This is a genomic window from Idiomarina baltica OS145 (assembly GCF_000152885.1).
In the GTDB taxonomy this organism is placed as follows: domain Bacteria; phylum Pseudomonadota; class Gammaproteobacteria; order Enterobacterales; family Alteromonadaceae; genus Idiomarina; species Idiomarina baltica.
Genome location: NZ_CH672404.1, coordinates 374,291 through 431,321 on the forward strand (window position 1 = coordinate 374,291; position 57,031 = coordinate 431,321).

At 47.6% G+C, this 57,031-nt stretch carries 60 protein-coding genes (1 of these 60 only partly in view); 40 read left to right on the forward strand and 20 right to left on the reverse strand.

Features of this window, described 5'->3' with window-relative positions; all coding sequences use genetic code 11:
- The coding region (gene lolB / locus OS145_RS05395) for a lipoprotein insertase outer membrane protein LolB (RefSeq protein ID WP_006955212.1) at positions 1–582 on the reverse strand (582 nt) is incomplete at its 3' end.
- A 149-nt stretch (positions 583–731) separates the two neighbouring features.
- On the opposite strand from lolB, the gene hemA reads away from it, so the two are divergent.
- The 13 genes from hemA to OS145_RS05460 all read left to right on the forward strand — a co-directional run bounded on the left by hemA (position 732) and on the right by OS145_RS05460 (position 15,307).
- On the forward strand, positions 732–2,003 hold the full coding sequence (hemA, locus tag OS145_RS05400) for a glutamyl-tRNA reductase (protein WP_006955213.1): 1,272 nt from the start codon (positions 732–734) through the stop codon (positions 2,001–2,003).
- A gap of 2 nt (positions 2,004–2,005) precedes the next feature.
- Positions 2,006–3,094 carry a peptide chain release factor 1 gene (gene prfA, locus OS145_RS05405; RefSeq protein WP_006955214.1) on the forward strand — a complete coding sequence of 363 codons (1,089 nt, stop codon included), beginning with the start codon at positions 2,006–2,008 and terminating at the stop codon, positions 3,092–3,094.
- Positions 3,094–3,942, forward strand: coding sequence for a peptide chain release factor N(5)-glutamine methyltransferase (gene prmC / locus OS145_RS05410; RefSeq protein ID WP_006955215.1), 849 nt, complete (start codon positions 3,094–3,096; stop codon positions 3,940–3,942). The genes prfA and prmC overlap by 1 nt, the downstream gene beginning before the upstream one ends.
- 13 nt (positions 3,943–3,955) lie before the next feature.
- Entirely contained in the window at positions 3,956–5,425 is a 1,470-nt protein-coding gene (locus OS145_RS05415; protein WP_006955216.1) for a DUF3369 domain-containing protein, read from the forward strand.
- Between the two features lie 52 nt (positions 5,426–5,477).
- Positions 5,478–5,852: a SirB2 family protein gene (locus tag OS145_RS05420; protein WP_006955217.1), complete on the forward strand. Its 375-nt coding sequence runs from the start codon at positions 5,478–5,480 to the stop codon at positions 5,850–5,852.
- Between the two features lie 44 nt (positions 5,853–5,896).
- Positions 5,897–6,700: a SirB1 family protein gene (locus tag OS145_RS05425; RefSeq protein ID WP_006955218.1), complete on the forward strand. Its 804-nt coding sequence runs from the start codon at positions 5,897–5,899 to the stop codon at positions 6,698–6,700.
- A 44-nt stretch (positions 6,701–6,744) separates the two neighbouring features.
- Positions 6,745–8,016, forward strand: coding sequence for a DUF819 family protein (locus tag OS145_RS05430; protein ID WP_006955219.1), 1,272 nt, complete (start codon positions 6,745–6,747; stop codon positions 8,014–8,016).
- A gap of 11 nt (positions 8,017–8,027) precedes the next feature.
- Positions 8,028–8,867 carry a 3-deoxy-8-phosphooctulonate synthase gene (gene kdsA / locus OS145_RS05435; protein WP_006955220.1) on the forward strand — a complete coding sequence of 280 codons (840 nt, stop codon included), beginning with the start codon at positions 8,028–8,030 and terminating at the stop codon, positions 8,865–8,867.
- A 9-nt stretch (positions 8,868–8,876) separates the two neighbouring features.
- Positions 8,877–10,367 (forward strand): TrkH family potassium uptake protein, encoded by a 1,491-nt coding sequence (locus tag OS145_RS05440; RefSeq protein WP_242603652.1) that lies wholly within the window; start codon positions 8,877–8,879, stop codon positions 10,365–10,367.
- 30 nt (positions 10,368–10,397) lie between these two features.
- On the forward strand, positions 10,398–11,171 hold the full coding sequence (locus OS145_RS05445; RefSeq protein ID WP_006955222.1) for a ZIP family metal transporter: 774 nt from the start codon (positions 10,398–10,400) through the stop codon (positions 11,169–11,171).
- Between the two features lie 26 nt (positions 11,172–11,197).
- Complete coding sequence (locus tag OS145_RS05450; RefSeq protein ID WP_006955223.1) at positions 11,198–12,142, forward strand: MBL fold metallo-hydrolase; 945 nt, start codon at positions 11,198–11,200, stop codon at positions 12,140–12,142.
- 85 nt (positions 12,143–12,227) lie between these two features.
- A complete protein-coding gene (locus tag OS145_RS05455) occupies positions 12,228–12,905 on the forward strand; it encodes a TetR/AcrR family transcriptional regulator (RefSeq protein WP_006955224.1) in 678 nt (225 codons plus the stop codon).
- A gap of 62 nt (positions 12,906–12,967) precedes the next feature.
- Positions 12,968–15,307: an acyl-CoA dehydrogenase gene (locus tag OS145_RS05460; protein ID WP_006955225.1), complete on the forward strand. Its 2,340-nt coding sequence runs from the start codon at positions 12,968–12,970 to the stop codon at positions 15,305–15,307.
- 22 nt (positions 15,308–15,329) lie between these two features.
- On the opposite strand, the gene OS145_RS05465 is transcribed toward OS145_RS05460, so the two are convergent.
- Positions 15,330–16,655, reverse strand: a complete 1,326-nt coding sequence (locus OS145_RS05465; RefSeq protein ID WP_006955226.1) for a S41 family peptidase — start codon at positions 16,653–16,655, stop codon at positions 15,330–15,332.
- A 129-nt stretch (positions 16,656–16,784) separates the two neighbouring features.
- Between OS145_RS05465 and nagZ the strand changes: the two genes are divergently transcribed.
- Complete coding sequence (gene nagZ / locus OS145_RS05470) at positions 16,785–17,789, forward strand: beta-N-acetylhexosaminidase (RefSeq protein WP_006955227.1); 1,005 nt, start codon at positions 16,785–16,787, stop codon at positions 17,787–17,789.
- Here the strand turns inward: nagZ and queC are convergent, their stop codons facing one another.
- Positions 17,790–18,449 (reverse strand): 7-cyano-7-deazaguanine synthase QueC, encoded by a 660-nt coding sequence (gene queC / locus OS145_RS05475; protein ID WP_006955228.1) that lies wholly within the window; start codon positions 18,447–18,449, stop codon positions 17,790–17,792.
- A gap of 48 nt (positions 18,450–18,497) precedes the next feature.
- Between queC and queE the strand changes: the two genes are divergently transcribed.
- The 13 genes from queE (at position 18,498) to OS145_RS05545 (ending at position 27,856) form a co-directional block, all read left to right on the forward strand.
- A complete protein-coding gene (gene queE / locus OS145_RS05480; protein ID WP_006955229.1) occupies positions 18,498–19,169 on the forward strand; it encodes a 7-carboxy-7-deazaguanine synthase QueE in 672 nt (223 codons plus the stop codon).
- Between the two features lie 88 nt (positions 19,170–19,257).
- Positions 19,258–19,548, forward strand: coding sequence for a Flp family type IVb pilin (locus OS145_RS05485; protein WP_006955230.1), 291 nt, complete (start codon positions 19,258–19,260; stop codon positions 19,546–19,548).
- A complete protein-coding gene (locus tag OS145_RS05490; protein WP_006955231.1) occupies positions 19,545–20,777 on the forward strand; it encodes a hypothetical protein in 1,233 nt (410 codons plus the stop codon). Before OS145_RS05485 ends, OS145_RS05490 begins: the two co-directional genes overlap by 4 nt.
- Positions 20,761–21,324, forward strand: coding sequence for a hypothetical protein (locus OS145_RS05495; protein WP_006955232.1), 564 nt, complete (start codon positions 20,761–20,763; stop codon positions 21,322–21,324). Before OS145_RS05490 ends, OS145_RS05495 begins: the two co-directional genes overlap by 17 nt.
- Complete coding sequence (locus tag OS145_RS05500; RefSeq protein WP_040487724.1) at positions 21,312–21,815, forward strand: hypothetical protein; 504 nt, start codon at positions 21,312–21,314, stop codon at positions 21,813–21,815. Before OS145_RS05495 ends, OS145_RS05500 begins: the two co-directional genes overlap by 13 nt.
- Positions 21,816–21,972: 157 nt before the next feature.
- A complete protein-coding gene (cpaB, locus tag OS145_RS05510) occupies positions 21,973–22,653 on the forward strand; it encodes a Flp pilus assembly protein CpaB (protein WP_006955235.1) in 681 nt (226 codons plus the stop codon).
- Positions 22,654–22,666: 13 nt separating this feature from the next.
- Positions 22,667–23,848 (forward strand): Flp pilus assembly protein CpaC, encoded by a 1,182-nt coding sequence (locus OS145_RS05515; RefSeq protein WP_006955236.1) that lies wholly within the window; start codon positions 22,667–22,669, stop codon positions 23,846–23,848.
- A gap of 2 nt (positions 23,849–23,850) precedes the next feature.
- Positions 23,851–25,062, forward strand: coding sequence for a TadA family conjugal transfer-associated ATPase (locus tag OS145_RS05520; RefSeq protein WP_006955237.1), 1,212 nt, complete (start codon positions 23,851–23,853; stop codon positions 25,060–25,062).
- A 4-nt stretch (positions 25,063–25,066) separates the two neighbouring features.
- On the forward strand, positions 25,067–25,912 hold the full coding sequence (locus OS145_RS05525) for a type II secretion system F family protein (protein WP_006955238.1): 846 nt from the start codon (positions 25,067–25,069) through the stop codon (positions 25,910–25,912).
- Positions 25,913–26,028: 116 nt separating this feature from the next.
- Complete coding sequence (locus tag OS145_RS05530; RefSeq protein WP_050749978.1) at positions 26,029–26,706, forward strand: type II secretion system F family protein; 678 nt, start codon at positions 26,029–26,031, stop codon at positions 26,704–26,706.
- Positions 26,706–27,125: a DUF192 domain-containing protein gene (locus OS145_RS13720; RefSeq protein ID WP_006955240.1), complete on the forward strand. Its 420-nt coding sequence runs from the start codon at positions 26,706–26,708 to the stop codon at positions 27,123–27,125. Before OS145_RS05530 ends, OS145_RS13720 begins: the two co-directional genes overlap by 1 nt.
- Entirely contained in the window at positions 27,034–27,471 is a 438-nt protein-coding gene (locus OS145_RS13155; RefSeq protein ID WP_083773239.1) for a tetratricopeptide repeat protein, read from the forward strand. The genes OS145_RS13720 and OS145_RS13155 overlap by 92 nt, the downstream gene beginning before the upstream one ends.
- Entirely contained in the window at positions 27,458–27,856 is a 399-nt protein-coding gene (locus OS145_RS05545; protein ID WP_006955242.1) for a hypothetical protein, read from the forward strand. Before OS145_RS13155 ends, OS145_RS05545 begins: the two co-directional genes overlap by 14 nt.
- Here the strand turns inward: OS145_RS05545 and smpB are convergent.
- Positions 27,853–28,332 carry an SsrA-binding protein SmpB gene (gene smpB / locus OS145_RS05550; RefSeq protein ID WP_006955243.1) on the reverse strand — a complete coding sequence of 160 codons (480 nt, stop codon included), beginning with the start codon at positions 28,330–28,332 and terminating at the stop codon, positions 27,853–27,855. The genes OS145_RS05545 and smpB overlap by 4 nt on opposite strands.
- A gap of 108 nt (positions 28,333–28,440) precedes the next feature.
- Here smpB and OS145_RS05555 point away from each other — a divergent pair, with 108 nt between their 5' ends.
- Genes OS145_RS05555 through sixA form a run of 3 tightly spaced genes read left to right on the forward strand, consistent with a single transcriptional unit; the run spans position 28,441 to position 29,713 of the window.
- On the forward strand, positions 28,441–28,872 hold the full coding sequence (locus tag OS145_RS05555) for a type II toxin-antitoxin system RatA family toxin (protein WP_006955244.1): 432 nt from the start codon (positions 28,441–28,443) through the stop codon (positions 28,870–28,872).
- Positions 28,872–29,219, forward strand: coding sequence for an RnfH family protein (locus tag OS145_RS05560; RefSeq protein WP_006955245.1), 348 nt, complete (start codon positions 28,872–28,874; stop codon positions 29,217–29,219). The genes OS145_RS05555 and OS145_RS05560 overlap by 1 nt, the downstream gene beginning before the upstream one ends.
- A gap of 17 nt (positions 29,220–29,236) precedes the next feature.
- The gene (gene sixA, locus OS145_RS05565) at positions 29,237–29,713 is read left to right on the forward strand and encodes a phosphohistidine phosphatase SixA (protein WP_006955246.1); all 477 of its coding nucleotides are present in this window, start codon (positions 29,237–29,239) and stop codon (positions 29,711–29,713) included.
- Between the two features lie 3 nt (positions 29,714–29,716).
- Here the strand turns inward: sixA and smrB are convergent, their stop codons facing one another.
- Positions 29,717–30,292 carry an endonuclease SmrB gene (gene smrB / locus OS145_RS05570; protein WP_006955247.1) on the reverse strand — a complete coding sequence of 192 codons (576 nt, stop codon included), beginning with the start codon at positions 30,290–30,292 and terminating at the stop codon, positions 29,717–29,719.
- 77 nt (positions 30,293–30,369) lie between these two features.
- On the opposite strand from smrB, the gene prmB reads away from it, so the two are divergent.
- From prmB to OS145_RS05590, 5 genes are read left to right on the forward strand one after another with little or no spacing between them, the layout of a single operon-like run.
- Positions 30,370–31,296: a 50S ribosomal protein L3 N(5)-glutamine methyltransferase gene (prmB, locus tag OS145_RS05575; protein WP_006955248.1), complete on the forward strand. Its 927-nt coding sequence runs from the start codon at positions 30,370–30,372 to the stop codon at positions 31,294–31,296.
- A 9-nt stretch (positions 31,297–31,305) separates the two neighbouring features.
- Positions 31,306–32,376, forward strand: coding sequence for a chorismate synthase (aroC, locus tag OS145_RS05580; RefSeq protein ID WP_006955249.1), 1,071 nt, complete (start codon positions 31,306–31,308; stop codon positions 32,374–32,376).
- The gene (locus OS145_RS05585) at positions 32,354–32,911 is read left to right on the forward strand and encodes an elongation factor P hydroxylase (protein ID WP_006955250.1); all 558 of its coding nucleotides are present in this window, start codon (positions 32,354–32,356) and stop codon (positions 32,909–32,911) included. The genes aroC and OS145_RS05585 overlap by 23 nt, the downstream gene beginning before the upstream one ends.
- 15 nt (positions 32,912–32,926) lie before the next feature.
- Positions 32,927–33,058 carry an entericidin A/B family lipoprotein gene (locus tag OS145_RS13160; protein WP_006955251.1) on the forward strand — a complete coding sequence of 44 codons (132 nt, stop codon included), beginning with the start codon at positions 32,927–32,929 and terminating at the stop codon, positions 33,056–33,058.
- Between the two features lie 7 nt (positions 33,059–33,065).
- Entirely contained in the window at positions 33,066–34,208 is a 1,143-nt protein-coding gene (locus OS145_RS05590) for an ATP-NAD kinase family protein (RefSeq protein WP_006955252.1), read from the forward strand.
- Here OS145_RS05590 and OS145_RS05595 read toward each other — a convergent pair.
- Positions 34,205–34,525 (reverse strand): 2Fe-2S iron-sulfur cluster-binding protein, encoded by a 321-nt coding sequence (locus tag OS145_RS05595; protein WP_006955253.1) that lies wholly within the window; start codon positions 34,523–34,525, stop codon positions 34,205–34,207. The two genes, OS145_RS05590 and OS145_RS05595, sit on opposite strands and share 4 nt — an antisense overlap.
- Before the next feature lie 109 nt (positions 34,526–34,634).
- Between OS145_RS05595 and OS145_RS05600 the strand changes: the two genes are divergently transcribed.
- Both OS145_RS05600 and gpt read left to right on the forward strand, forming a co-directional pair.
- Positions 34,635–35,945 carry an NCS2 family permease gene (locus OS145_RS05600; RefSeq protein ID WP_006955254.1) on the forward strand — a complete coding sequence of 437 codons (1,311 nt, stop codon included), beginning with the start codon at positions 34,635–34,637 and terminating at the stop codon, positions 35,943–35,945.
- A gap of 6 nt (positions 35,946–35,951) precedes the next feature.
- Positions 35,952–36,437 carry a xanthine phosphoribosyltransferase gene (gpt, locus tag OS145_RS05605; protein ID WP_006955255.1) on the forward strand — a complete coding sequence of 162 codons (486 nt, stop codon included), beginning with the start codon at positions 35,952–35,954 and terminating at the stop codon, positions 36,435–36,437.
- A 40-nt stretch (positions 36,438–36,477) separates the two neighbouring features.
- Here the strand turns inward: gpt and OS145_RS05610 are convergent, their stop codons facing one another.
- Both OS145_RS05610 and tsaA read right to left on the reverse strand, forming a co-directional pair.
- Positions 36,478–38,187, reverse strand: coding sequence for a proline--tRNA ligase (locus OS145_RS05610; RefSeq protein ID WP_006955256.1), 1,710 nt, complete (start codon positions 38,185–38,187; stop codon positions 36,478–36,480).
- A 75-nt stretch (positions 38,188–38,262) separates the two neighbouring features.
- Positions 38,263–38,976 (reverse strand): tRNA (N6-threonylcarbamoyladenosine(37)-N6)-methyltransferase TrmO, encoded by a 714-nt coding sequence (gene tsaA, locus OS145_RS05615; RefSeq protein ID WP_006955257.1) that lies wholly within the window; start codon positions 38,974–38,976, stop codon positions 38,263–38,265.
- Positions 38,977–39,196: 220 nt separating this feature from the next.
- On the opposite strand from tsaA, the gene OS145_RS05620 reads away from it, so the two are divergent.
- Complete coding sequence (locus OS145_RS05620) at positions 39,197–39,856, forward strand: hypothetical protein (RefSeq protein ID WP_006955258.1); 660 nt, start codon at positions 39,197–39,199, stop codon at positions 39,854–39,856.
- Between the two features lie 19 nt (positions 39,857–39,875).
- Here the strand turns inward: OS145_RS05620 and rcsF are convergent, their stop codons facing one another.
- The 11 genes from rcsF to OS145_RS05675 form a co-directional block, all read right to left on the reverse strand.
- On the reverse strand, positions 39,876–40,256 hold the full coding sequence (gene rcsF, locus OS145_RS05625; RefSeq protein ID WP_165477446.1) for an Rcs stress response system protein RcsF: 381 nt from the start codon (positions 40,254–40,256) through the stop codon (positions 39,876–39,878).
- Positions 40,257–40,283: 27 nt separating this feature from the next.
- On the reverse strand, positions 40,284–40,697 hold the full coding sequence (locus OS145_RS05630; RefSeq protein ID WP_006955260.1) for an H-NS histone family protein: 414 nt from the start codon (positions 40,695–40,697) through the stop codon (positions 40,284–40,286).
- Between the two features lie 163 nt (positions 40,698–40,860).
- Positions 40,861–42,507, reverse strand: a complete 1,647-nt coding sequence (locus OS145_RS05635; RefSeq protein WP_040487827.1) for an electron transfer flavoprotein-ubiquinone oxidoreductase — start codon at positions 42,505–42,507, stop codon at positions 40,861–40,863.
- A 14-nt stretch (positions 42,508–42,521) separates the two neighbouring features.
- A complete protein-coding gene (locus tag OS145_RS05640; RefSeq protein WP_006955262.1) occupies positions 42,522–44,747 on the reverse strand; it encodes a putative bifunctional diguanylate cyclase/phosphodiesterase in 2,226 nt (741 codons plus the stop codon).
- Between the two features lie 13 nt (positions 44,748–44,760).
- Positions 44,761–46,707, reverse strand: a complete 1,947-nt coding sequence (locus tag OS145_RS05645) for an acetoacetate--CoA ligase (RefSeq protein ID WP_006955263.1) — start codon at positions 46,705–46,707, stop codon at positions 44,761–44,763.
- Positions 46,708–46,712: 5 nt separating this feature from the next.
- On the reverse strand, positions 46,713–47,627 hold the full coding sequence (locus OS145_RS05650; RefSeq protein WP_006955264.1) for a hydroxymethylglutaryl-CoA lyase: 915 nt from the start codon (positions 47,625–47,627) through the stop codon (positions 46,713–46,715).
- A 2-nt stretch (positions 47,628–47,629) separates the two neighbouring features.
- The gene (locus OS145_RS05655) at positions 47,630–49,603 is read right to left on the reverse strand and encodes an acetyl-CoA carboxylase biotin carboxylase subunit (RefSeq protein ID WP_040487828.1); all 1,974 of its coding nucleotides are present in this window, start codon (positions 49,601–49,603) and stop codon (positions 47,630–47,632) included.
- 11 nt (positions 49,604–49,614) lie between these two features.
- Entirely contained in the window at positions 49,615–50,400 is a 786-nt protein-coding gene (locus OS145_RS05660) for an enoyl-CoA hydratase/isomerase family protein (protein ID WP_006955266.1), read from the reverse strand.
- Positions 50,401–50,411: 11 nt separating this feature from the next.
- Positions 50,412–52,019, reverse strand: a complete 1,608-nt coding sequence (locus OS145_RS05665) for a carboxyl transferase domain-containing protein (protein ID WP_006955267.1) — start codon at positions 52,017–52,019, stop codon at positions 50,412–50,414.
- An 11-nt stretch (positions 52,020–52,030) separates the two neighbouring features.
- Positions 52,031–53,200 (reverse strand): isovaleryl-CoA dehydrogenase, encoded by a 1,170-nt coding sequence (locus OS145_RS05670; RefSeq protein WP_006955268.1) that lies wholly within the window; start codon positions 53,198–53,200, stop codon positions 52,031–52,033.
- Positions 53,197–53,619: a MerR family transcriptional regulator gene (locus tag OS145_RS05675; RefSeq protein WP_006955269.1), complete on the reverse strand. Its 423-nt coding sequence runs from the start codon at positions 53,617–53,619 to the stop codon at positions 53,197–53,199. The genes OS145_RS05670 and OS145_RS05675 overlap by 4 nt, the downstream gene beginning before the upstream one ends.
- Before the next feature lie 77 nt (positions 53,620–53,696).
- Between OS145_RS05675 and OS145_RS05680 the strand changes: the two genes are divergently transcribed.
- Positions 53,697–54,878, forward strand: a complete 1,182-nt coding sequence (locus tag OS145_RS05680; RefSeq protein ID WP_006955270.1) for a thiolase family protein — start codon at positions 53,697–53,699, stop codon at positions 54,876–54,878.
- Here the strand turns inward: OS145_RS05680 and OS145_RS05685 are convergent, their stop codons facing one another.
- The gene (locus OS145_RS05685) at positions 54,879–55,748 is read right to left on the reverse strand and encodes an EamA family transporter (protein WP_006955271.1); all 870 of its coding nucleotides are present in this window, start codon (positions 55,746–55,748) and stop codon (positions 54,879–54,881) included.
- Between the two features lie 66 nt (positions 55,749–55,814).
- On the opposite strand from OS145_RS05685, the gene OS145_RS05690 reads away from it, so the two are divergent.
- Positions 55,815–57,031 carry the 5' portion of a CoA-acylating methylmalonate-semialdehyde dehydrogenase gene (locus OS145_RS05690; protein ID WP_006955272.1) on the forward strand. 280 nt of this gene lie beyond the right edge of the window, so 1,217 of the gene's 1,497 nt are visible here — the first part of the coding sequence; it begins with the start codon at positions 55,815–55,817; the stop codon falls past the right edge of the window.

The following is a 57,031-nucleotide window of genomic DNA, read 5'->3' on the forward strand; positions in this document are numbered from 1 at the left end:
GTCGGTTTCGGCATGTATTTGCTCAGGTAAAAGCTGCTGAGGTTGGTAAAACCATGTGAGTTGCCAATGATCACCTGCACTTGTTTTGTAATGTGCATTAATGAGCCGACCTTGTTTATCAAAGTGAAATTGCGTAAATCTCGGGTCGAGACGACCCAAGAGCCAATGGGGCAACTCATCTACCGGCAGCCGCATCCCAGTGTATTGATAAAGCAGGTCTCGCGCTGAGCGGCTTTGTACCTGTTCGCCATCGACTTTTATCGTTGCAACCTGAGCGCTTATATTCAAATGGGCTAGTTCCCCACGTAAGGGATGTGTAATCACAATATCTTGCTGTTGAGGCGACGAACGCCAACTGAGATAAGCACTGTCTTTACTGTTTGATTTGATTTCTGTCAAGGCAAAGCGACCCGATAGCTGCCATCTATTTATTCGTTGCAAGCGTGTTTGGTGCGCTTGAACTTGCTGATTGGTAATATTAGTACCAACACTTTGTTGCGGTGGTTCGGGTATGCTGCAGGCTGTTAAAACGAGGCTGCATAATAGCGTCAGCAATGTCCAACGAGAGATTTTTAACACCACAGGGGAATTCGCCTTTATCAATTAAAGAGGATAGAACATATCGTTTTGCGTAGTTGACCAGAATTGTCTGTGACTTTCAATAATCCCTCCGATCACGTACAATCCGCTCAGCGTTTTCAACCCTCTGTTAGAGTAAACCGCGACTCCCGATGACCATTTCAATTTTAGGCATAAACCATAGAACAGCACCTGTCGAGTTACGAGAGCGCGTAGCTTTTGGTCCGGTGCAATTAGAACAGGCGTTGACTGAGCTTAAGCAGTTACCTGGAATTGAAGAAGCCATCATTGTATCGACCTGCAATCGTACTGAACTTTATTGTCATGGTCATGCCGAACATCAGCCGATGCTGCATTGGTTGTCACAATTTCATGGCATCACGCCGAGTGAACTTGAGCAACATCACTATTATCATATTCAAGAAGATGCGGTTGCACATTTGATGAGTGTCGCTAGCGGTTTAGATTCATTGGTGCTTGGAGAGCCGCAGATACTAGGACAAGTGAAACAAGCATACCAGCAGGCGAAGCATTTTAATGTGGTGGGTGGTATTCTCGAGCGACTTTTTCAAAATACGTTCCGTGTTGCTAAAGCGGTTAGAAATGAAACCGAAGTTGGTCAAAATGCGGTGTCTGTCGCCTTTGCTGCTGTTAGTTTAGCTAAGCATATTTTCGGTGATTTAAAACATTCGAATGTACTTCTGGTGGGCGCTGGTGATACGTCTGAACTGGTTGCTCAACATCTTGTGCAGCAAGGTGTTAGCTCTTTAAACGTTGCCAACCGCACTTTGCAGCGTGCCACCGAACTGGCTCAACGTGTAGGCGCCGAGGCACACAGTCTGAGTCAGTTAGGTGAGTTATTACCGAATGCAGATATCGTAGTTAGCTCGACCGCCAGTACTTTACCGATTATTGGTAAAGGGCGTGTTGAAAAAGCATTAAAGCAGCGTCGCCATAAACCCATTTTACTCATCGACTTGGCGGTACCTCGCGATATTGAGGAGCAAGTGAATGAATTGGATGACGCGTACCTCTATACGGTTGATGATTTACAAAATATAATCAGCGAAAATATTAAGAACCGCGAGCAAGCCGCGCAGCAAGCTCGCAAAATTATTGCTCGGGAAGCCAACCAATTTTTAGATTGGTTACGCTCCCTAGATAGCGTTACGTTAATTAGGGACTATCGGCAACACACACAGAAAGTTGCGCAGCTCCAGCTAGAAAAGGCGTTGGCGATGTTGCAACAAGGCAAGCCAGCCGAGCAAGTCATGCAAGTTCTCAGTCACAAACTAACGCAACAACTCGCGCACCGACCCACGCAGCTGTTAAAACAAGCGGGCGAGCAGGGTGACCAAACGACTTTGTCAGTGCTTCAGCGATTGTGGCTTGAGGATGATAATCAGAATAAGGAAACCAATTAAGCATGAATCCATCGATAGAGCGCAAGCTTGAGGGATTAATTGAGCGTTATGAGGAAGTGCAAGCACTACTGGGCGAACCTGATATTATTTCAGAACAGGATAAGTTTCGTTCATTATCAAAGGAATACGCTCAGTTAGAAGAAGTAGTCAGTGCGTTTAATTCTTATCGACAGGCGCAATCTGATCTAACCGCTGCACACGAAATGGCTGATGACGATGATCCCGAAATGCGTGAAATGGCAAATGAAGAGATTGCCGATGCTAAACAGCGGGTGGAAAGCCTAGAAAACTCATTGCAAGTACTACTGCTGCCTAAAGATCCAAACGATGATCGCGCATGTTACCTAGAAATCCGTGCGGGCGCAGGGGGTGATGAAGCGGCGATTTTTGCCGGCGATTTGTTCCGCATGTACAGCCGTTATGCTGAACAACACGGATGGCGCGTAAGTACTGTCAGTGCTAACGAAGGCGAACATGGCGGTTATAAGGAAGTGATTGCGCAGTTAAGTGGCGATGGTGTCTATGGTCGTATGAAATTTGAATCCGGTGGGCATCGTGTTCAACGCGTACCTGAAACGGAATCTCAAGGGCGGATTCATACGTCGGCATGTACGGTGGCGGTGTTGCCCGAAATTCCAGAGGCAGAAGCCATTGAAATAAATCCAGCTGACTTGCGCGTTGACACCTTTCGAGCGTCGGGCGCAGGTGGACAACACGTTAACCGAACGGACTCTGCGATTCGTATTACTCACTTGCCGTCGGGGGTGGTCGTTGAGTGTCAGGAAGAGCGCTCACAGCACAAAAACCGTGCCAAGGCGATGTCGGTACTGCAATCACGATTACAGCGCATGGAAGATGAGAAGCGCGCGCAAGAAGAAGCCAGTACCCGACGCAGCTTGGTGGGAAGCGGTGATCGTTCAGAACGTATCCGTACCTACAATTACCCACAAAGCCGCGTCACAGATCATCGTATAAACCTCACTCTATATCGCTTAGATGAGGTACTTGAGGGCGGGCTTGACCTATTGTTGGACCCGATTATCACTGAACATCAAGCTGACCAGCTCGCTGCATTGTCGCAAGATAATTAATGAACTTAAGTATCGAAGACGCGCTCAAGTGGGCGCGTCAACAGCTTGCAACGGATTCAGACTCAGCCGATGCTCAGGTTGACAGCCGCGTATTGTTATCTTACCTCCTCGATAAGCCATTGAGCTATTTCATGACGTGGCCGGAACGTCGTTTAACGGATGCACAATTTCAACAATTGCAAAACTGGGTTGCGCGACGTTGCCGAGGTGAACCCGTTGCTTATATTGTTGGTGAGCGAGAATTTTGGTCACTCTCTCTTGCGGTAGACAAAAGCACACTGATCCCCCGACCGGATACCGAATGCCTTGTAGAAACAGCACTGTCACTATCCTTACCGGCAGATGCACGGGTTTTAGATTTAGGTACTGGAACGGGCGCGATCGCACTGGCGCTGAAAAGCGAGCGTCCAGATTGGCAGGTGACCGCAGTCGATTGGTCAGCATCGGCAGTGTCGCTTGCTCAACGTAATGCGCGACGTCTTGGGCTTGCTGTTGAAGTTTTGCACAGTCATTGGTTCGACAGTTTGGCAGATCGAAGCGTTTACGATCTAATCGTTAGTAATCCTCCCTACATTGCTGAGGATGATGCGCACTTAGCTCAAGGTGATGTGCGTTTTGAGCCCCGTTCGGCACTTGTCGCGGAACGCGCTGGGATCGCTGATCTTCATCACATCGCAGAACAAGGTCACGCGTACCTGAAACCGAACGGTTGGTTGCTAATGGAACATGGTTGGCAGCAAGCGCAAGCGGTTATAACTTTATTACGTGAATTCGGTTATAAAAACGTTAACATATGGCGAGATTATGGTAATGTCGAACGAATCACTGGCGGACAGAAAGTGAAATAAGAGAGAGACCATTATGAGCAATCAGTTCATGTTTGCTGATGAGCCGCAACACTCGCAACCTGCACTCCTAAAAGACACATGGAAGGTGCTTATTGTTGATGATGAACCCGAGGTTCATGCGGTGACAAAATTGGCATTAAGCGATTTTGAGTTCCTCGGTCGAGGTCTTGATTTTTTCAGTGCTTTTTCGGGTGAAGAAGCGCGTCAATTGGTGGATCAACATCCTGATGCTGCCATTCTATTACTCGACGTGGTGATGGAATCTGACGATGCGGGCTTGAAAGTCGCTCGTTATATTCGTGAAGAAGCGGATAACCACTACACTCGGATTATTCTTCGCACAGGTCAGCCAGGGCAAGCGCCCGAGCGTACAGTGATTGTCAATTATGATATCAACGACTACAAATCTAAAACTGAGCTTACTGCGCAGAAACTGTTTACTGCGGTGATGTCGTCGTTACGTTCGTACCGCGATATCATGTCGGTCGATCAAAGCCGTCAGGGCCTCGAGAAAATCATTGAAGCATCGGCCAACTTATATACATTGCAACCTATGCAACAGTTTGTTGACGGTATTGTCCAGCAGCTCAGTTGGGTGATCGGCGGAGCCAGGCAAACGTTGTATGCAACGGCGACCGACGATGGCCGTGCTTACCGTGTTGTTGCCGCCAATGGCGAGGATAGCGACGTTGCGATGGGGCAAACTTTGCGTGCTGTATTACCGGGCAAGGCGCTCTCCGAGCTCGATAACGTCATCCGTGATAATAGCCATTATTATGGAGATGATTTTGTACTGATGTATTGTCGGAGCCATTGTCGTCCTCAAGGCTCTGTGTTGTTTATCGGTGGTATGTCGCGTGCGCTCACCGATGATGATCATCATGTCTTAAAGCTATTTGCTGAAAACGTGCAGAAAGCGCAAGACAATGTCGTGTGTATCGAAGATACAGACGTTCTTATGGCGGGCATTGCTGACCAACTAGTGCGCCTGCAAGCAGTGCACTTTGATAGCAGCACCGTTGGCGGGTCTGAGGCTATTGCTTATCGCATCGGCACTACGTTATTCGATGAGACCACCGCCATCAATATAAGTTGTGCGTTGACGCTATATACACGCGCTAAACCTTTGTTGTCGTGTATTGAGCCTAACGCAGCCGCTCACGAAACCAGTTGCCAACAACGAATTGCGACGTCACTGCGAGGACTGAAAAATGGTCAAGAACAAGCAACACAATTTGCTTTTACGGCGTTAATGGATCGATTGGAGCGTTGGGATGGATTAGGTTTACCGGATGGCAAAAAGGGAAGCTCGATTGCTCAACCGACTCAAGTCATCTTGGTATCGGAACAAATCGCCGATTGGCGCGCGCAGGGATTGGCAGAAAGTGATATGATTACGCGTTTGCAAGACGAACGCGGGCGTTATTACTCTCCCGACTTTTTAGATAACGTCATTAAACACCTAAGCGGTGTCCTGGCGTAGTCATGATTAGCGCGTCTACTGTGCATTTTTTTGACGGCAAGGAGAATTAATTTTGTATATCGCATTTAAACATTTGCACGTGCTATTTGTCGTGATTTCCGTGGCTTTATTTATGCTGCGTTTTTTCTGGGTGTTGAAGTCCCCTCAACAGTTACAGAAGAAGTGGGTGAAAATTGTGCCGCATGTGAACGATACTTTTCTTCTGTTAAGTGCCATCGCGATGATTATTATCGTTGGTGGGGCGCCTATTGGCGCAGCATGGCTGTCTAATAAAATTATTGGCCTTGTCGGCTACATTATTTTTGGTCTAATTGCTTTTAAGGCGTCGAGTGCTGCTTGGCGTTGGGTTGGATTTTTAGGTGCTGTGGCTTGGTTATTGTTTCTTTTCCATGTCGCTTATTCAAAAATGCCCGTACTGTTTGCGTAAAATACGCAAAACGCATTCACACACTCAATTTTACTTAGGTGACCATGTCGTATTCTTTTCTTGAGTCCAGTGAACAAGAATGGCTACCAACAATTGATATTATTTGGGAAATCAGTCGTCAACTTGGCTATCGAAAGGTAGCCGATATTGATGAATTTTGGCAACAAGTGGACAACTTTGGAGGTTTCGAGGAAGACGCCTCCGCGGCAGATAAAATGGCTCAGTTGGGACGTCATTTTTATCGCCAATTGGGTTACAGCGATGCGCCTGAATCATGGGTTAAATCCCATCGAATTTTAATCCATGATGTGTGTATGCAACGCACGGGTGTGCCCTTGGTGTTAGCAATGTTATTACACGCAGCGGCGCACCGTCATGGCTTGCATGTTCAACTGATTGACTTTCCCGGTTATCCGCTACTTAAATATGAAGCGCACAACCAAGCGTACTTTTTTGATCCTCATACGGGCGAGTCAGTGCGCTACGAAGATATTGTTCATCGGTTCGATCACCTGATGGACGGAGATGCTGAATTCTGTTGGGAGTGGGCAGAAGCAACACCGCAGTCAGCGCTTATCGAAGCGTATCTGACTGAATTAAAACAATGCTTCATGGCTGAGGCTCGCTTCGAGAAAGCGTTGCGTTGTATTGAGATGTTGCTCGTTTTACGGCCCAACGATCCCTATGAGATTCGAGATCGTGGTTATTTGTACGAAGAATTAGGTTGTCAGCATATTGCAGCAGACGACTATCAATTTTTCGTTGAGCAATGTCCTGATGACCCCAGCGCTCAGTTGTTAAAGTTACAATTGGAAAATTATGCTGGACCGTCGCATATTGTTCATTGATAAAAACAGTTTAATAAGAATGATTAAAATTAAGGAGTATCCAGATGCTGGCAGCTGCACCTAAGGTTGCAGAGACGACCGCTTTGATCACCAATGATGGTGTGATTATTGGCTTGCTATTAGCCATTTTAGGGTTGGTTTTTTATACCCACTCGAGCAAACATCCTGCGTTTGAAAAGTTTTATAAATACGTTCCAGCATTGTTGCTGTGTTATTTCATTCCATCACTGCTGAACACATTTAATATTGTCGATGGCAATGCCACTGCTGTGACAGATATCACCATGGATTATCTCTTACCTGCGTGTATGGTGCTATTGACTCTGAGCTTAGATCTGAAAGCGGTTGTAGGTTTGGGATCAAAAGCGCTTATTCTATTTTTAACAGGTACGTTGGGTATTGTTATAGGGGGGCCCATAGCGTTGCTGTTGGTCTCCTTAGTCTTCCCAGAACTACTGGGTGGTGCAGGACCGGATGCGGTTTGGCGCGGCATGACTACGATTGCAGGTAGTTGGATAGGTGGTGGTGCAAACCAAGCGGCGATGAAAGAAGTTTACGAAGTCGGCGGCGGCATCTTCTCTGCAATGGTTACAGTCGATATCATTGTTGCCAACCTTTGGATGGCTGTACTGCTTTATATGGCGGCAAACGCGAAGAAAATTGATGCGCGCACGGGCGCGGATACCTCGGCGATTGACGCAATTCGCGCGAAAGTTGAAAAATACGAGGCTGAACACGTGCGTAATCCCAGTTTACGCGACTTGATGTTGATTTTAGCTGTTGGTTTTGGGGTAGCGGGCTTGGCTCATTTACTGGCCGATTGGATAGCACCCGCCATCGGAGAGCATGCGCCGTATTTAAGTCGTTTTAGCTTAGATAGTTTGTTTTTCTGGGTCATCGTATTAGCAACAGCAGGCGGGATCGCATTATCGTTCACGCGTGCCCGGTCTCTTGAAGCGGCTGGCGCCTCTAAAATTGGTTCAGTTTTCGTTTATATTCTAGTCGCCAGTATTGGTTTACATATGGACGTCACCGCAATCGTTGATGCCCCTAAATATTTCTTGATAGGTGCTATTTGGATGATGATTCATGCAGGCTTGATGCTACTTGTTGCTAAGCTGATAAAAGCCCCTGTCTTTTACATGGCTGTGGGAAGTCAAGCCAATGTTGGCGGTGCTGCGTCCGCGCCCGTGGTTGCATCCGCTTTTCATCCTTCGCTAGCTCCGGTTGGTGTATTATTGGCCGTGATGGGTTATGCATTGGGTACTTATATGGCTTATTTAGCCGGTCAAATCCTGCGTGTTGTCGGTAGTTAAGGAGCGTTAGTATGCAATCCGTTGAAATGGGTAATATTACGTTTGATAACCAGCGTCCGTTTGTTTTATTTGGCGGTCTCAATGTACTCGAATCTCAGGATCTCGCGCTCCGCACCGCTGAGCACTTTATGAAGGTGACCGAGGCATTAGGTATCCCTTATGTCTTTAAAGCATCTTTTGATAAAGCAAATCGCTCATCGATTCATTCGTTTCGAGGGCCCGGATTAGAGGAAGGCTTAAAAATATTTGAAGCTGTAAAACAGGCTTTTAATGTACCCATTATCACGGATGTACACGAACCTTATCAGGCCTCGCCGGTAGCTGAAGTCGCTGACATTATTCAGCTACCCGCCTTTTTGGCACGTCAAACCGACTTAGTTATGGCTATGGCAAAAACGGGCGCGGTGGTTAATGTTAAAAAACCGCAGTTTTTAGCGCCGCATGAGATGAAACATATCATCAAGAAGTTCAATGAAGCAGGCAACGAACGTATTTTGTTATGCGAGCGGGGGAGTTGCTTTGGCTATAATAATTTAATTGTTGATATGCTGGGCATGGATGACATGAAGTCAATGGCACCGGTCGTGTTTGATGCGACGCATGCTTTACAGCGGCCTGGAGGTCGGCTCGATTCGGCGGACGGTCGTCGGGCGCAAGCTGCCGAGTTAGCGCGTTCGGGAATGGCGCTGGGATTAGCCGGACTATTTATTGAGGCACACCCAAACCCAGATGAAGCAAAGTGTGACGGTCCTTGTGCGCTACCATTGGCAAAACTCGAACCCTATTTGCAGCAAATGAAAGCAGTTGACGACTTGGTCAAATCATTTGCCCCCCTCGATACTACGAACTAAACCGTTGCCATGTTAAAGCCGTCACATATGCAGGCGCCAACTAAACTTACTGGCGTTGATGCGGCAAAAATTTTGTCGCGAGCAGTCGGCGGCTTGTTAGCATTGTTATCCATCGCAATGCTATTACCGTTTGCGGTAGCCGTCGCAAACAGCGAAAAAGAACAATGGACCTACCTCACGTTAGCTGTTATCGGTGTGGTAGTCGGTACCGCGTTGTTTCTACAAAAATCGGGTGATGCCAAATTACGAGCTAGACAAGTGTTTTTGCTGACATCACTCTGTTGGTTATCTGCAAGCCTATTCTCGGCACTGCCATTTATTTTCGCGCAACCCTACTTGAGCTTCGCAGATGCTTGGTTCGAATCAATGTCCGCCATCACCACGACAGGGGCTACGGTGATTGTTGGGCTTGATAACCTCCCTCGCGCGGTGCTGCTTTGGCGTGGCATGCTGCAATGGTTAGGCGGCATCGGTATCATTGTTATGGCGATGGCGATATTACCGTTTTTGCAAGTCGGTGGTATGCGACTTTTCCAAGCTGAATCCTCAGATATCTCCGGTAAATTTATGCCTCGTTCGAGCAATATGGTATTTGCGATTGGGCGAGTCTATATTCTTTTAACGCTTCTGGTGATGTTGCTGTATTGGTTTGGCGGGATGCACACCTTTGACGCGATTGTGCACGGCATGACTACAATTGCGACGGCTGGCTTCTCCAATTATGATGCCTCGTTCGGACATTTTGCCGATAGCCCGTTTTTGATGATAACGGGAACACTCTTTATGGTCGCCGGTGCTTTGCCCTTTGTTTTATATATTCGTGCGCTGAAGGGGGATGTTGGTCCGCTGTATCAAGATTCCCAAGTACGTGCTTTTCTGATTTTTCTTGCCGTCGCAATTACCTTTATCACACTGGTGCACGGTACGCGTGGTCGAGATGTCTTTGATGCATTAATTCATACAGCCTTTAACGTGGTATCGGTCGTAACGACGACCGGCTACGCAAGCGAAGATTACGGACAGTGGGGAAACTGGGCATTAATGGTGTTTTTCTACTTGATGTTTGTCGGTGGTTGCACGGGCTCTACCGCTGGCGGTATGAAGATCTTTCGTTTTCAGCTCTCACAACTGCTACTCAAAAAGCAGTTTAGTCAGCTAATACACCCGAACTTAGTTAGGGTTCAAAGTTACCAAGATCGCCGTGTCAATGATGCCTTACTGGGTTCTATGGTCGCCTTTTGTTTTATGTATTTTCTCCTCGTTGCATTTATCGCGCTAGGACTATCTTTGTTTGATCTTGATTTCCTAACGGCGATCTCGGGTGCCGCTTCTGCCGTAAGTAACGTAGGTCCCGGTTTGGGTGAAGTAATCGGTCCCTCGGGTAGCTTCGCGAGTTTAGAGAGTGGTGCTAAATTATTACTGGTGTTTGCCATGTTAGCCGGGCGTCTAGAAATAATGACCGTGCTGATATTGTTTCATCGCCACTACTGGCGACACTGATACCTTTTTATCAAAACGTAGGACTAACTTATGGATCCTTGGTTGCTTGCCTTTTTTGTAAGCGGTGCTAGTGGCTTGATGACAGCACTAGGTTCCAGTGTTGTTCTTATTGGCTGGCAACCGAGTCAGCGTCATACCAATATTCTGCTTGGGTTTGCTGCTGGCGTGATGTTGGCTGCAGCGTTTTTCTCTTTGATTGTGCCGGCGCTAGAGATTGCCAGTAATCTCTATGGCGATGGGATCATTCCTCCGTTAATGGCGGTTACGGGTATCCTTGCTGGCGCTTTACTCATTGCGCTTATTGATAAGACCGTACCCCATGAGCATTTTATCAAAGGCACTGAAGGCCCCGTCAACTCACGTCTAAGTCGCTTGTGGCTATTCATTATCGCGATCACGATTCACAACATCCCAGAAGGCTTAGCGGTCGGTATAACGGCTGCTGGCGAGGACTGGGACGCAACAATAGCGATTGCCTCCGGTATTGGTTTACAAAATGTGCCAGAAGGGTTGGCCGTTTCTTTGGCCTTGTTAGCCCTTAACTATTCGCGCTTTAAGGCGTTTTTAATTGGTGCTTTGACAGGGTTAGTTGAGCCAATAGGTGGTTTGTTAGGTGGGATTTTTGTTGGCTTAACGGAGTGGCTGTTGCCTTGGGGGTTATTGCTTTCAGCCGGAGCGATGATTTACGTCATTAGCCATGAAATTATTCCTGAAACTCACCGCGAGGGTGAGCATTCTAAAGCCAGTGGCGGGTTGATGGTTGGATTGGTCATAATGCTGTTTCTAGACGTATGGTTAGGTTGAGTTCATTCTATAGAGGATAAAAAACCATGTTTAAACGTTCAGTTTTAACCTTAACGTTGGCTAGCACTTTGAGTTTCAGTGCGATTGCAAGCGCTCCTCAGCAAAAGACTTCGGCGCCGGGCTATTACCGTATGATGTTAGGTGATGTCGAGGTAACGGCTATATCTGATGGTACGACAGAGTTACCGGTGCATCAGCTGTTACAAATGGATGCGGACAAGGTGCGTGAAAAACTCGCCGAATTTTATCGTCAGTCACCGTTGGAAACCTCGGTCAATGCTTACCTTATTAATGACGGTGAGTCTCTCATTTTGATAGATACCGGTGCGGGCTCAATGTTCGGCGCATCTTTAGGTAATCTCGTCCGTAACATCGAGGCAGCAGGCTACAGTACCGATCAAATCGATGAGGTGTATATTACTCACATGCACTCAGACCATATCGGCGGGCTGATCGATGATGGAGAACGCGTGTTTAAAAATGCGACCGTTCGCGCGGATAAACACGACGCGGACTACTGGCTATCAAAGCAACAAATGCAACAAGTGCCTGAAGCACAACAGGGTGGTTTTAAAGCTGCGATGAAAGCCTTGGATGCTTACGCAGAAGCGGGTCAGTTTAAACCTTTTGTTGCGGGCGAAACGCTCGCCGGGAATATTAAAAGTGTGGAAGCCTACGGCCATACTCCTGGACATACGATGTATCGGTTGGATGCAGGTGACCAAACCTTAGTCTTTTGGGGCGATATTATGCACGTCGCGGAAGTGCAGTTTGATCAACCGCAAGTGACGATTGCGTTTGATAGTAATCAAGATGAGGCGCGAGAGCGACGCATCAAAGCCTATGCTGAGGCAGAGAAAGAGGGTTATTATGTCGCGGGCGCGCATTTACCATTTCCTGGTGTGGGCCAAGTAAAAAGCGATGGCGATGCCTATGACTGGGTACCTGTAAATTACTCGCCGATGTGGTAACTTGCCATAATATTTCAGCGAACACTTGATCGCTGAAACGACATCGATTAAATTAAACGCATGTTTAAAATGTGTGTTTCTAATCATGTCTAATCTTAAAAGTCATGCTAGCGACGCCCCGTCATCAGTGCGGGCGTCGTCTAACAAGCCCTCAACACAGAAGCGGATACTCGATACCGCCGAGCGATTGTTTGCGAAAGAGGGGTTTGAACAAACGTCTTTACGCCAAATTACCCAAGAAGCGGATGTTAATTTAGCATCCGTCAACTATCACTTTGGTTCTAAGAAAGCACTCATTCAGGCTGTGGTAGCACGCTACATGGATGTGTTCATGCCTGCGCTGGATGAGGAGTTACGTGGTCTTGATGATGAATCAGCGCTAACAACATTGCAGGTGTTTGAAGCCTTCAAGCTGCCATTATTTTCGTTGAACGGTATTCATAAACGCGGCACCGAGCGCTTTCTTCGGCTACTCGGTTTTGCTTACTCAGAAACTCAGGGTCATTTACGACGCTATACGCAATCGGCATTTGGCAATGTGTTACAGCACCTTTTGGCGCTGTTACACCGAGCCAACCCAAAGCTTTCTGATGAAGAAATGTTTTGGCGCTTACACTTTGTACTTGGTGCGACTGTGTTTGCGCAGGTATCTGGGCAGGCACTGATTGAAATCGCCCGAGCTGAGTTTAATTATGAAGTGAATATTAAAACCGTCATTGAACATTTGATCGTATTTATAGCAGGTGGACTTGAACGTCCTTAAAGGCAGACAGCTCTGCTAGGTTGTTCTAGACTGACTGTAATTCCCATTGTTTGGAGAGTTGAATGGAAATCTTGATATTAATTATCGTGCTGTTGGTCATTGTACTCGCAGTGGGTGATATTCGTCGCAGCTTAATTACTAAGCCGGTGTTCAAATTATTTAAACGCATTCTTCCGCCGTTGTCAGACACTGAACGTGAGGCAATGGAGGCAGGTGACATCTGGTGGGACGGCGAGTTGTTCAGTGGACGTCCAGATTGGCAGAAGCTACTGGAAACGCCTGAGCCGAAGTTGACCAGCGAAGAGCAAGCGTTCGTCGATAATCAGTTGGCTGAGTTATTGGATATGTTGGATGATTTTAAAATCGTTCAACAAGATAGAGATTTACCTAAACCTGTTTGGGACTTTTTACGCAAGGAGCATTTCTTTGCCATGATTATTGGTAAGGAATATGGTGGTTTAGATTTCTCTCCAGCGGCTAACTCTTACATTGTTTCGCGTATCGCGTCACGCTCTATCAGTGCTGCGGTATCGGTGATGGTGCCGAACTCTCTCGGTCCAGGCGAGCTGTTAACGCATTACGGTACGGATGAACAGAAAAACTATTGGCTTCCGCGTTTAGCGGACGGTACGGATATCCCATGTTTTGCATTAACGGGTCCTGAAGCAGGCTCTGATGCAGGTGCTATTCCCGATGAGGGCATTATTTGTAAAGGTGAACACGAGGGCAAAGAAGTCGTTGGTATTCGTCTAAATTGGTCAAAACGTTATATCACGCTGGCGCCCTCAGCAACGGTGCTGGGTTTGGCATTTAAGTTGTACGACCCTGAAAACTTATTAGGTGATAAGAAAGAGCTGGGTATTACCTGCGCTTTGATCCCGACATCACACAAGGGGGTGGTCACTGGGGATCGTCACTTCCCGCTGAATCAAGCGTTTTTAAATGGGACCACCTACGGTGAAGATGTTTTCATTCCTTTAGAGTGGATCATTGGCGGCGCGGATTATGCGGGTAAAGGCTGGCGCATGTTGGTTGAGTGTCTATCTGCTGGTCGTGGTATTTCATTGCCCGCATTGGCGGCAGCTTCAGGTCACGTCACACAACGTATGACAGGTGCGTACGCTTATGTGCGGCAACAGTTCGGTTTACCGATTGGTGTATTCGAAGGCGTGCAGAGCGCTATGGGTAAAATTGGTGGAACAAACTATACCTTAGAATCGATGCGCCGGCTCACCGTATCTGCGTTATGTCAGGGCAAATCACCTTCGGTTGTTACGGCTATGACCAAGTACCACATGACTGAGATGGGTCGTGAGGTCATCGAACATGCGATGGATATTCACGCAGGTAAAGGGATTCAGCTAGGTCCACACAACTACCTGGGTCATAATTATATGGCGACGCCGGTCTCGATTACGGTCGAGGGCGCGAACATTCTAACCCGTAACCTGATGATTTTTGGTCAGGGTGCAACACGCTGTCACCCGTATGTCCTAGAAGAAATGAAAGCCGCTTCGAACCCAGATGAAGAGCAAGGTTTAATGGCATTCGATGGCCTGCTGATGAAACATGTTGGCTTTGCCGTTAGTAATGTGTTCAGCAGCCTTTGGATGGGTTTAACAAGTTCGCGCTTTAATGAAACGCCGGTCAGTGGTGAAACGGGTCGTTATTATCAGCACTTAACGCGCTTTAGTCGTGGCTTAGCCATGGCAGCGGACGTGTCGATGCTAATGCTGGGTGGTGACTTAAAACGTAAAGAAATGATCTCTGCGCGTTTAGGTGATGTTTTGAGTCACTTGTATATGGCGTCAGCGGTGCTGAAGCGTTTCGAGGACGAAGGACGACAAGCGGCTGACTTACCTTATGTGCATTATGCAGTGCAGAGCCACCTACATAAGATTGGTTATGCATTTGATGGATTCTTCCGCAACTTCCCGAAACGTTCAGTGGCGGTACTCATGCGCGCAATGGTATTCCCATTGGGTAATCACTTTGCACAGCCGTCGGATGAGTTATTACAAGACATTAGTACTGACATGATGAAGCCGGGTATCACTCGCGATCGTCACACGTTCTTATGCTATTGGAAAGATGATGAGAACGATATGACAGGTCATATGGAGAAAGCATTCTTAGCGATGTTGGATATGAAAGACGTCTATAAGAAGCTTCGTAAGGCCGAAAAACGCGGTGAGCTATCGGGTAACTTGAATGGTCAGGCGTTAGCCGATAAGGCGAAAGAGCTTAATATTATCAGTGCAGAAGAAGCCGATAAGCTGGCTCATACCGAAAAACTTCGAATGACAGCGATTGGTGTCGATAGCTTTGCCCCCGGTATTATCGAAAACAATCAGTTCTATACCACGAAGGGTGATTTACGCAAACAAGCCGTGCGTGATTAACGCACGGCTCTGGACGTGGTATTTACTGTAATGTGGCGCGCTTATCTTTCATGGTAAAGATAGGCGCGTTTTTGTAAGCGGGTGTTGATACGTGCTCCATAGCTGCGGTACTCACTGGACACTGACCGTTAACAATGAAATCGCGAGCAGCACCGGTTAGCGGATCGGCAAACTCGCCCCAATCGGCGACAATTGCATCATTTACTGGGCAGTCAGGCGATAGACCATCATAGTACTGACCTTGTCCCTCCGAGTTCACGGTTTCAAAATTAATAGCGAAGGTGACCTTATCGCATAACTCTTGTGGTTGTTGACCCACAGGTTTACCACAACTGGTTTCACCGATCGTGATCACATCAACGTGCGGCCGTAATGAGTTAATTACCAACTCAGAGGACGAGCAACTCGCCCCTGTGGTGAGTACAATGACTTGATCCAGATCGAGCTGACGGATGCCATCAACCAAACTAAAGGGCACCGTCTCATTTTGCGCCGCGTTATTATCATTGAAGCGATATTGAATGAAGGTTTTGCCCTGTACTTGCGTACCTGCGGTCTGGGTGGCAAGTTGGTTAGCATAACGAATTAACCCTCCGCCGTTGTATCGCAGATCAATCACTAAACGGTCGATGTTGTTGGCATCCAGTTCATTGAATACTTGATTGAGGTCGTTACCTGTCCGATTGATAAACGCATCAAGGGTAAAATAACCCACACTTTGACCATCAAGCTGCCAAATCGTTTGACCCATTACTGTGTTCGTTGCCACTTCATCCTTGGTAATAGTCGCGCTTTGCTCGTCCCCGGTCGGAGTTCGCCAGGTAATATCCCTTGTGATGCCTGACTCAGCAGGTCCCAATGCATCGTTGTAGGTCCCATTCGCGAGGAGTTGTGAAACGGGAACGCCATCGATCGCAATAATTTCGTCTGCACGGCGCATGCCAGCGTCCCATGCGGGTGAGTCTTGGTAGACGAAACGTAGTTTCACACGTTCAGCACTAATCTGTTGCTGAGAAAAACCAAAGCCTGCGTATTCAGCTGAGACAAACAGGGCGTCATATTCATCTTGCGTCAAAATATAACTGTATCGATCTTCGGGGGCACGCAATTCCTCAAGTAGTTGATAAACATCGTCATAGGCCTCAGGTTCAATGGTTTGCGGTAGGCTGTCGTTCCAAAAATAATCTTCCTGCATGTACTCGAAGAAGCGTTGGTTTTGATCCGCGAACGAGCAACTGGCGAAGTTATTTCCTCCACCTGTGGTATTGCTGTTATCGGACGAAGAACCGCCACAAGCGATAAGCGCAGCGCACAACGAGCATGATAAGACTGAACGTAGAGGTTTCATTTTGGCCACTCTTGTTAACGACGTGTTAATGATCTTATTACATGCTTATTTTTTACAGGGGTCAAGCTGTACAATTCGGTCACCTCTGGCAAACTAACGGTTATCAACACGAACACATGAGACAATGACATGGCACAGGTAATGATCGATATCGCGGGTACTGAGTTAACCGCCGAAGATAAGCAATTATTAGCGCATCCGGATGTTAACGGACTGATATTGTTCACCCGCAACTTTGTCAGTATCGAACAAGTAGAAAGCCTCGTGGCGGCTGCTCGCGCCGCGTCTGAAACTCCCTTGTTAGTTGCTGTTGACCATGAGGGCGGGCGAGTACAACGGTTTCGCGATGGTTTCAGTGCTATCCCCGCAATGGCTCGTATCGCTGAGCTGCCGCACGATGAACAGCTAGCTGCAGCACAAGATTTGGGTTGGCTTATGGCACGCGAAGTAAGAGCCGTCGGTATTGATATTAGTTTTGCACCGGTATTAGACATTAATGGATGCAGCGAAGTGATTGGTGACCGTGCTTTTGCAAGCGACGTTCAGCAGGTCGCGCATATCGCGCAAGCATTTATTGAGGGCATGCATGAAGCAGGTATGGGTGCAACAGGTAAGCATTTTCCTGGACACGGCTCGGTAGCAGCGGATTCGCACTTTGCAGTGCCGGTTGACAGCCGCTCAAAAGAAGCCATTTTTAATACCGATCTCCCTGTTTTTGATATGTTGGCCGATCGACTTGCCGGCATGATGCCTGCGCATGTGATTTACGAGCAGGTCGATCCGCAGCCAGCGGGATTCTCTCATTATTGGTTACAAACCATACTGCGCGAACAACTGGGCTTTAACGGGCTGATTTTTAGCGATGATTTGTCGATGCAAGGAGCGACAGTGGTCGGCGATATGCGTCAGCGCGCTTTGGCAGCACTGCAAGCGGGTTGCGACATGGTACTGGTATGTAATGATCGCGATGCGGCCTTTGAACTACTGCAACAGCCGTTACCTGATACGTCGGCTCGCAGTCGTCAGCGCTTACAAGCGATGTTGGGCGCTGCTAATTACGAGCGTATGGATGAGCTACAACGCTCGAACCGTTGGCAGGAAGTGCAACGCTGGCTCGAGCGTATCAGCGGTTAATTAAGCTTCGTAGGGAAGGGGGTCGGTGACGCCATTGGCGGCAAAGGCCTCTAACCGCTCGACACAGGCACCGCATTTACCACAGGCTTTATCACGTCCGTTGTAGCAGGTCCACGTATCTGCGTAGTTCAGGTCCATACGCAAGCCGTCAGCGAGAATGGCATTTTTATCAACATCAAGGTACGGCGCAACCACTTCTACAGGTTCGTAGTTTGCCAACTGACTGACCACGTTCATTTGGCGTACAAATTCGGGGCGACAATCGGGATAAATTGCGTGGTCACCCGAGTGAGCGCCATAATAAACGGCACTTGCGCCCTCGGATACGGCGTAACCGATCGCTAGTGACAACAAAATCATATTGCGGTTGGGTACGACTGTCGACTTCATTGAGGATTCTTCGTAATGCCCCTCAGGGATCTCAATGTCGTCAGTTAAAGAACTGCCCGCTAGCAAGGTGTTAATTGCGGTTATATCAACGATTTTATGAGGAATATTGAGTGCTTCGCAAACTTTAGCGGCCACATCCAGCTCGCGCACATGGCGTTGACCATAATTAAAGGACAATGCCGATACTTCATGACCTTGCTCTAATGCTCTATTCAGTACTGTAAATGAATCCATTCCACCTGAATAAATGACAACCACCTTTTGCGACATTCGCTGACTCCCCGTATAATTAAGCTTCCAATCATTTTAGCGAAAATCATGACTTACCGCATTAACGAAATTTTTGAAACTCTGCAGGGTGAGGGGACCTTTACGGGTGTGCCTTCAATTTTTATCCGCTTACAGGGGTGTCCTGTTGGTTGCCCTTGGTGTGATACGCAACACACATGGGACGTGAAGCAAGAAGACCAAGTGTCAGTTGCAACGATGATGGCAAAGTCTGAGGCAACGTCCGAGTGGGCGGAGATGTCCAGTGCTGATATTGTCGAACTGATAAAGCAACGCGGCTATCGTGCTAAACATGTCGTGATTACCGGTGGCGAGCCTGCAATGTATGATTTGCGAGAACTGGGTGAGGTGCTGGAAGCCCAGGGTATGCGATTACAGATAGAGACAAGCGGTACTTATGAGTTGCTCATTACAGCCGGTACATGGGTGACAGTATCGCCTAAGCTCGATATGCCTGGGGGCTATTTAGTGCGCAGCGATTGCTTGAGTCGTGCCGATGAAATCAAGCACCCGATCGCGATGCAAAAACATATAGATGCTTTAGATAGATTGTTGCAAGGACAAAAGCTTAAATCGGATGTGGTTATTTGTTTGCAGCCTATTAGTCAACGTCCACGAGCCACCGAACTAGCGATGAAAACCTGTATTGAGCGCAACTGGCGTTTGTCGGTACAGATGCACAAATATCTGAATATCGAGTAAGTTAAAGTTAGATCGCCCTCGTTAGGTAGGGCGATACTCATATTTCCCTTCTATACTGCGGATTCCTTTCACAGCTCGAGGAATCAGTATGTGTCAATTTAATCACTTAACTCGAACCCATCACCGCCAACACGGTCAGGGAATGACAGAATACATCATTATTGTTGCCTTAATTGCGGTTGCTGCAATTGGTGTGTATTCCATGTTTGGGCAAAGCTTACGAAACCAAGTCGCGGGTCTGGCTAAAGAGATGACAGGTCAAAGTGCGTCTTCGGAAATCAATCAAGCAAGACAGTCAGCACGTACCGCATCAACGGTAGCGAAAAAGAATATTAACTTAGGCAATTACGACGAAGCTAACCAAACGGAAGAACAATGAACCGTCTTCTACGTAGCCGAGGTATGGCACTACCGCTTTACCTAGCCTTATCAACCTTACTTTGTTTAGCGTTGCTCTCAGTCACTCAGTTAGGTCAACATGCGCGTCGACAGTTTTATCTACAAAGTGTCGCCGATAATGCTGCTATGAGTGCAGGTGTATTAATGGCGCGGCAGCTTAATTTTGCCGCGTTATTAAACCGAGCCCTGATTGGTAATCAAGTTGCACTTGCACAGTGGGTGGGCTTGCATAGTTGGTTCAATATGATGGTGTCATTAATCAACAATAGCGCCACGGTATTGTCCTTTGTTCCCGTTCTTACCGGACCTATGGTTACACTCAAACGAGCGCTTAAAGGTATTAAATTGGGCACTGAGCGTGGTTTGTCTGCCGTGGTTATGCTTCACGTTGCTATTATTCAAGCGATCTCGGCACTGCAGACCGTATTACAGCACACCTTAATTGCCGAAATTCCATTTTCGATCGAGGACGTGGTAGCGGCACATGACGACCGTTTAGAGTGGGACGCCTTTCATGGCGGCGGTATTGTTCCTTTTCCAGCGCTTTGGTGGCGGTTGACCCAAGTCGAGTCAACACGTGACAAAGAGCAGTCAGCGTTTTTTAAAACGCTAGTGCTGAAGAGCCGAGATCCGTTTTCTAAAAAGCGAACCTACAATTGGCTCGATACTTATGCACTAAAAATTCGTCGAGCCGGAGGTAGTGACTTGGCAACGCGTTGGAATGGTGAATGGAATTGGCATGCTATCGATACAGTTTCAGCGCACTGGCGTAAATATTGGGCATTCGGCAGTATGAAAGAGCGTTTGCCGCTGGCGTGGGGGGCTTCGGCACAGTATGTTCGTGTAAAACGTTGGGCATCACTGTACGGTGAATCCGAGTGGATCAATCCATGGGCAACGTGGCTAGGTTGGCAGTCGATGCCGCGGCTCAAAGTGAAACAGCCTGCATTTCGCTTTGTTCGCTTACAACATAAAGCACGACTCGGTGCTGATAAAATTGTTATCAAAGTCACTGACCCTGAATCGGAGCAACAAGCCGTGGCAAAAGCCGAAGTGTTTTTTTCGCGTCCCAATAGTTTATTTCCGCGCTCCGACAGCAAACACGAGAAGGAAAATCTATTCAATGCGCTTTGGCAAACAAAATTGTCGCCCCTATCGCTGATTGAACAAACTGTATTAGGCATCCAAGCCTATGAAAAGTCGACTTAACCTACAATTAAATAGCGGTCACGTATTAGTCGAGTCGCTTATAGTGGCGGGACTTTGGGTGCTGTTGGTGCTGTCTATTGCTGATGAACTCTTACCCGCTGTCAAGACGAGCGAGACGACGTTAGCTCAACAGCGACACCGCATCTTTTCTGAGCCTGAAGATTCCGAGCTATTGCAACGCTCAAGTGATTATACCTCGGCTCAGGTCAGTCATCGCATTCTCGGACCGTTGGATAAACTCGTAAAGAATGAACTGGATATCGATAATTTCGTGCAGCCTGAACAAGAAACATCGCTATGGCCTATGGCGCAGATACGCAATGATTGGTCGGCGAGGGATGATGCGGCGTTACGCGACCGTCCTGCAGGTTGGGTGATTAATCGTGTGTTAGACATGGGGTGGTTGAATGCAGTGCGTGACATCATCGCTATTTTGCCTTTTGCCAGAGAGTTCTCAAGTGATTCATTAATTTGGGGCCATATTGATGACGAAATCGTCCCTGAGGAGGAAGAAACGTGCTCGCGGATATTCCAATGGCTTTGTTGATGTGGACATGGGCTGACCCCGCTCCAGTCCATGAGCTGATACGTTTAGTAGAGCCTGCACAGCCGGACTGGCATCAATTAGAAGAACAGTTCCCTGATTGCCCTGTCACCACTGAACTCAAGCTATGGGTTTGTGAAATTGAACAAAAAATCTGGCTATTACATCAAGGAGAAAACAAGCACTGGTGGTTATCATCGATAGACATGAATAAGCCAACAACGCAACCTCCGCCGATAAATATTGGTCTGAAACCATTCGGCTACGGGACGCAACAAGGCTATCAATATTGGCTGTTTATTGAGCCTGTTGGACGCGTTGCTATGCGACGACAACTTGAATTTCGGTTGAGTCAGTTAAAACGTCAACGATTATCCGTAAATAGCTCGCACGAACTCATTCATTTGCCTGCATTAAACAGCTTACTTAGCCTCTATAACTATAGCCAATGGACGGTATTGATATGGTTAAAGCATCAGCAGGACAAGCGCTGACAGAGTCACTGATATTGTTATTAATGTGCGCTGTATTTTTGTTTGGCACCGATTGGGGACAGTCGGTTGTAGAGCAACTCAGGCAACTGGGAAACTTATTGACACTGCATTTTAAAACCATGCTCAACTTGATTAGCTTTGTACCAGGGAGTGGAATGTGAAAGCGAAAAAGCAATGGGTCATTTTATTGCTCATGAGTATTGTGTTGACGGCTTTCACCTTGTGGTTATTGCGCTCATACCTTAACTACGAGACGGCTAAACGTTTGAAGGCTGAGACACCTCCTGAACAGGCTATCGTGGTATTTAACCAAGACTTAAAGGCCGGCACCTTGGTTGATGCTTCGATGCTATCGCTACGTCAGTATCCGACTCATTTAGTTAACCCAGGCTGGATGACAGAAGACTATGTCGGCACGATCTTAGATCTACCTATCAAACGCGCAGTAACCGCAGGTTCACCCGTTGAAGAGACTCAATTCGAGTTGAACTATCAAAAGCGGATGGCCGATCGCTTACCTGAAAACCACTGGGCGATTACCCTACCGGTCGACCTGATGCAATTACACGATGGACAGTTGCAACCCGATGATCGTGTTGACTTAGTCAGTAAAAAACCAATGCAAGATAGCTTAAGTGTGGTGGAGAATCTTCGCGTGCTCTCCGTAAATGGGACTGATCTTGGTCAAGGGATGTCGGTTACTTTGGCGGTCTCGGCAAAGCAACGGTTCCGGTTAGGGCAGATGATCGGTGATGGCATACAGTGGTGGGTTCGTTCCACCGGTAAGCGGCAACCATGGCAGACATACGAGCGTCGTTCAGCAATTTTAGATTGGTAGGAGCATTGATAGGATGGTAAAGCGAATACTTATTATACTCTTTGCTGCTTGGGTTCAAACCAGTAATGCGGTCACCACCGAAAACTTGACCTTAACGGTGGGCCAAAGCGAACTATTAACTATCACACCCAGCACACAAGTGATGATTGCTGATGAAGCGCTCGCACAAGCCAAATTGATCTCGCAAGATACGCTCTTAGTTCGTGGTTTATTGCCAGGTACTACCGATATGTGGTTGATCGGACCGAACGATAAACGTGTCGTTATCACCATTGTGCATGCGGTGCCGAAAACTATCGTTACGCGTTTAAAAACCTGGGCACGGGATTATCCGAATTTTAATGTGCATGAAGAGGGTCAGCACATCGAACTGAGCGGAAGTTTACCAGCGCTAGAAAGAACGGCACTCAAGAAACTTATCGAACCTTATCCGAACATAATTGACCGAACCGTGTCGACGCGTGTCGACCACCCAATGCTTAGACTCAAAGTCACTATTTTGGAGATAAAGCAACAGTTTGTGCAGCAGTTAGGTATTCAATGGGACTCGCAAATAGACGGCCCGAATTGGCAGTGGGGCCGTCAAGGGGGCGTGCAGTGGAGTCCTCTTCTGATGTCAAACATTCAACTACTCGAACAGCAAGGCGCTGCAAAATTGCTCGCTACCCCTGTTTTGACTACACAGAGTGGACAGCCCGCCTCATTTCTTGCCGGTGGTGAAATACCGATTCCACAAGTGGTAGGACAAGGTATGCAGGACGTGAGCTTTCGAGAGTACGGTGTACGCCTAACAATCGAGCCTACGGTGTCAGCTGAAAGTAAAATTACAGCCAAACTGAGTGCCGAGGTCTCAAATATCGATCCGGCGGTAGAAGTCAACGGTGTTCCAGGCATATTGACCCGTCGAACAGAGGCTGTACTAAGCTCGCGACACGGCGAAACTGTGGTTTTGTCAGGGTTGTTAAGTACGGATAGTAGTGAGTCAGAGGCGGGTCTACCTGGATTAAAGCAGTTACCTATCGCAGGAGAGGTATTTAAACATCGTGGTCAGCGAAACCAACATACCGAATTACTGATTTTTGTCACCAGCGAAATTGTTGCTTATGACCAACAGCGCCATCAACTGAAACAGCGCCATCAGCAACAAGCAAAGGAATGGTATTTACAAGCGGGTTGTATTGGACTCAAGGAGTGAGGATGAATAAGCAACAACTTAGACAAGCATTGAAAAATCATTTGCAGCAACGCCAAAGCGGGCTTCAAGATATGCCAGCAAATCAGTTACGAGAACACGCGAAACGCTATTTACTGGATTTGCACTCGCAACAAAGTGAAGTCTCGGAAGGAGCGGTGGCTGACGTGATTGACGAAGTTCTGGGCCTAGGTCCCATCGAGACTTTATTACGGGATGATAGCGTTTCTGAGATTATGGTTAATCGTCACGATCAAATTTTTATTGAGCGTTCAGGTAGGCTTGCAGATTCGGGCTTAACGTTTAGTGATGAGCCGAGCCTACGTCGCGTGATTGAGCGAATAGTGTTACCACTGGGGCGGCATATCGACGATTCCTCACCGATGGTCGATGCACGCCTACCGGATGGATCTCGTGTGAACGCGGTCTTACAACCTCTAGCCGTAAAAGGGAGCTGTATTACTATTCGGAAGTTTTCCGCAAAGCCCTTAACCATTGATGATTTAATTAACTATAAATCGCTATCACCTAAAGCTGCCGAATTTCTCAAACTGGCCGTTGAATGCCGACAGAATATTATTATTTCCGGAGGAACGGGGAGTGGTAAAACAACATTGCTCAATACGTTGTCTTCCTTCATTCCGAGTAATGAGCGAATCGTTACTATTGAGGATGCTGCGGAGCTTCGATTACAGCATCAAAACTTGGTCAGTCTTGAGGCTCGCCCGAAGAACCAAGAAGGCAAAGGGGCGATTCACATTCGCGATTTAGTTATTAACTCATTGCGTATGCGTCCTGATCGTATTGTGGTGGGTGAGTGTCGTGGTGCTGAGGCACTTGATATGTTACAGGCGATGAATACGGGGCATGCGGGGTCACTAAGCACCGTCCATGCAAACACCGCACGAGATGCCGTGCGGCGGTTGGAAATTATGGTTTTGATGGGGTCTATGGACTTGCCTGTGTTTGCCATTCGACAGCAGATTGCAAGTGCGGTTGACATCATCGTTCAAACCGCTCGTTTAAGTACAGGTGAACGCGTCGTAACCAGCATTGATGAAGTAACCGGAATAGATGGTGAAACATTGCAAATTGGTGCCTTATTTGCTCGTGAACGAGGAAAATCGGGCTTAGTTAGTCAGGGAATGCCCGCGCGATTCGCCGCGTCACAAGCGTCAGAAGTGAAAGAGAAAATTGCTCAAACGCTGATGGAGTAAGGTGATGTTAATCGCTGTCGTTGGCTGCGTTCTAATGACTACCGTCGTGTGGCTGGCGTGGATGCGTCAGCTCAACAAGAATCGAATTCAAGCATTCGAGGGGACGCTTGCTCAACATACGCAGCGCTCACTACAAGAGTTTTTTGTATTTTTACCCGTTAAGTGGCTGATTCGAGGCTACTTGTTTGCGTGCGCTAGTTTACCTTTATTAGCGGGTTTGGTGTGGGGAGGCAAGGCAGCGCTAGTGACCCTGCTGGTATGCGTAGTGTCGCCTCCAGTTCTCTATCGAAGAATGAGAAATAAGCGCTATCGTGCGTTGCAAAGACAGCTGCCCATGCTGCTAATGAATCTATCCAATCAACTTAAGTCTGGTATGAGTATGGTGAATGCGGTAACGAGTTTATTTGATGAATTTGAAGCGCCGTTGGGGCAAGAGGTCAACGAGCTTATACGTCAAGTCAGGTTGGGTGATGACTTACCAACCGCGCTGACTGACTGGCAACGTCGAGTACCAATTTTTAGCATCACGTTGGTCGTGCAAGCGCTCACGCTGGGTTATCGCAACGGTGGACAACAATCGCAAGTGCTTCGTCGGTTGGCTGAAAATTTGGGTCAGCAACAAAAGGTACGCGACCGGCAGCAAGCGCTATCGGCACAGGGACGGATGCAAGCTTGGGTGCTTATCTGTATGCCGCTGGCGTTATTCTTGCTGCTTAACTGGATGAAGCCGACACATACGGCTTATCTAACGAACACCTTGATAGGTCAGGTTGCACTCGGCGTGGCAATTGTGTTGACGCTCATAGGTGCGATGATGGTTAAGCGAATTTTAAATACCGATGATTTCTGATGCAGTTGATTGTCATTGTTGTTTGCCTATTTTTGTTGTGTTGTCTTACGAGTGCATTGCTAATTTGGCTAATGCGTAGACTTCGCCTTGGGCAATGGTGGGAATCGGTTTGCGACATGTTGTATCAAAAAATACCGGTGCGAACACGTGTGATGTTACGTCGCTGGTTTGATTTAGAGCAGCAAGCCGATAATTTTCAGGTGCGTGTGGTCACTTTTGCATGCGTCATCGCACTGCTCGCTTTAGTGAGTCTCGTTTTACAGTTGAGCTGGTTAATGATGATGTTAACTTTACTTACTGCATTCATCATACAACGTGGTCAGCGGCAATTTCGTAGTAAACAAGCCCGAATATATCGGGAACTACCCGACTTTAGCGATTTGCTCGCGATGATGTTGGCGTCTGGACTGCCTTTGATTCCAGCGTTAGACCGAGTGTCTAAAGCATCTAGTATGGGCTACCTGGCTAACGAAATCAGCTATGTGGGGCAGCAAATTAGACGTGGACGAGATCTAACCAGTGCGTTCACAGGTTTAGCTGATCTTTATCGCGTGAACGCGCTCAGTGAGTGGTGCAAGTTGCTAAACAGAGGTTACCAACAAGGCAACAGTTTAACAGAGGCGCTGCTGTTTTTCTCTGAGCAGCTAAGAGATGAACAGCTCAATTTAGCAGAGAAGAAAGCGCAGGAAGCGCCTGTAAAACTCTTGCTTCCATTACTCAGTTGCTTTTTTCCGGTCAATTTCTTGGTCATTTTGGGTCCCATATTTATTCAGTTATACCAAGGGGGTTACTAATGTTCAGTGAGCTATTGTGGCCGGATACTCACTATTTGACCGGCTTTAGAGAGCGCTTTCGTGGAGTAAAGGGAGTACGAGAACTGACGCCTTTAAGTGCCTTTTGGTTTCCCCGCTGTCAAACCGTGCATACTTTCGGTTTGCGCTTTCCTATCGATGTTGTCGCTTTGGATGCGCATGCTCGAGTTATCGCGATTAAACGAATGCTAGAGCCAAACCGAGTTTACTGGCAGCCACGGGCGCAAACACTCATTGAGGTCTGCGCGCTGTGTCCGTATCCGCTTGAGTCATGGATTGGCTTACAATTTCAGTTAGAAAGGAGACAAAATGAGAAGAATCGCTGGGCTATTCGCATTATCGTTGACGGCGTGCGCGAGCACTCCACAGTCCCCTCAGTACGCTCAGTACCAGCTAGGTAGTGCTAAATCGTGGTATGAGCAGGGCGACCTACTGTCCGCTGAACAACAGCTAAATGCGCTCCATCAGAATGGTGCAGGGAGTGCTGATAGCTGGCGATTAATGGGGAACATTCATTTGCGTCAGCATCGGCTTGAGGCCGCGAGAGAAGCTTACAAACAATCCGTGAAGCTCAATCCTCATGAGGCCGATGTCTGGCATAACTTGGCATTAACAGAGTTGCGACAAACTACAGCAACCTTGATGCGGGCGCGCACGGAACTACAACGTTTACCGGACGAGGATGAGCGACTGCTTACCCTGTTACTTAAGCTGCAACGCGTCAAACTAGAGCATGAAAAAATTTAGTCACGGCTATGCGGTGGGCTTAATGCTGCTTGCTATTACAACTTTGATGATACCCGCTGGCTTTTACATGATCACTTTGCAGCGCGGACATTGGCTTGCCGGCGCATTGTTACGGGAGCGAATTACCATGCTCAATGACGCCTGGCAGGTTTTGTCATCACGGCTGCAAAGAACACCTTCACCCAGTGAATTCAATAACTATTTAACACAGTCAGAGGTGCCTTGGCGAGCTGATGTGACACTCGATAACGGCACGTACTTTGCGAAGATTCCATCAGTGACTCAGACTCAGGCGCGTTACCTGACGGACTACTTTAAAGTGATTCCACTTGATAACGCGATTCGCGTAGAATTGCTGACCCGCCCCGACATTGTGCAGTATTAACGGACAGAGTGTTTAAGAATACGTGACTTCTGACGTTGCCAATCACGCTCTTTTACCGTATCGCGTTTGTCGTGAGACTTTTTGCCTTTGGCTAAGTAGCACTCCAGTTTTACCCAGCAATGCTTCCAATACATGGCAGTTGCTACGACAGCAAAGCCCTCGCGCTCTGAGGCACCGATAAGTTTATCAAGCTCTTTCTTCTTGAGCAGTAGTTTACGAGAGCGGTCGGGCTCACAGTAGACATGACTGGATGCTTGGGTCAGTGGTTGGATCTCTGCTCCCAATAAATAAGCCTCGCCATTTTTCATAATGACGTAGCTGTCGCGGATGTTGACCTTTCCTTCACGAATGCTTTTAACTTCCCAGCCTTGTAGACTGATTCCCGCCTCGAATTTTTCTTCAAGAAAGTATTCGTGACGTGCTTTCTTATTCAGTGCGATGGTCGAACTATTTGTCTGTGATTTTTTCTTACTCATGGCAACTATTATACCCATGAAAAACTAAAAGAAAATTCATTTTAAGGGCTTCAATGAATACGTGTTTGAGTTATCATTGCGCTAAACGAAGTAAGCGATAGAGGATTCATGCCTAGCATATCAAAAAGCGCGCTTGTCTCATACAGTGCTGAGCAGATGTTTAATTTAGTTAACGACATCGAATCATATCCTGAGTTTGTGCCGGGATGTGTTGGATCGCAAGTGCATGAGTCTGAGCCTGATTTTAAAATCGCAAGTCTTGATATTAGTAAGGCCGGCATTAAAAAAAGGTTCACTACGCGCAACCGTCTTTTCAAGCCAGAGCGGATAGATATGACGCTAGAAGATGGACCTTTTGAATCTCTGAGCGGTGGATGGCAATTCATTCCGCTTGCCGATGATGCCTGCAAAATTCAATTTGATTTAACGTTTGAGTTTTCAAACCGTTTATTGGGCATGGCATTTGGTAAGATATTCAGCGAAGTCACAGCGCGCATGGTCGATGCCTTTGCGAAACGTGCTAAGCAGGTTTATGGCTAATGATGGCGATGATGATGGTTGAAGTTGCTTATGCAACGCCAGAGCGACAAGCGATTGTTACGGTCACGGTTCCAGAAGGAACCGATGTGAAAACGTGTATTGAGCGGTCTGGAATACAGCAGCAATTTGTTGAAATCGATCTCGAACAACAAAAAGTGGGTATTTGGAGCAAGGCGACCAAACTAGATGCTCAGCCGCGTGATGGCGATCGCATCGAAATTTACCGTCCTCTAATAGCCGATCCAAAAGCGATACGTAAGAAGCGAGCGGAGCGGGCTAAACAAGAAGGACGCGCCGATAAGGTGACCGGTGGTCGTCCGGATACGAAACGTCGAACGAGCGAATAGGCGAAGTAGGAGTTGGGATGAAGCTTTATATCATGCGACATGGTCAAGCCGAACCAATGTCTGATGCGTGGCCAGACAGCGAACGCCGGCTTACGGACGAAGGTATTACTGAAGTCCAGCAGGCAAGTGAATGGCTGAGTCAGCAATGTGAAAGTTTGGAACAATGCTATGCCAGCCCTTATCGGCGTGCTCAAGAAACACAAAACGTGATGAATGAGCGGTTGAACTGCCAGCAACTTAAAACGTTATCTTGTTTAACACCAGAAAAGCGCGTTCATGAAACGGTGACTGAGCTTGCTGCTGAAATTTCGGTGGCGGGTGTGACCACCGCTTTGATTGTTACTCATATGCCCTTAGTGAGTTACTTGGTTGCTGAAATCGACAAAGCACAGCAACCACCGATCTTTGCAACGGCAGCAATCGCCGAAATTGAGTTTGATCCGCAGACGGGGACAGGACGCTTACAGCAACTGATGCAACCCGAGCATTGTTAGCACCTATTCTGGAGACTGCAAAAGAATAAGTATGGCTGCATCGCCGCCGTATGCTCGCGGCGCTTGATGGAAAGCTCGAACCGCGGGATGTTGAATAAGCCAATGAGGGAGTTGCTTTTTTAGAACCCCCGTCCCATGCCCATGCATTACTGAGCAGCACGTGATCAACTCGTTTTCGCAAGCTGTCAGCATTGCAGCAAGTTCTTGTTTGGCTTGCGCAACTGTCAGGCCATGTAAATCAAGTAACATCTCGGGGGCAAACTCGCCTCGCTTTAGTTGTTTCGTCAAGTAGCGACTTTCTCCAGGCGCTGTATAGTTGATTTTATCATCACCGAGATAGCCCTCGAAGTTGTCAGAGAAGGTATCGTTAACCACATCTTGAACTTGCTTTATCGCTTGTTTTTGCTGTTTGTGGCGCTTGCGGTTGACTTTTTGTCGCGCTGATAAAGGCTCAATCTCATCATTTTTTAACGGCTTGATACCCGCCATAGCTTGTCGAAATAGCTGATGTTCGTCAGCATCTGACCGGCTTTCTTGGTCGCCACTATTTTCCAGTTTTGCTTTGTATTTTGAAGCCATGATGGATGATTCCTAGCGCTGCTTAAGGTATCTTATACGGCAGTTAAGTATAACCGATTTACTAGCAGGGGATAAGTTTGGATTCAGAAGCTACTCAGCAAGCCGTGAATGAACTACACACCATTGACGATATTTTGCGTTGGAGTGTTAGTCAAATGGGCAAAGCAGGTACTTACTTTGGCCATGGGTATGCAAACGCAGTGGAAGAAGCGCGTGCGTTGCTTGGCTACGTTTTATCGCTCACACCGGATGAACTCATCGATATGAGGCATTGTCGTTTAACTCAGCAAGAAAAGACACAGTACGTCGAGTTGCTCGGAAAACGCATTGCTGATAGGAAACCAGCTGCTTATCTTTTGAATCAAGCGTGGTTTGCAGGTTTACCTTTCTACGTCGATGAGCGCGTGTTAGTGCCGCGTTCGCCATTCGCCGAGCTTATCGAGCAAGGTTTTCAGCCCTGGCTTACTCACGCGCCTGAGCGTGTCCTGGACATGTGTACGGGCAGTGGCTGTATAGCGGTCGCGTGTGCCTACGCGTTCCCAGAAGCCGAGATCGATGCGACAGATATTTCTGCCGATGCGTTGAGCGTGGCTGAATTCAACATCGGGGAACATGGGCTTGAAGAGCAAGTCTTTCCCATTCAGTCGGATATATTTACCGGCTTGCAGGGTCAACAATATGACTTAATTGTAACTAACCCGCCTTATGTTGACGCTGAGGATATGTCTGATCTGCCAGATGAGTTTCGGCATGAACCTGAACTAGGTTTGGCGGCTGGCGACGATGGCTTGAGCCTCGTGGATACGATGTTGTTAGAAGCGGCTGATCATTTAACAGATAACGGCTTATTATTTTGTGAGGTCGGTAATTCAATGGCAGCACTCGATGAGAAGTATCCTGAAACAGGCTTTATTTGGTTGGAATTTGAGCGCGGCGGGCACGGTGTCTTTGTGCTCAATAAAGCGCAACTCGAACACCATCGTGCTTGTTACGGAAAGGCGTAGGAGCGAGAAATGGCCGGGAACACCTGGGGCAAATTATTTACAGTAAGCACTTTTGGTGAGAGCCATGGTGTGGGGCTAGGTGCAGTAGTCGATGGCTGCCCAGCCGGAATCGAGCTTAGTTGCGAAGATATTCAGCAAGCACTTGACCGGCGTCGTCCAGGGACCAGTCGCTATACGACACAGCGACAAGAACCTGACCAAGTTGAGATCTTGTCGGGCGTGTTTGAAGGGCGCACCACGGGGACCCCGATCGGTTTACTTATTCGCAATCAAGACCAACGCAGCCAAGATTACAGCGCTATTAAGCAACAATTTCGCCCAGGGCATGCCGATTATACTTATCAAAAAAAATACGGTATTCGCGATTACCGCGGTGGCGGTCGTTCATCCGCACGAGAGACCGCGATGCGGGTTGCGGCTGGCGCGATCGCAGCTAAGGTATTGGCTCAGCAAGGTATTAGCATTCGTGCCGCATTAACACAAATGGGGTCGGTTGTTGCGCCAGTTAAAGATTGGTCTGCTGTTAATGGGAATGCGTTTTTCTGCGCCAATCCCGATGCGGTCGAGCCTATGGATGCGTTAATTCGCGAGCTTAAAAAGCAGGGGGACTCAGTAGGTGCACGCATTTACGTTGAGGCCTGCGGCGTACCAGTTGGTTGGGGCGAGCCTGTATTCGATAGGCTTGATGCGGATATTGCTAAGGCACTGATGAGCATTAATGCGGCTAAGGCGGTCGCTGTGGGTGATGGTTTTGATGTAGTCACCCAACGCGGCAGTGAACATCGCGACGAAATGACCATAGAAGGATTCCAATCTAATCATGCCGGCGGTGTGCTCGGCGGGATTTCAACAGGGCAGACGGTAAACGCAGAAGTGGCGTTTAAGCCCACCTCAAGTATTAGTATTCCCGGTAAAACGATTACGACTGAAGGTGAAGCCGTTGATATCGTTACCAAAGGGCGCCACGATCCGTGTGTTGGTATTCGTGCTGTTCCTATCGTTGAGGCGATGATGGCTTTGGTTTTAGTTGATCATTTTTTACGTGATAGAGGTCAGAATGCAGGCGTCCAGCGAAGTTAGCTGTGAGCACCAGTCACGTCACTACCAGCAATTAGTCGATATTTTTAATCAGTGTTTTGCAGATACTGAGCACACGATATTGGTGCGCGGTGACGATGAGCCCTATTATCGTCCAGCCGCCGAAGGTGAAACTTATCATCAAGTGGTATTCGCTCACGGCTTTTTTGCTTCAGCACTTCATGAGGTAGCGCACTGGTGTATTGCTGGGCGGGTGCGACGCCATATCTTCGATTACGGTTATTGGTATGTGCCTGACGGGCGTAATGCAATGCAGCAGCAACAGTTTGAAAAGGTCGAAGTGAAGCCACAAGCGCTCGAGAAATTATTTTCCGTTTGTGCCGGGGTGCCGTTTCAGGTCAGTGTCGATAACTTATCGGGTGTTGAGGTTAATCGACAAGCATTTAATAGCAAAGTAAGCGATCAACTTTTCGATTTTATGCGTACTTCATTACCGACAAGAGCGAAAGTTTTTGCTCAGGCATTATGTCGTTATTACCAACGACCTTGGCCTTCAGTCGAGTCGTTGGCACGTTAACAACGAGGAGGAATTATGAAACGCTATTTTGCGATGTTGATTGCGGTAATGGGTCTTGCAAGTTGTTCTACTATTGAGGGCATGGGACAAGATGTCGAAGATGCAGGCGAAGCTATCGAAGAGTCTGCGGATGAGAATGGAGCTTAGTTAATACATGCAGTACAGCCGTCGTTTCTCGATTGGATTAGTGATAAACCCTTTTGCAGGTATTGGTGGTGCTGTTGCACTGAAAGGAAGTGACGGCGAGCATACTCGCCAAACAGCACTCGCGTTAGGTGCAACGCCAAAAGCCAATCATCGAGTAACGACGGCGTTGCAGCAACTGCAGTATCTAGCCAACCAGATCCACTTTGTAACGGCAGCAGGGTCTATGGGAGCTGACGCCGTCGCAGGGTTGGGCTTTGATTATAACATTGCATATCAACCCCAAGCGCAACAAACAGAAGCGACTGATACACAGGCTGCGATCAGAGCCATTCAAGAACACAATCCCGATGTGATTGTATTTGCCGGCGGTGATGGAACTGCTCGTGATGTCTACACTGCGATTAAGCCGGAACAGTTGGTGCTCGGTATTCCTGCGGGGGTAAAAATTCACTCAGGTGTATACAGTATTAGTCCTAAAGCCGCATCTCGGGTTTTAGAAAATATGATAAGTGGTGGTCTATCCAGTGTCCGTTATGCAGATGTAATGGATATTGACGAAGATTTATTTCGTCAAGGTACGGTAAAAGCGAAACGTTTTGGCGAGATGTTAGTGCCTGACGAGTTGCAGTATATCCAAGCGGTGAAAATGGGCGGCAAAGAGAGCGATGAGCTGGTGTTGGCGGATATAGCCGCCGAAGTTGAAGAGCGCCTTGATGACGAACATTTAATTGTTGGTTCTGGTTCAACCATTAACGCCATTATGGAAGACATGGGATTGAATAATACGTTGCTCGGTGTTGACTGGGTCCACGATGGCGATGTTTTGGCACAGGATCTGACCGAATCAGAGCTCTATGAGCGTGTGAAGCAGGTTTCTTCAGGACAGGTTAAGCTGCTGCTCACTGTGATTGGTGGTCAAGGTCATGTGATTGGTCGCGGAAACCAGCAATTAAGTCCACGTGTTTTAGACGCGGTGGGGCGAGAAAATGTTTGGTTAGTCGCCACAAAAAGTAAATTAAAAGGTTTGGAAGGGCGTCCGCTGCGAATCGATTCAGGAGATGATGCGCTCGACCACGCTTGGTCCGGCATGATTTCCGTTATTACGGGTTATCATGACGAGGTAGTCGTGCGCATTGAAGCGGTCGATTAAAACTGACGCTTCGGTAGGTGGACAACGAGACCATCAAGCTCTTCAGTCATTTCTATCTGACAACTCAGGCGGCTGTTATCTTCCGGATCTATTGCCATATCGAGCATGTCTTCTTCTTGCTCAGAGGCCTGAGGTAATTTACTTAACCAAGCTTTGTCGACATAAACATGACAGGTGGCACATGAGAGAACGCCCCCACATTCACCGACGATCCCATCGATGAAATTTTCGGTAGCGGCTTCCATGACATTGGTGCCTACATCAACTTCGGCCTCGTGTTGACCACCCTCGGCATCAACAAAATATACGGTTGGCATGATTCATTCCTTATACTGCATTCATAATTATTGCCCGATAGGATAGAATACGCGGCTTTTAAGCTCAATCCAAAAATCGCATTTGTTGCACAAATAGGGTGGGAATTTCATGCAAGCAGTGGCGGCTTGGTTAGATAAGTGGTTTGGCTTTTACAGTCGCGGTAGTTCGGTGAAAAAGGAAGTGATTGGCGGCGCTACGACCTTCTTAACCATGGCTTATATTATTTTTGTGAACCCATCGATTCTGAGTGAAGCAGGGATGGATTACGGAGCCGTTTTTGTTGCCACATGTTTAGCTGCTGCAATAGGTTGTTTTGTGATGGGGTTTTGGGCGAACTATCCAGTCGCCTTAGCACCCGGCATGGGGCTCAATGCGTTTTTTACCTATTCGGTCGTTGGCGGCATGGGGTACGATTGGCAGACTGCCCTTGGTGCTGTGTTTTTCTCTGGTATTACTTTCTTTATATTATCGGTTTTTCGCGTGCGGGAATGGATCATCCAGTCCATTCCAATGACCTTGCGGCGAGCGATCGCTGCGGGAATTGGCGCGTTTTTAGCACTTATTGGATTAAAGAACGCGAATATTGTGGTGGCTAATGATGCCACCATCGTGACTTTAGGTCACTTAGGCGATCCATCGGTTATTCTCGCGGCGTTTGGTTTCTTTACGATTATTGGACTGGCAGCACGAGGTGTTCAAGGTGCTGCGTTGATGAGTATTCTTGCTATCACCTTAATCGCCTGGGTCCTAGGTTACGTAGATTTTACAGGTATAGCTTCGATGCCGCCTAGCTTGGCACCGACTTTTATGCAGATGAACATCGAGGCTGCATTTGACTTAGGTATGCTATCGGTCATTTTTGCGTTCTTGTTTGTCGACTTGTTCGACACCTCAGGTACGTTATTGGCGGTTGCTCAGAAGGCCGGACTGGCTAAAAGGGATGGTAGTCTTCCTCGTTTAGAGCGGGCTTTGATGGCCGACAGCACGGCTACAGTCGCTGGCTCAATGATGGGTACGTCGACTACCACCAGTTATGTCGAATCGGCCGCAGGTGTCGCCTCAGGCGGTAAAACGGGACTTGCAGCAGTGGTGGTCGGCGTTTTGTTTCTTTTAGCGATGTTTTTCTCGCCATTAGCCGGCATGATTCCACCGTATGCAACAGCCGGCGCAATTATTTATGTCGCAGTATTGATGTTGTTTACTTTGCAGGATGTTGATTGGAATGACATTACCGAAGCTGCACCGGTGATGGTGGTGCTACTCATGACACCACTCACGTTTTCTATCGCAGATGGTATTGCGCTTGGGTTTATCAGTTACGTCGTTATTAAGCTTCTGGCCGGTAAGACTAAAGAGTTAACCGTTAGCGTGGTATTATTGGCGTTATTATTTATTAGTAAATTTATTTGGTTGGGGTAACAGATTATGGGTTGGCACTCAAATAGAGAGTTTTTTGTTTCTTGGGAAGAACTACATCGCGCTACACGAGAGTTGGCACACCGCCAGTTACCCGCTGAACAATATAAAGGTGTAATCGCGGTGAGTCGTGGCGGTTTAGTTCCAGCTGCGATTATTGCACGTGAATTAAACTTACGTACTGTTGACTGTGTTGCGGTCAGTTCCTATGCACACGATCAGCAAAAAGATGAGTTGGCGCTATTGAAAGACGTATCAGCCACTGAAGATGGAGAGGGCTTCTTGGTTGTCGACGATCTTGTTGATACGGGCAATACCTTGAAGTTTTTACGTAAACGCTTGCCTAAGGCAAAGTTTATCACCGTTTACGCTAAGCCTGCGGGTATTGAATTAGTAGACGATTATGTCGCTGATCTTGAACAAGAAACTTGGATTCACTTTCCGTGGGACATGCATTTGCACTATGTCGAGCCATTGGCGGGACAGGAAAGTTAAGCTGATAAAAAACCCCGCATTTGCGGGGTTTTTAGTGTGATTATGCGTTGCGCAAGGTCTGATTCAAAAACTCAAGCACGCTGTTAATCGGCATTTTTTGTTTGTCACGGTCACTACGTGATTGATACTCGACCATTTCTTCATCGAGATTACGTTCACCAATGACGATTTGATGCGGCACACCGATCAATTCCATATCGGTAAACATAACACCTGGGCGTTCTTTGCGATCGTCGAATAGCACATCAAAACCGGCATCGCGAAGTTGCTGATAAAGTTCGTTAGCAACTTTTTGTACACGTGCCGACTTATGCATATTCATTGGTACAATGGCAACCTCAAACGGTGCTAACTCATTTGGCCAGTTGATACCGCGGTCATCGTGGAATTGTTCGATCGCAGCTGCGACAACGCGAGAAACACCGATTCCGTAACAACCCATGGTTAAGGTTTCGTGTTTACCCGTTTCCGACAATACACCCACCTTCATCGCATTGCTGTATTTCTTGCCTAATTGGAAAATATGACCAACTTCAATGCCGCGCGCAATCTGCAATGTGCCTTGACCACATGGACTCGGATCGCCTGCAACAACGTTACGAATGTCTTCTACAGCAGAGATTTCAGCATCGCGATCCCAGTTGACCCCAGTCAACCACTGACCCTGTTTATTTGCGCCACAAGCAAAGTCTGCTAGCACAGCGGCACTGCGATCAACGATGACCGGCATTGATGCATTAACAGGACCGATAAAGGAGCCGTGACAACCCATCAATTTATCGCTATCAAGCACCTCAATGGGCGCTGCGATCTGTGTTAGCTTTTCAGCTTTAATGGTATTCAGCTCGTGGTCCGCGCGCCAAACTAACATGACGGCGTCAGCCTCCACTTCATCGCTGGCTTTGACCAAAGTACATTGTACTGCTTGTTGTGCATCGACAGCTAATGGCTGCAGGAAAGCACTGACTTCATGACCTGTAACATCATGTACTTGTTTATCTTGACTGGGTTGTGAACGCTCTTTTTTCGGAGCGATTGCCTCTGCCATCTCCACGTTCGCCGCGTAGTCCGAACCATCAGAGAACGCGATGGCATCCTCTCCTGAGCCCGCTAGGACATGAAATTCGTGCGATGCGTGACCGCCAATCGAGCCTGTATCAGCAATAACTGGTCTAAAGTCTAGACCTAAGCGTTGGAAGATACGGCAATAGGCGTCGTACATTTCATCATAGGCTTGCTGCAGTGACTCATCCGTTAAGTGGAATGAGTATGCGTCTTTCATCATGAACTCGCGCGCACGCATCACCCCAAAACGAGGGCGAATCTCGTCACGAAACTTGGTTTGAATCTGGAATAGTGTCAAAGGCAACTGTTTATAGCTACTGACTTCTTTTCTTACCAACTCACTAATAATCTCTTCATGGGTCGGGCCTAACAAGAAATCACGCTCATGACGATCTTTAATACGCAACAGTTCAGGGCCATAGTCTTCCCAACGGCCAGACTCTTGCCACAAGTCAGCGGGTTGCACCATCGGCATTAAAATTTCTAAGGCGTTGATACGCTCCATTTCCTCGCGTACAACACGCTCAACTTTCTTCAATACACGAAGACCGGTCGGGGTCCATGTGTAGAGTCCCGATGCCACTTTTCGGATCATGCCGGCTCGCAGCATTAGCTGATGGCTGACAATCTCAGCATCAGAGGGCGTTTCTTTTAAAGTAGATAGTAAATATTGACTGCTGCGCATGGTCGAACAATCTCTATGTCAGTTGAACAAAATCGGAGGGAAGTTTAACAGCCTATCTGCAAGCGACAAAGCCTTTTACGGACAATAGCGGACAATTTTTTCTACGGTCACTCCGTTGTCCACAACTCGCCACTTTATATCTAAATCATATAGGCGACTTGCGTAGGTTTTATTGTCAGTTTTGTTCTTTTTGTAGGCGGGACGCACATCAAAGCTAAGCAATTCAACAATTAACGACTCAAGCTGCGGATAAATCTCTTTTTGCTGCTTTATGAAATGTGCCGCATCGCGAGCAAAAAAGACCGCTAAGCTGGCGCTAGGTGCTTCGGGTGCGAGTGAACTGCTGGCGTCGTCTATTTTGTCACAATACGGAATATAAGGCTTGATATCAATTAAGGGAGTGCCGTCAACTAAATCGGCACCGGCGACGACTAAATGAAAGTACGGTTCATTATTAACCGCTAATAATTTAACCGCCGACAAACCGATGTTGTTGGGTCTAAACGGTGAGCGGGTGGCAAATACGCCGACTTTTTGGTTTCCTCCAAGTCGCGGTGGTCTCACTTGTGCCTGCCACTGTGAGTCTTTGTTGTGATGAAACTGAAACACTAACCAAAGATGACTGTGTTGCTCGATTCCGCTGAACGCTGCGGGATAATCGTAATCACCGCAAGGCTTGATGATGCCCTGAACGTGGGTAGCGAGTCCTGGTTGGCGCGGTACAGAAAACTTTTCAGGAAAAGGTGTGTGTATATGAGCGATGGTTTGGGGCATTAGGTTGTTTGTCATTTATCTTAACTGTTAGCGGATTTAACTAAATTTTGGTGGTTGGAAAAAATAGAAGCATTGCACTAAAGCTATAAAAACTTATCTAAGTTTCTGTATTTAAAAGAAAAAATAACTTTGGCACACGCTTTGCTAAATCTTTACTACAACATAACTGTTTAGTTTGACCTGTTCACGATGTTTGGAACGTCAGCTACAAAAATAACATAGAAAGGAAAGCAACATGATGAAAAATAAAGTATGGCCCATAGCAATTTTTTTAGTCGGTGGTTTGACCGTGACTTCAGCAGCTTGTGCGCAAGACGTTGTAAAGCGTTCACATACATTCAACGTGTCTTCAGATACAGAGCTGAGTGTTGAAGCAGCCGTCGGAACAGTTGAATTCGTGAAAGGCGATATAAACTCACAGGTTGTCGAAGTTGAGCTCGTTATAGAGGCCAATGATGATAGTTTTTTCTATGGTGGTGGTGATATTAACAGCGTGCACTTAGAGGCCGATCAACACGGTAATGAATTAGAATTAAGTATTGAACCGGATGACGAAGAGGTTGAAGTTACTTGGCGTATTACCTTACCCAAAATGAAAGGCGTTGATGCAGAGCTTGGTGTGGGTGAGATGTCTGGTGAACTGTATACCACTAATGCCTCTTTTGAAGTGGGCGTGGGTGAGATTGACTTAGTATTGCACGGTAGTGACGTAGAGCGAGTAAAAGCCGAAGCCGGCATTGGTGACACCCGTATCCGCGGTTCGGTGCGTGGAAACTCGAATCGAGAGCGCGTATTAATGACCTCAGAGAGTGAGTTGACGAGTTCGGGTGAATATCGCATTAAAGCGGAAGTCGGAGTAGGCGATATTACCTTAGATTTTGTGGAATTGAATTAATGTATTGGCGTGGCGACAGTTACTGCTTTGGTACTGTCGCCTTGCCAACGCAACTGACTTGAGTGTAACACCGAGCGCTTGAATCTGTCGGAATATTAAAGCACTGTACAGCGAATACATCTGTCGCATTGAAACGTGCTGCATCGTTACGAAGTGCTTGTTGAGCATCTAGAGTTGAAGCGGGGGCGCCACGAAAGGTGGCTTGGCAACTATCTCCAGTAACAACACTCAAGATCTTATGGCGATTCGGGTTGAGCTGCTGGTCATGCAGCTCAACTTCGTTGGGGACGACATTGAGGGCTCTTAGAGCAGATTCTTGTGAACCATATTGGTTACCAGTTGAACATCCAGCCATCAATGCACTGCAAAACACACCTGCTAAGAGTATTCGAATCCCCAATGACATTCTCCAATTAAATACTTTTCACTACTTTATCAAAAACTCTTCAAGTGCACGACCGTTGTCCAACGCGTTTTGTAGTGCTTTAGGCATACGCCCCTGACCTGTCCAAGTTTTTAACTCGCCGTTTTCGTCTTTAAATTCATACTTAGGGGGTTTAGGTGCGCGCTTACGTTTTGGCGATACAAGTTTATCACCACCAATTTCATCTTCTAAAATGTCAGAAATATCAATGCCGGCTTCTTGCATGTTGCGCTTAAGTTCGGCGACTTTCTGACGTTTTTCTTCAAGTGCTTTTTCTTGTTCGAGTGCGTCTTCTTCACGCTTGCTGATTACATTTGAGAGTTTCTTTTGAATGTCATATAGCTCGTTTAAATCTAATTCTTTAAGGGCTGCGTTCAAACGACGTTCGTGTGAAATTATATTAATAAACTCGCTCATGGATTCATCTCCGATAATTAAGTAATGGGTGCAGTGTTTATAAAACAATTCTCACTGGTAATTCTATAAGTAAATGCTAAATACGAGATATATTACAATTGGATTAGCTGTTTATTTATAAACATAAAAAAAAGCGAGCTAAGCTCGCTTTTTTTCAATTGAATTACATATTGGGGTAAGTCGGGCCGCCACCCCCCTCAGGGACTACCCAAGTAATATTTTGACTCGGATCTTTTATATCGCAGGTTTTACAATGGATGCAGTTTTGTGCATTAATCTTAAACACATCTTTACCATCTTCTTCTACGACTTCGTAAACCCCCGCTGGGCAATAACGTTGTGCAGGCTCAGCGTATTCAGGTAAGTTGACAGTTAGGGGAATATCCGCATCTTTTAACTTCAAGTGGCACGGCTGATCTTCAGCATGGTTAGTATTGGATAAGAAAACCGACGACAAACGATCAAACGTCAATTTATTATCTGGCTTAGGATAATCTATCGGCTGATAATGACTTGCCTTTTCCGTGCATTTATAGTCGGGTGTCCACTCTTTAAATTTAAATGGTAATTTGCCACCAAAATAGTTTTGGTCAAGCGTATTGTAAGCACCACCTAGTACCGTGCCTAATTTGTGAACTGCGCCACCGAAATTACGTGAGCGGTACAACTCATCAAATACCCATGACTTCTCAAATGCGCTTTTATAGACTTCCAAGTCATCATGCTGCTTGCCCTCAGCGAGCGCGTTAAATACAGTTTCTGCCGCAAGCATGCCAGACTTCATCGCCGTGTGATTACCTTTTATCTTAGAAAAGTTCAGCGTGCCGGCATTACAACCTAATAGAATTCCGCCTGGGAAAGTCATCTTAGGTAATGAATAATAACCACCTTTAGCGATCGCTCGTGCGCCGTATGTCACACGCTTACCATTTTCTAATACCGCTTTAATCGCAGGGTGGGTTTTGAATCGCTGAAACTCTTGGAATGGGTTGAGATAAGGATTCTTATAGTTCAAGTCGATAATTAAACCGACATACACCTGACCATCATCGGCATGATATAAATACCCCCCTCCTGAACCGTTGTCATTAAGAGGCCAGCCTGCGGTATGTACAACTTTACCCGGTTTGTGTTGTTCAGCCGGAATATCCCAGATTTCTTTAAAGCCGATACCGAAATGTTGTGGAGTCGCGTCTTTATCGAGTTGAAATTGTTGCAATAATTGTTTGCCTAAATGACCACGACAGCCCTCAGCAAAAAGCGTGTATTTTGCACGCAACTCCATGCCTGGCATGTAGCCATCTTTTTCTGAGCCATCTTTTGCAACGCCCATATCGCCAGTGATAACACCGCCAATACTACCGTCTTCGTTTTTAATTAACTCACTTGCGGCAAATCCCGGAAAAATTTCGATACCTAGGCTTTCAGCTTGCTCCGCTAACCAACGGCAAATGTTACCCATGCTAACGATGTAATTACCTTCGTTATGGAAGGTTTTCGGTACTGCAATATGCGGTAATTTACGACTATTTTGCGCATCGTTTAATAGCAGTATTTCATCCTCTGTGACGGCTGTATTGAGCGGCGCACCGCGCTCCTTCCAATCTGGGAAGAGTTCGTTCATTGCGCGCGGCTCAAATACGGCGCCTGACAATATGTGAGCACCAATATCAGCACCTTTTTCAACCACACAAATCATCAGTTCTTGCTCATTCTCTTGAGCAAGTTGCCCTAGTCGACATGCTGCCGCCAGCCCAGATGGACCGGCGCCCACGATGACAACGTCAAAGTCCATACTTTCGCGTTCCACGTTAACCTCCATAATCATGAGCTGATATCAATCGGCATCAGGCCATGATAGTTTTGCAATAGCTGTGTAATTTCGTCTGCGGGGACTGGTCGGCTGAATAAGTAGCCTTGTCCTATGCCACAGTCTCTACTTAATAAAAACTCGACTTGCTCGCTGGTTTCAATACCCTCAGCGACTAATTGAATATTTAGGTTCTTCGCTAAATTTATAATGGTTTGAACGATAACTGCATCGTCTTCGTTGTCTGGCAGATCGCGTACGAATGAGCGATCAATCTTGAGCGAAGTCACTGGAAAGTTTTTCAGGTAAGACAACGACGAATAGCCGACGCCAAAATCATCGATAGCAAGCGACATACCATGTTCACGCACCGAGTGCATAAAGTTGGTGTGCGATTGTATATTTTCGATAAACACTTGTTCCGTGAGTTCTAACTCAATACATTTAGGTGATAGTCGTGCTTCGCTTACATTATCAACAATGGTGTCAACTAAGTCAGGCAGATGTAACTGCTTACCCGAGATATTGATTGCCATTGTGAGATCATTGAAGCCCATTTCGTGCCACCGTTTAAGTTGGTTACAGGCGGTCCGCATGACGTATTCGGATAGTGGTATAATTAAGCCTGTATCCTCGGCGATAGGAATAAATTGGTCAGGGCCAATCACTGTACCATCATCTTTTACCCAACGTACGAGCGCCTCAAGGCCTGTAATTCGGTGGCCAAGTAACTCTACTTTCGGCTGATAATAAACTTCTAAAGCCTCTTGCTCTACTGCATGACGTAGCTGTTTGACCATTTCTAATTTTTTTGCCAAATCGCGATGCACTGCTTGGCTATATATGTGATAGGTGTTGCGGCCATTATCTTTTGCTTGATAAAGAGCCGTATCAGCATTTCGAATTAAATACTCGGGATTATTGTCCGCATCTTCAGCGAATGCGATGCCAATGGATGCACTAATGAATAGCTCGTATTCATCGACATAGAAATGGGCGTCGAGTGCTTGCAATAATTGATCGGCAAGCGTCAAGATGTGCTCACGGGATGTCGAGTGAGGTACGGCTAATAGAAACTCGTCCCCGCCCGAACGAGCCAACACAGCTTCGTTGGGCGCAAGCTTTTTGATGCGGCGAGCTACCCGCTTGATCAGTTCATCGCCAACGGTATGACCGAGCGCGTCATTGACTTCTTTAAAGCGATCCAAATCAATAAATAATATTGCAGTAAGGCCGTTCTTGGCGTCATCAGCGAGCCATTCGGAAAGAATTCGCATTAACGCATTGCGGTTTATAAGACGCGTCAGTGCGTCGTGTTCAGCAAGATATGCGATTTCTTTTTCAACGCGCTCTCGCTCGTCGATTTCTGAATAAAGTTCGATGTTCGCATCTGCGAGTTGCTGGGCTTTGTATCGGCTTTGAGCAACAATATAGAACACCAAGGTCAGCATCGCCGTGATGAATAACCCGGTAAATAACAAGGTGAGGGCAAGCCCTTGTCGTTCCTCTGCAAGCCGTGCGGGCGTCATCCACACATGCAATTGCCATTGTGAGCCTAGCAGCTGAAGGGTACGGCTAACGGCCCATTGGTCTCGCAAGGTGACGTCACCGGCAAACTGATAGAGCGTCTGACCGTCGCGACTAATAGCTACTTGATAACCTTCAGAAATATTCTGCCGAATGACATTATTTAATAAATCTTGCAGACTAATGATCAATCCTAAAAAGCCTTGGCGCGAGGCATTTTCGATGCGCGAGAACATAACAATGTCGCTACCGATTCGCCCTAAGTTACCGGCACTACCTATCATCGCATGCTGATTACCCTCAGACTTAAGGAGTGTCGTTGTCAGTTCAGAACCTTTGAAAGGCGTGCCTAATAATTGAGCTTGACGATCGGGCGGATAGTATTTTTGAATGACTAAATCGGGGGATAACCACACCATAGCGGTGATACTTTGATAATAGAGTGAGATAATATTCGCATCGTCGTTCCATCTATCATCGAGCTCTTGTTTACTCTGCTTTAACTCACGCGCGAACAACTCAGTGGCGTATAAGTGCGCCACCAAGTTTTGTCGAACCTCGCGCTGAATATTATAAGCTTCGTTTTCAAGTGCCTCGCGTGCATCTATATTCTCTAGATAGCGTACATAGGAGAACGCGATGATTGAGATTAAGACCCCTGTTACTATGGTAATAACGGCTTGCTTGGCACCCGCAAAAAGCTTTAAACGCATGAATTAGACTCTCTTAACGACTGAGCTCTGGACGATCCTTAAACTCGTTCAAGGCATCGGGGTTCGCCAACGCATCGGTATTTTGCACAGGTTGTCCGTGCACAACATTACGAACCGCAAGTTCAACGATCTTACCACTAATGGTTCTTGGAATATCGTTCACTTGTAATATAACCGCAGGCACGTGTCTAGGGGTAGCGTTTGCACGAATCGTTTGCTTGATGGTTTTTACTAAGGCGTCGTCAAGTTGCACGCCCTCACGGAGACGCACGAATAGTACCACGCGCTCATCGTCATCCCATTGTTGACCGATAGCAATACTCTCTAGGACGACGTCCACCTTCTCAACTTGGCGGTAAATCTCCGCTGTGCCAATACGCACACCACCTGGGTTAAGTACTGCATCCGACCGACCGTAAATAATAACACCGTCATGTTCGGTTAACTCGGCAAAATCGCCGTGTGCCCAGATGTTATCGAAGCGTGCGAAGTAGGCGTTAAAATAGCGTTGGCCATCGTCATCACCCCAGAACCCAACGGGCATATTGGGAAATGAATTCTCGCACACCAACTCGCCTTTTTGTTGTTTAACAGCTTCGCCTTGATCATTGTACACATTGACCGCTAAACCGAGTCCTCGACATTGTAACTCACCGCGATAGACCGGCAGGATAGGGCAGCCTAGGGCGAAGCACGAAACAATGTCGGTCCCACCTGAAATTGATGATAAGCAGAGGTCAGTTTTGATATCGCGGTAGACGTAGTCAAAACTTTCTGGAGGCAAGACTGAGCCTGTGGTCAATATGCTCCGCAATGCTTTAAGTTCATGAGATTGACGCGGTTTGACATCGGCTTTTTCTAGCGCAGATAAATATTTTGCACTGGTACCGAACACGCTGATGCGCTCTTCATCGGCAATATCCCAAAGCACTTCCGGTTTAGGAGCGAATGGTGAACCATCAAACAAGACTAACTTAGCACCTAACGCGAGCCCGCTGACCAACCAGTTCCACATCATCCAGCCACAGGTTGTAAAGTAGAACAGCGTATCTTCACGACCTAAGTCAGTATGCAAGCCGTGTTCTTTGCAATGTTGCAATAACGTGCCGCCTGCACCGTGAACAATACATTTAGGCACGCCTGTGGTGCCTGAAGAAAACATAATATAGACCGGATGGTTGAACGGCTTTCTCACAAAATCAATATGGCTAGCATCATTGTCTAGGAAGTCCTCGTAACGCACCATGCGAGCGTCATCGACCACCTCTGACTGACCGCTAAAGTTAACAAGTACCAAATGCTCAACGGTCGGCAAGTTGTCTGCGATTTCGCTTACTTTATCCTTTATATTGAGATTCTTTTGGTTATAAAAATAGCCATCGACTGTCATCAGGACTTTCGGTTCAATCTGACCAAAACGGTCGAGTACACCTTGCACACCAAAATCCGGTGAACAGGATGACCAGATTGCACCTAAGCTGGTGGTGGCAAGCATCATTACGATGGTTTCAATGCAATTGGGCATCATTCCTGCGACACGATCGCCACTCGATACACCCTGCGTTTTTAGTGCATGTGCAGCACGAGCAACTTGCAAGTAGAGTGCTTCATAGCTGAGCTCTTGGCGCTCACCGTTCTCGCCGCGAAATACCAGTGCGCTGTGGTTATCTTTATGGCGCAGTAGGTTTTCCGCAAAGTTTAACTCAGCCTCTGGAAACCACTTGGCACCCGGAAGCTTGTCTTTATCTTGAACAATGACGTCGCCTTTTTCGCCAATCACATCAAAGTAATCCCAAATCAGCGACCAAAATGCTTCGTTGTTATCAATCGACCACTGATAGAGTTCGTGATAATTCGCAAGACCCGCGTCATTATGCACGTTTATCTGTTGCAGGAAATCGCTCATGCGCGCTTCAGCGATTTGATCCGCACTGGGTTGCCAAAGTCGTTCTGCTGCCATGTTAATTATCCTTTTTTTGCCAATTCTGCGAGTGCTACTTGAGAGCGAGGGCCATGCCCAAGGTGTTGACAAATATCAGCACCTGCACGGACGAGTGCATCAAGCTCGACGCCCGTCTTAATGCCCATTCCGTTTAACATGTATACCACATCTTCGGTCGCTACATTACCGCTGGCGCCTTTTGCATACGGGCAACCGCCTAAGCCTGCCACCGCACTATCAACGGTATTCACCCCGAGTTCCAAACAGGCAAGAATATTTGCTAAAGCCTGCCCGTAGGTATTGTGGAAGTGCAATGCCAACTGGTTGGCCGGCACCACCTCAAGTACAGCCTTGACCATTTCAGCCGCTTGTAGCGGTGTACCCACACCAATCGTGTCGCCAAGGGACACTTCGTAACAGCCCATTTCGATCAATTGCTGCGCTACATGTGCGACATCTTTGAGTGGTACATCGCCTTGGTAAGGACAGCCTAGAACACACGAGACGTAGCCGCGTACGCGTACATTCGCTTGTCGTGCTTGGCTGATTACCGGACGAAAGCGTTCCAGTGACTCGTCGATAGAACAGTTGATATTACGCTGACTAAATTGTTCTGATGCGGCACCAAAAACGGCAACCTCATCAGTATTCACCGAGAGCGCGTTCTCCAATCCTTTTAGATTGGGCGTCAGAGCGGAGTAAGTAATCCCAGAGTGACGTTCTATCTGTTCCATGATCTCGCCACTGTCGGCCATCTGTGGCACCCACTTCGGGCTGACAAAACTAGCGCTTTCTATATATTTTAGGCCCGTTTTAGACAGGGCATTAATCAGCTCTATTTTAGCGGCGGTCGGAACCGCCACTTCATTTTGTAAGCCATCGCGTGGACCGACTTCGACGATATTGACTTCATCCGGCATAGCGCTGCGTTTAAACATGCTTACTCCTTCTCGGCAATAGCAACGAGTTCGTCACCATCACTCACTAAGTCACCCGAGGCAAAAAATACGTCAGTGACTTCACCTGCGCAATGCGCTTTAATGGTGTACTCCATCTTCATTGCTTCCATGATGACGAGGGCTTGGTCTTTCTCAACGTGGTCGCCTTTGCTGACCAAAACATCTGTGATTGTGCCATTCATCGGCGCGACCAGGCCTCCACCGGCGTTGTCATCGACCAAGGTATCAGCCACCTTATGGCGATGCAGTGTCACTGGACCTTGTTCGGTAAATACAGTGAGTGTGTCATCACAGGTCGCAATGTAGCGCTGATAGCGATGACCGTTCACAACAACGTTGAGCTGATCATCTCGGATACTCGCTTGGATGGCAAAGCGCTCTTCGCCAATCGTCACGCTAAAGCCATTATCTGTTTGCTCGAGCTCAACATGATTCAGTTCTTCGCCGTCACTGAATTCAACCACGTGTACGGCGGCTTCGTTCAAGCGCAGTGCATCAGCACGATTCCACGGACTATTGTTGGTGTTGATTTGCGTTTGACGTTGTAATACATCAAATACTGCCGCTTCAGTGCGTACCCAATTAAGATCTTGGGTCGACTCTGGGAACAACGATTGTTCATACTGTTGGATAAATTCAGTCGTGAGATCCATGCGCATAAATGCTGGATGGCTTGCTAGCCGGTGTAAAAACTCAATATTTGTATGCAAGCCCGTCACACGGTACTGCTTCAAAGCGCGTTGTAACTTCAGTAAGGCGCGATCTCGGTCAGTATCCCAAACAATCAATTTGGCGATCATCGGATCGTAGAAGCTCGAGATTTCATCACCTTGCTCGACACCCGTATCGATACGCACGCCGTCATTGACTGCGGGGGTACGAAGGTGACGGATTGTGCCCGTGCTTGGTAGAAAGTCGTTGGCCGGATCTTCCGCATAAATACGCGCTTCGAAAGCATGACCGTTAACGGTGACGGCGTCTTGCGTCAACGGTAAGCTGTCCCCAGAGGCGACCATGAGCTGCCATTCGACTAAGTCTAAGCCGGTAATCATCTCTGTTACGGGGTGTTCGACTTGTAAGCGAGTATTCATTTCCATGAAGAAAAACTCGCCACTGGCGTCGTATAAAAACTCAACCGTGCCTGCACCCACGTAGTCAATAGCTTTTGCTGCTTTGACGGCAGCTTCACCCATCGCCTGACGGGTTGTTTCCGATAATGCCGGCGCAGGAGCCTCTTCAATGACTTTTTGGTGACGGCGTTGTACCGAACAATCTCGTTCTGCAAGGTATACCGCGTTGCCATGCTGGTCGCAGAATACTTGGATCTCTACGTGGCGTGGATTACGGATAAAGCGCTCAAACAAGACTTTGTCATTGCCAAACGATGATTTCGCTTCACGTTTTGCCGAACTCAGTGCAGATTTAAAATCCTGCTCCGATTCGACCACGCGCATACCTTTACCACCACCGCCATAAGCGGCTTTTAAAAGCAGTGGGAAGCCAACCTCTTTAGCTTTGGCAAATAGCGTGTCTTCGTCTTGTTCGCTACCATGATAACCCGGAACTAAAGGCACACCTGCTTCTTCCATAATGGCTTTAGCGGCACTTTTAGACCCCATTGCAGCAATCGCCGAAACCGGTGGCCCGACAAAAATAATATCATTCTGCTGACAGAGTTCAGCAAACGATTCATTCTCAGATAAAAAACCGTACCCTGGATGGATAGCATCGGCGCCGGCAGATTTTGCGACGTTGATAATCGTGTCTGCCTTTAAGTAACTTTCGTTGCTCGGTGCCGGACCAATGTAATAGGCTTCATCAGCAAGTTGCGTATGCCGTGCCTGTGCGTCCGCAGCCGAGTATACCGCAATGGTGCGGATACCCATTTGGCGTGCCGTTTCGATAACACGGCAAGCGATTTCACCACGGTTTGCAATAAGAAGTGATTGAATCATAAATAATCCCGTTAACTTTTGCTTTGCCACTGCGGCGCGCGTTTTTCTAGAAATGCAGTGAGGCCTTCTTGACCTTCATCTGATACGCGAATTTTTGCAATTTCTTCGATAGTAAATCGGCGCACCGGGTCACTCGTGGGTTGGTGTGCAACGCCACGAATAAGGCGTTTACACGCGCCCAAGGCTTGTGGTGAATTGTTTAATAGTGCCTCAAGAAGTGATGGCAAGGTGTCTTCAAATTCTTCAACAATTTCAGTGACTAATCCTGCTTGCAAGGCTTTTTCGGCAAAGAAACGTTCGGCGGTCAACATATAACGACGCGCTTGGCGTTCACCCATAACACGTACGACATAAGGGCTTATCACTGCGGGGATGAGGCCGATTTTGACTTCGCTCAGGCAAAAACTGCTTTTGGGTTGTGCTAAAACCATGTCGCAACAGGCGGCTAAGCCAACAGCGCCGCCAAACGCAGCGCCTTGCACGAGTGCGATGGTGGGTTTGCTTAACTGATCAAGTTGGCTCATTAAGCGATCGAGACCAGCGGCATCATCGATATTTTCTTGATAATCCTTATCCGCCATGGAGCGCATCCAGTTTAAGTCGGCGCCCGCGGAAAAGTTTTTGCCATTGGAACGCAATACTAAAACGCGCGCCTGTTCAGACTCCTCAACTTCAGTTAATGCGGCAACGAGCTCAGCGATCATTTTATCGTCGAAGGCATTGTGCACTTCTGGACGGTTCAAGGTAAGCCAAGCGACGCCACGAGAATCGATTGAAAATTCAGTGTATTCACTCATGATTGCTCTCCTTACATCCGGAATACGCCGAACTGGCTGTCTTCAATTGGTGCGTTAAGTGAAGCGGCGATACTAAGGCCGAGCACATCGCGCGTTTGTGCTGGATCGATAATACCGTCATCCCACAAACGGCCCGAGGCGTAGTAGGGGTGACCTTGTTTTTCGTATTGCTCAACAATCGGCTGCTTCAGCTTGGCTTCATCTTCCGCACTCAGTTGCTCGCCTTTACGTGCAAGGTTGTCCTTGGTGACTTGAGCCATTACACCGGCGGCCTGTTCACCACCCATTACCGAAATACGTGCGTTTGGCCACATAAACATCAGGGTCGGATCGTAGGCACGTCCGCACATGCCGTAGTTACCTGCACCATAGCTCCCGCCAATCAGCACGGTAAACTTAGGTACTTTGGCACAGGATACAGCCATGACCATCTTAGCCCCATGCTTAGCGATACCCTCGGCTTCATATTTTTTTCCGACCATAAAACCGGTGATGTTTTGCAAGAACACGAGAGGAATTTTACGCTGCGCGCACAACTCAATAAAATGTGCACCTTTTTGTGCACTTTCGGAGAATAAAATACCGTTATTTGCCACGATACCGACGGGGTACCCGTGAATACGCGCAAAGCCCGTCACCAGCGTGGTACCGTAGTTCGCTTTAAACTCATCAAAATCAGAGTCATCCACGACACGCGCAATCACTTCGTGAACATCGTAAGGCTTACGTAAATCGGTGCCAACGATGCCATAGAGTTCTTTTGCATCATAACGCGGCGGTTTGCTTTCGCGTTGATCTAACTGAGTCGGTGCAGGACGGTTTAATCGTGCCACTGAACGGCGCGCTAATGCCAAAGCATGCTCGTCGTTATGGGCAAAGTGATCGGCAACACCTGAAACCCGCGTGTGTACATCGGCACCACCGAGTTCTTCGGCGCTGACTTCCTCGCCCGTTGCCGCTTTAACTAATGGCGGACCGGCAAGAAAAATAGTGCCTTGCTCTTTTACAATCACGCTCTCGTCGGCCATAGCAGGCACATAAGCACCGCCAGCTGTACATAGACCCATGACAACCGCGATCTGTGGAATGCCCTTAGCTGACATGTTGGCTTGATTAAAAAAGATGCGACCAAAGTGATCTTTATCTGGGAATACATCATCCTGACGCGGTAGGTTGGCTCCGCCTGAGTCGACTAAGTAAATACACGGCAAATGGCATCGTTCGGCAATTTCTTGCGCGCGCAGATGCTTCTTAACGGTTAACGGATAATAAGTACCGCCTTTTACCGTTGCATCGTTAGCAACGATCATGCACTCAACGCCTTCGACGCGACCAATACCCGCGACGACACCGGCCGCCGGCACATAATCGTCATACACGTCCCATGCAGCGAACTGACCGATTTCTAAAAACGCTGAACCAGCGTCAAGCAGCTTATTAATACGTTGGCGCGGTAACAGTTTACCGCGCGACAAGTGACGCTCTTGATATTTAGGACCGCCGCCTTGTTTAATTTGTTCGACTTTAGCGTTCACGTCATCAACGACCGCTTGCATCGATTCATAGTTCGCTTTGAACTGCTCGTCGCGGGTGTTGACTTTGCTTGCAAGAATAGCCACAGCGTCTCCTTTTATTTGGACTCGTTGAACAACTCACGACCAATCAGCATACGGCGGATTTCTGACGTACCGGCACCAATTTCATAAAGTTTGGCATCACGTAACAGACGTCCAGTCGGGTATTCGTTAATGTAGCCGTTACCACCGAGCAATTGAATCGCATCAAGAGCAAGTTGAGTCGCTAGCTCGGCTGCATAAAGTATTGCACCCGCTGCGTCTTTGCGCGTGGTTTCACCACGGTCGCACGATTGCGCCACCGCGTAAACGTAAGCACGCGCTGCGTTAGTGCGCGTGTACATGTCCGCAACCTTACCCTGTACCAATTGGAACTCACCAATCGCTTTGCCGAATTGGTTACGATCATGGATGTACGGTACGACGGCATCTAGACACGCTTGCATGATGCCCAGTGGACCTGCCGCAAGTACCGCGCGCTCGTAATCCAAACCACTCATTAATACTTCAACGCCGCCATTGAGTTCGCCTAGAATGTTTTCAGCAGGCACTTCAGCATCTTCGAATACTAATTCGCAGGTATTTGAACCGCGCATTCCAAGTTTGTCGAGCTTTTGGGCTTGGCTAAATCCTGGGGTGTTTTTCTCAACGATAAATGCGGTGATACCACGCGAGGCTTTTTCGGCATCGGTTTTAGCATAAATCACAAAAACGTCGGCATCGGGACCATTCGTAATCCACATTTTGTTGCCGTTCAGTACGTACTTGTCGCCTTTTTTCTCGGCTTTCAGTTTCATGCTGACCACGTCCGAACCCGCATTAGGTTCGCTCATCGCGAGCGCGCCTACATGTTCACCGGTACAGAGCTTAGGTAAGTATTTTTGTTTCTGTTCTTCGTTGCCGTTGCGTGCGATTTGGTTAACGCACAGGTTTGAATGAGCGCCGTAACTTAAGCCGACAGAGGCTGATGCGCGACTTATTTCTTCCATCGCGATGACGTGTTCAAGGTAACCCATACCTGAGCCGCCATACTGTTCGTCAACTGTCAAACCGAGTAGACCCATATCCCCGAGTTTACGCCATAAATCACTTGGAAACTCATTGGCTTCATCAATTTCAGCTGCACGAGGTGCGATTTCATCGCGTGCAAATGCGTTGACTGCTTCACGCAGCATGTCCGCGGTTTCGCCTAAGCCAAAGTTAAAAGAATTAAATTGCGTAATCATAATGACTCCTGAGATGAGACTACTTTCTTGGTTGTCGTTCGCACTGACTCAAGTTCGTCTTGGCAACGTTGCTCAAGGCCCGAGAGCTCAGTCAGTAATACGTTGATATCTTCCATTTGTTGCTTGAGTGATGCCTTTTTCTCGGCGATTAACTCAAGTACCTTTTCTAACTGTGCAGCCGAACTATTGTCTGCGTCATACAACTCAAATAAACGTCGGGTTTCAGCTAACGAGAAACCTAACCGCTTGCCGCGTAAAATAAGTTTAAGGCGGACGCGATCTTTATTATTGTAAATTCGATGTTGACCTTGACGACGAGGCGATAGCAACCCTTCGTCTTCGTAGAAGCGGATAGAACGGGTCGTAATGTCAAATTGTTTTGCCAATTCGCCGATCGTATAAGTGATTTTGTTACTCATCAGACTTGCTTTTTAGTTGACCTAAGATCTAAGCTTAGAGGAAGTTTACGTTAACGTAAAGTGGTATTGGAGGAAAGATGTCAAACGATTCGGTCGTAATTGTTGCCGCAAACCGGACAGCAATGGGGGGCTTCCAAGGTAGCCTGAGTGAAGTCAGTGCGCCTAATTTAGGGGCTACTGCGATTAAAGCTGCGTTAGGAAATAGCGGCCTCAAAGAAACCGATGTTTCTGAGGTCATTATGGGTAACGTACTGCCGGCGGGTTTGGGCCAAGCGCCCGCACGTCAGGCGATGTTATATGCCGGTTTACCGCAAAGCACGGGTGCTACGACCATTAATAAAGTCTGTGGTTCGGGCTTAAAAGCAGCGATGTTTGCAACGGACTTAATTCGTGCAGGCTCAGCGGACGTCGTCGTCGCGGGCGGTATGGAAAGTATGTCGCGTGCGCCTTACTTACTTGACAAAGGCCGTAATGGGTACCGTATGGGACATGGTCAATTGTTTGACCACATGATGCTCGATGGTCTTGAAGATGCCTATGAAGGCAAGGCGATGGGTTGTTATGCGCAGGACACGGCTGACAAATACGGTCTTGACCGCGATGCAATGGATAACTTTGCGATTAACTCGCTAGAGAAAGCGCAGGCCGCTATTGAAAAAGGTTACTTCAAAGGTGAAATTACGCCGTTGACTTATTCAACGCGCAAGGGTGATGTTACCGTAGATACCGATGAGCAGCCGGGTAAAGCACGACTTGATAAGATCCCACAACTACGTCCAGCGTTTAAGAAAGACGGCACTATTACAGCTGCCAACTCAAGCTCAATCTCGGATGGGGCTGCGGCGCTTGTATTGATGCGCGAGAGTGAGGCTGCTAAGCGCGGTTTGAAACCGCTTGCTCGCGTTAAAGGGCATGCAACTCATTCTCAGGCGCCTGCTGAGTTTACTGTGGCGCCTATTGGCGCGATGGACGCGTTGTTGAACCAAGTCGGGTGGAGCAAAGAAGACGTCGATTTATGGGAAATCAACGAAGCGTTCGCCATGGTCACCATGTTAGCAATCAACGAAATGAAGCTTGATGCTAACCGCGTTAATGTCCACGGCGGTGCGTGTGCGTTGGGTCATCCGATTGGTGCCAGTGGCGCCCGTTTGCTGGTTACCTTGCTTCACGCATTGAAGCAACGCGGCGAGAAACGGGGTATTACCTCACTATGCATTGGTGGTGGTGAAGCCGTCGCACTTGCCGTTGAAATGATGTAGTCAACGGCTTAGGTTACGTTGCTGGCGCGAAGCCAAAATAACAGCAATAACAATTAAGCTCGCGCCCAGCAACCATCTTAACCAGTCGGTATCGTGTTGCCAAAACAACACGCTAACGAGAATCCCAGCGGGAATTAAGGCATTATTCATAGCCGCGAGCTGTCCGGTATTGACCCATTTGCTGGCTAGGTTCCAGCCGAGATAGCCAAGGCCGGAGGCGACAATGCCGAGCCACAACAAAATGCCCCATTGTAAGGGTGTAGTAGGTAGCATTTGGTGATTGCCAAACAGTAAAACACCTAAGCCAGAGACGAGGCTAGCACCGGCAAAAAATGCGGCGAATTGTTGAATTTGATTTTGCGTTGAGCCGAGGTCTAAGCGTTTGTATGCCACTTGGCCGGCAGCGAAGCATAAATTGGCGGCTTGAATCAAAGCAAAGCCAATAATGAAATCAGCGCTTAGCCCCTGGTAACGAATGATGGCAGCGCCTAAGACTGAGATGGCGGCTGCGAGCCACCAAGTGAATGGTAAGCGGCGGCGCCCTAAAATGATTTCGTCGATGAGTGTAATGTAAAGCGGGGTGAATATCGTGAACAATAGTACCTCGGCGACACTCAAATAAAGAAATGCGTGATACAAAAACAAGTACATCAAGCCGATTTGTACGGCACCAATTCCGGCAAGTTGGGTCAGTGTTTTAACCGAATAGGCTTTGAGCTGACGCCATTTGAATAATGGCAAGATAGTAAACAAAGCCAGTAGCATGCGGATAAACACGACCCAATAGCCATCAACTTGGCCGGCAAGGTATTCGCCAATGAGCGAGAAGCTTGCCGCCCAGAGTAACGTAATAAGAATTAAAAGTGGCACGGTATGCGTCTCTTTTAAGGATTATGAAAATTTGGTTTATAAAATAACACAACAAGAAGGTGAGTTATGTCTAAAAAAGTGCCTCTGTATATCGACGGAGAGTTTCGCGCTTCAAAAGCTGAGTCTTGGATTCCGGTAACCAATCCAGCGACCCAAGAAGTGATTGCTGAAGCTCCATGCGCGACTCAAGACGAGATGGAAGCTGCTGTTGCGAGTGCACGAGAAGCCTTTAAAACGTGGAAAGAAGTGCCTGTTTCTGAGCGTGCTCGTGTCATGATGCGCTATCAGGCATTGCTTAAAGAACACCAAGAAGAAATTGCAGAAATCTTAGCGCAAGAGACTGGAAAAACCTTTGAAGATGCCAAAGGTGATGTATGGCGCGGCATTGAAGTGGTTGAGCAAGCCGCGAACATTCCATCATTGATGATGGGTGAGACGGTCGAAAACGTAGCACGCTCTATCGACTCTTACAGCTACATTCAGCCGCTCGGTATTTGTGCGGGTATCACGCCGTTTAACTTTCCCGCGATGATCCCATTATGGATGTTCCCGATGGCTATTGCCTGCGGTAACACTTTCATCTTAAAGCCTTCAGAACAAGATCCATTGACGCCAACACGCTTAGTTGAGCTATTTGAGCAAGCGGGCGCGCCTAAAGGCGTACTGCAGGTGATTCACGGTGGTAAAGACCAAGTTGATTTCGTTTTAGACCATCCTGAAATTCATGCGTTATCATTTGTTGGGTCAGTACCTGTCGCCGAATACATTTATCGTCGTGGTACGGAGAACGGTAAACGCGTACAAGCGTTCGCGGGTGCTAAAAACCATTGTGTCATCATGCCTGATGCCAATAAGCAGCAAGTCATTAACAACCTCGTCGGTGCTTCTGTCGGAGCGGCAGGCCAACGTTGTATGGCAATTTCAGTCGCAGTATTTGTCGGCGCGGCGAAAGAGTGGATCCCTGAAGTCGCTGAAGCGATTGCAAAAGTTCGTCCAGGCGCTTGGAACGATGAGAACGCAGCGTACGGACCTGTCATTAGTCCACAAGCTAAAGAGCGTATTGAACAAATGATCACCGACGGTGAAAATGAAGGTGCCAAGCTACTTGTCGATGGTCGTGGTTGCACCGTGGAAGGCTTGCCGGACGGCAACTGGGTTGGCGCAACGGTATTCTCTGAAGTCACCGCTGATATGGATATCTATAAAAAGGAAGTCTTTGGTCCCGTGCTTAGTATGATGGAAGTCGAGGACCTAGACGATGCACTGACGTTGGTGAACAACAA

What these genes read in the sequence shown, in the direction of transcription:
- OS145_RS05600 (WP_006955254.1), top strand. Translation starts at nt 34,635, where the DNA reads ATGCAAGCAGTGGCGGCTTGGTTAGATAAGTGGTTTGGCTTTTACAGT.
- OS145_RS05660 (WP_006955266.1), bottom strand. Translation starts at nt 50,400, where the DNA reads ATGAGTGAATACACTGAATTTTCAATCGATTCTCGTGGCGTCGCTTGG.
- OS145_RS05485 (WP_006955230.1), top strand. Translation starts at nt 19,258, where the DNA reads ATGTGTCAATTTAATCACTTAACTCGAACCCATCACCGCCAACACGGT.
- OS145_RS05515 (WP_006955236.1), top strand. Translation starts at nt 22,667, where the DNA reads ATGGTAAAGCGAATACTTATTATACTCTTTGCTGCTTGGGTTCAAACC.
- prmC (WP_006955215.1), top strand. Translation starts at nt 3,094, where the DNA reads ATGAACTTAAGTATCGAAGACGCGCTCAAGTGGGCGCGTCAACAGCTT.
- OS145_RS05445 (WP_006955222.1), top strand. Translation starts at nt 10,398, where the DNA reads ATGGATCCTTGGTTGCTTGCCTTTTTTGTAAGCGGTGCTAGTGGCTTG.
- OS145_RS05465 (WP_006955226.1), bottom strand. Translation starts at nt 16,655, where the DNA reads ATGAAACCTCTACGTTCAGTCTTATCATGCTCGTTGTGCGCTGCGCTT.
- OS145_RS05425 (WP_006955218.1), top strand. Translation starts at nt 5,897, where the DNA reads ATGTCGTATTCTTTTCTTGAGTCCAGTGAACAAGAATGGCTACCAACA.
- OS145_RS05495 (WP_006955232.1), top strand. Translation starts at nt 20,761, where the DNA reads ATGAAAAGTCGACTTAACCTACAATTAAATAGCGGTCACGTATTAGTC.
- kdsA (WP_006955220.1), top strand. Translation starts at nt 8,028, where the DNA reads ATGCAATCCGTTGAAATGGGTAATATTACGTTTGATAACCAGCGTCCG.
- OS145_RS05545 (WP_006955242.1), top strand. Translation starts at nt 27,458, where the DNA reads ATGAAAAAATTTAGTCACGGCTATGCGGTGGGCTTAATGCTGCTTGCT.
- OS145_RS05585 (WP_006955250.1), top strand. Translation starts at nt 32,354, where the DNA reads ATGCAGGCGTCCAGCGAAGTTAGCTGTGAGCACCAGTCACGTCACTAC.
- queC (WP_006955228.1), bottom strand. Translation starts at nt 18,449, where the DNA reads ATGTCGCAAAAGGTGGTTGTCATTTATTCAGGTGGAATGGATTCATTT.
- OS145_RS05680 (WP_006955270.1), top strand. Translation starts at nt 53,697, where the DNA reads ATGTCAAACGATTCGGTCGTAATTGTTGCCGCAAACCGGACAGCAATG.
- gpt (WP_006955255.1), top strand. Translation starts at nt 35,952, where the DNA reads ATGGGTTGGCACTCAAATAGAGAGTTTTTTGTTTCTTGGGAAGAACTA.
- OS145_RS05590 (WP_006955252.1), top strand. Translation starts at nt 33,066, where the DNA reads ATGCAGTACAGCCGTCGTTTCTCGATTGGATTAGTGATAAACCCTTTT.
- OS145_RS05620 (WP_006955258.1), top strand. Translation starts at nt 39,197, where the DNA reads ATGATGAAAAATAAAGTATGGCCCATAGCAATTTTTTTAGTCGGTGGT.
- OS145_RS05655 (WP_040487828.1), bottom strand. Translation starts at nt 49,603, where the DNA reads ATGATTCAATCACTTCTTATTGCAAACCGTGGTGAAATCGCTTGCCGT.
- OS145_RS05670 (WP_006955268.1), bottom strand. Translation starts at nt 53,200, where the DNA reads ATGATTACGCAATTTAATTCTTTTAACTTTGGCTTAGGCGAAACCGCG.
- smrB (WP_006955247.1), bottom strand. Translation starts at nt 30,292, where the DNA reads ATGGCTTCAAAATACAAAGCAAAACTGGAAAATAGTGGCGACCAAGAA.
- OS145_RS05490 (WP_006955231.1), top strand. Translation starts at nt 19,545, where the DNA reads ATGAACCGTCTTCTACGTAGCCGAGGTATGGCACTACCGCTTTACCTA.
- OS145_RS05650 (WP_006955264.1), bottom strand. Translation starts at nt 47,627, where the DNA reads ATGTTTAAACGCAGCGCTATGCCGGATGAAGTCAATATCGTCGAAGTC.
- OS145_RS05460 (WP_006955225.1), top strand. Translation starts at nt 12,968, where the DNA reads ATGGAAATCTTGATATTAATTATCGTGCTGTTGGTCATTGTACTCGCA.
- OS145_RS05520 (WP_006955237.1), top strand. Translation starts at nt 23,851, where the DNA reads ATGAATAAGCAACAACTTAGACAAGCATTGAAAAATCATTTGCAGCAA.
- OS145_RS05450 (WP_006955223.1), top strand. Translation starts at nt 11,198, where the DNA reads ATGTTTAAACGTTCAGTTTTAACCTTAACGTTGGCTAGCACTTTGAGT.
- prfA (WP_006955214.1), top strand. Translation starts at nt 2,006, where the DNA reads ATGAATCCATCGATAGAGCGCAAGCTTGAGGGATTAATTGAGCGTTAT.
- OS145_RS05595 (WP_006955253.1), bottom strand. Translation starts at nt 34,525, where the DNA reads ATGCCAACCGTATATTTTGTTGATGCCGAGGGTGGTCAACACGAGGCC.
- tsaA (WP_006955257.1), bottom strand. Translation starts at nt 38,976, where the DNA reads ATGACAAACAACCTAATGCCCCAAACCATCGCTCATATACACACACCT.
- OS145_RS05640 (WP_006955262.1), bottom strand. Translation starts at nt 44,747, where the DNA reads ATGCGTTTAAAGCTTTTTGCGGGTGCCAAGCAAGCCGTTATTACCATA.
- nagZ (WP_006955227.1), top strand. Translation starts at nt 16,785, where the DNA reads ATGGCACAGGTAATGATCGATATCGCGGGTACTGAGTTAACCGCCGAA.
- OS145_RS05555 (WP_006955244.1), top strand. Translation starts at nt 28,441, where the DNA reads ATGCCTAGCATATCAAAAAGCGCGCTTGTCTCATACAGTGCTGAGCAG.
- aroC (WP_006955249.1), top strand. Translation starts at nt 31,306, where the DNA reads ATGGCCGGGAACACCTGGGGCAAATTATTTACAGTAAGCACTTTTGGT.
- OS145_RS05500 (WP_040487724.1), top strand. Translation starts at nt 21,312, where the DNA reads ATGGCTTTGTTGATGTGGACATGGGCTGACCCCGCTCCAGTCCATGAG.
- OS145_RS05430 (WP_006955219.1), top strand. Translation starts at nt 6,745, where the DNA reads ATGCTGGCAGCTGCACCTAAGGTTGCAGAGACGACCGCTTTGATCACC.
- OS145_RS05610 (WP_006955256.1), bottom strand. Translation starts at nt 38,187, where the DNA reads ATGCGCAGCAGTCAATATTTACTATCTACTTTAAAAGAAACGCCCTCT.
- OS145_RS05440 (WP_242603652.1), top strand. Translation starts at nt 8,877, where the DNA reads ATGTTAAAGCCGTCACATATGCAGGCGCCAACTAAACTTACTGGCGTT.
- hemA (WP_006955213.1), top strand. Translation starts at nt 732, where the DNA reads ATGACCATTTCAATTTTAGGCATAAACCATAGAACAGCACCTGTCGAG.
- OS145_RS05645 (WP_006955263.1), bottom strand. Translation starts at nt 46,707, where the DNA reads ATGGCAGCAGAACGACTTTGGCAACCCAGTGCGGATCAAATCGCTGAA.
- OS145_RS05525 (WP_006955238.1), top strand. Translation starts at nt 25,067, where the DNA reads ATGTTAATCGCTGTCGTTGGCTGCGTTCTAATGACTACCGTCGTGTGG.
- OS145_RS13720 (WP_006955240.1), top strand. Translation starts at nt 26,706, where the DNA reads ATGTTCAGTGAGCTATTGTGGCCGGATACTCACTATTTGACCGGCTTT.
- sixA (WP_006955246.1), top strand. Translation starts at nt 29,237, where the DNA reads ATGAAGCTTTATATCATGCGACATGGTCAAGCCGAACCAATGTCTGAT.
- OS145_RS13160 (WP_006955251.1), top strand. Translation starts at nt 32,927, where the DNA reads ATGAAACGCTATTTTGCGATGTTGATTGCGGTAATGGGTCTTGCAAGT.
- OS145_RS05560 (WP_006955245.1), top strand. Translation starts at nt 28,872, where the DNA reads ATGATGGCGATGATGATGGTTGAAGTTGCTTATGCAACGCCAGAGCGA.
- OS145_RS05530 (WP_050749978.1), top strand. Translation starts at nt 26,029, where the DNA reads ATGTTGTATCAAAAAATACCGGTGCGAACACGTGTGATGTTACGTCGC.
- OS145_RS05675 (WP_006955269.1), bottom strand. Translation starts at nt 53,619, where the DNA reads ATGAGTAACAAAATCACTTATACGATCGGCGAATTGGCAAAACAATTT.
- OS145_RS05455 (WP_006955224.1), top strand. Translation starts at nt 12,228, where the DNA reads ATGTCTAATCTTAAAAGTCATGCTAGCGACGCCCCGTCATCAGTGCGG.
- smpB (WP_006955243.1), bottom strand. Translation starts at nt 28,332, where the DNA reads ATGAGTAAGAAAAAATCACAGACAAATAGTTCGACCATCGCACTGAAT.
- queE (WP_006955229.1), top strand. Translation starts at nt 18,498, where the DNA reads ATGACTTACCGCATTAACGAAATTTTTGAAACTCTGCAGGGTGAGGGG.
- OS145_RS13155 (WP_083773239.1), top strand. Translation starts at nt 27,034, where the DNA reads ATGAGAAGAATCGCTGGGCTATTCGCATTATCGTTGACGGCGTGCGCG.
- OS145_RS05415 (WP_006955216.1), top strand. Translation starts at nt 3,956, where the DNA reads ATGAGCAATCAGTTCATGTTTGCTGATGAGCCGCAACACTCGCAACCT.
- OS145_RS05630 (WP_006955260.1), bottom strand. Translation starts at nt 40,697, where the DNA reads ATGAGCGAGTTTATTAATATAATTTCACACGAACGTCGTTTGAACGCA.